The organism is Streptomyces sp. PA03-3a, assembly GCF_033792735.1.
Lineage (GTDB): Bacteria > Actinomycetota > Actinomycetes > Streptomycetales > Streptomycetaceae > Actinacidiphila.
In genome coordinates this window covers 1-56,786 of the sequence record NZ_JARAVM010000023.1, presented here as the reverse complement: position 1 = coordinate 56,786, position 56,786 = coordinate 1, and the positions used below count along the sequence as shown (strand labels likewise).

At 71.9% G+C, this 56,786-nt stretch carries 54 protein-coding genes, 1 pseudogene and 1 riboswitch (1 of these 56 running past the window's edge); of the genes and pseudogenes, 39 read left to right on the top strand and 16 right to left on the bottom strand.

Annotated elements, in window-relative coordinates:
* The 15 genes from PV342_RS25985 to PV342_RS25915 form a co-directional block, all read left to right on the top strand.
* On the top strand, positions 1–99 hold the end of the coding sequence (locus PV342_RS25985; protein WP_018562958.1) for an RNA-binding protein. The gene continues 141 nt to the left of window position 1, outside the view; only the last 99 of its 240 coding nucleotides appear in the window; the start codon falls outside the window, past its left edge; its stop codon occupies positions 97–99.
* Positions 100–190: 91 nt separating this feature from the next.
* Positions 191–715, top strand: coding sequence for a ribosome maturation factor RimM (gene rimM / locus PV342_RS25980; protein WP_018562957.1), 525 nt, complete (start codon positions 191–193; stop codon positions 713–715).
* 4 nt (positions 716–719) lie between these two features.
* A complete protein-coding gene (trmD, locus tag PV342_RS25975; RefSeq protein ID WP_018562956.1) occupies positions 720–1,529 on the top strand; it encodes a tRNA (guanosine(37)-N1)-methyltransferase TrmD in 810 nt (269 codons plus the stop codon).
* Between the two features lie 131 nt (positions 1,530–1,660).
* Positions 1,661–2,011 (top strand): 50S ribosomal protein L19, encoded by a 351-nt coding sequence (gene rplS / locus PV342_RS25970; RefSeq protein WP_018562955.1) that lies wholly within the window; start codon positions 1,661–1,663, stop codon positions 2,009–2,011.
* A gap of 41 nt (positions 2,012–2,052) precedes the next feature.
* Positions 2,053–2,691, top strand: coding sequence for a signal peptidase I (lepB, locus tag PV342_RS25965; protein WP_400802395.1), 639 nt, complete (start codon positions 2,053–2,055; stop codon positions 2,689–2,691).
* Entirely contained in the window at positions 2,684–3,772 is a 1,089-nt protein-coding gene (gene lepB, locus PV342_RS25960; protein ID WP_400802397.1) for a signal peptidase I, read from the top strand. The genes lepB (PV342_RS25965) and lepB (PV342_RS25960) overlap by 8 nt, the downstream gene beginning before the upstream one ends.
* Positions 3,669–4,583, top strand: coding sequence for a signal peptidase I (gene lepB, locus PV342_RS25955; RefSeq protein ID WP_400802510.1), 915 nt, complete (start codon positions 3,669–3,671; stop codon positions 4,581–4,583). Before lepB (PV342_RS25960) ends, lepB (PV342_RS25955) begins: the two co-directional genes overlap by 104 nt.
* Positions 4,584–4,626: 43 nt before the next feature.
* Positions 4,627–5,388, top strand: coding sequence for a signal peptidase I (gene lepB, locus PV342_RS25950; protein ID WP_400802399.1), 762 nt, complete (start codon positions 4,627–4,629; stop codon positions 5,386–5,388).
* Between the two features lie 2 nt (positions 5,389–5,390).
* Positions 5,391–5,870, top strand: a complete 480-nt coding sequence (locus PV342_RS25945) for an NUDIX hydrolase (RefSeq protein ID WP_500318790.1) — start codon at positions 5,391–5,393, stop codon at positions 5,868–5,870.
* Positions 5,871–5,909: 39 nt separating this feature from the next.
* Positions 5,910–6,236, top strand: coding sequence for a DUF2469 domain-containing protein (locus PV342_RS25940; protein ID WP_018562949.1), 327 nt, complete (start codon positions 5,910–5,912; stop codon positions 6,234–6,236).
* Between the two features lie 92 nt (positions 6,237–6,328).
* The gene (locus PV342_RS25935; RefSeq protein WP_018562948.1) at positions 6,329–6,700 is read left to right on the top strand and encodes a YraN family protein; all 372 of its coding nucleotides are present in this window, start codon (positions 6,329–6,331) and stop codon (positions 6,698–6,700) included.
* A complete protein-coding gene (locus tag PV342_RS25930) occupies positions 6,700–8,310 on the top strand; it encodes a YifB family Mg chelatase-like AAA ATPase (RefSeq protein ID WP_500318789.1) in 1,611 nt (536 codons plus the stop codon). The genes PV342_RS25935 and PV342_RS25930 overlap by 1 nt, the downstream gene beginning before the upstream one ends.
* Positions 8,307–9,533 (top strand): DNA-processing protein DprA, encoded by a 1,227-nt coding sequence (dprA, locus tag PV342_RS25925; protein ID WP_500318788.1) that lies wholly within the window; start codon positions 8,307–8,309, stop codon positions 9,531–9,533. Before PV342_RS25930 ends, dprA begins: the two co-directional genes overlap by 4 nt.
* 166 nt (positions 9,534–9,699) lie before the next feature.
* Positions 9,700–10,536, top strand: a complete 837-nt coding sequence (gene whiG, locus PV342_RS25920; protein WP_018561721.1) for an RNA polymerase sigma factor WhiG — start codon at positions 9,700–9,702, stop codon at positions 10,534–10,536.
* An 80-nt stretch (positions 10,537–10,616) separates the two neighbouring features.
* A complete protein-coding gene (locus PV342_RS25915) occupies positions 10,617–11,174 on the top strand; it encodes a TetR/AcrR family transcriptional regulator (RefSeq protein ID WP_392613263.1) in 558 nt (185 codons plus the stop codon).
* Here the strand turns inward: PV342_RS25915 and PV342_RS25910 are convergent.
* Entirely contained in the window at positions 11,143–11,784 is a 642-nt protein-coding gene (locus PV342_RS25910; RefSeq protein ID WP_400802427.1) for a murein hydrolase activator EnvC family protein, read from the bottom strand. The genes PV342_RS25915 and PV342_RS25910 overlap by 32 nt on opposite strands.
* Before the next feature lie 285 nt (positions 11,785–12,069).
* Here PV342_RS25910 and rpsB point away from each other — a divergent pair, with 285 nt between their 5' ends.
* From rpsB to PV342_RS25885, 5 genes are all read left to right on the top strand, one after another.
* Positions 12,070–12,972 (top strand): 30S ribosomal protein S2, encoded by a 903-nt coding sequence (rpsB, locus tag PV342_RS25905; RefSeq protein WP_361005071.1) that lies wholly within the window; start codon positions 12,070–12,072, stop codon positions 12,970–12,972.
* A gap of 115 nt (positions 12,973–13,087) precedes the next feature.
* Positions 13,088–13,924, top strand: coding sequence for a translation elongation factor Ts (tsf, locus tag PV342_RS25900; RefSeq protein ID WP_018561725.1), 837 nt, complete (start codon positions 13,088–13,090; stop codon positions 13,922–13,924).
* A gap of 161 nt (positions 13,925–14,085) precedes the next feature.
* Positions 14,086–14,847, top strand: a complete 762-nt coding sequence (gene pyrH / locus PV342_RS25895) for a UMP kinase (RefSeq protein WP_361005075.1) — start codon at positions 14,086–14,088, stop codon at positions 14,845–14,847.
* Positions 14,848–14,981: 134 nt separating this feature from the next.
* Positions 14,982–15,539 (top strand): ribosome recycling factor, encoded by a 558-nt coding sequence (gene frr, locus PV342_RS25890; RefSeq protein ID WP_026251481.1) that lies wholly within the window; start codon positions 14,982–14,984, stop codon positions 15,537–15,539.
* A gap of 115 nt (positions 15,540–15,654) precedes the next feature.
* Entirely contained in the window at positions 15,655–16,656 is a 1,002-nt protein-coding gene (locus tag PV342_RS25885) for a phosphatidate cytidylyltransferase (protein WP_400802434.1), read from the top strand.
* A gap of 21 nt (positions 16,657–16,677) precedes the next feature.
* On the opposite strand, the gene PV342_RS25880 is transcribed toward PV342_RS25885, so the two are convergent.
* Positions 16,678–17,517: a sulfurtransferase gene (locus tag PV342_RS25880; RefSeq protein WP_400802437.1), complete on the bottom strand. Its 840-nt coding sequence runs from the start codon at positions 17,515–17,517 to the stop codon at positions 16,678–16,680.
* A 189-nt stretch (positions 17,518–17,706) separates the two neighbouring features.
* On the opposite strand from PV342_RS25880, the gene PV342_RS25875 reads away from it, so the two are divergent.
* Positions 17,707–18,084, top strand: a complete 378-nt coding sequence (locus PV342_RS25875) for a DUF6233 domain-containing protein (RefSeq protein WP_400802439.1) — start codon at positions 17,707–17,709, stop codon at positions 18,082–18,084.
* Positions 18,085–18,161: 77 nt separating this feature from the next.
* On the opposite strand, the gene PV342_RS25870 is transcribed toward PV342_RS25875, so the two are convergent.
* Together PV342_RS25870 and PV342_RS25865 are read right to left on the bottom strand one after the other, a co-directional pair.
* Positions 18,162–19,553 carry a vanadium-dependent haloperoxidase gene (locus PV342_RS25870; protein ID WP_400802441.1) on the bottom strand — a complete coding sequence of 464 codons (1,392 nt, stop codon included), beginning with the start codon at positions 19,551–19,553 and terminating at the stop codon, positions 18,162–18,164.
* 252 nt (positions 19,554–19,805) lie between these two features.
* Positions 19,806–20,636: a hypothetical protein gene (locus tag PV342_RS25865; protein ID WP_500318787.1), complete on the bottom strand. Its 831-nt coding sequence runs from the start codon at positions 20,634–20,636 to the stop codon at positions 19,806–19,808.
* A 341-nt stretch (positions 20,637–20,977) separates the two neighbouring features.
* Between PV342_RS25865 and PV342_RS25860 the strand changes: the two genes are divergently transcribed.
* A complete protein-coding gene (locus PV342_RS25860; protein ID WP_500318786.1) occupies positions 20,978–22,444 on the top strand; it encodes an APC family permease in 1,467 nt (488 codons plus the stop codon).
* 146 nt (positions 22,445–22,590) lie between these two features.
* Here PV342_RS25860 and PV342_RS25855 read toward each other — a convergent pair.
* Positions 22,591–23,037: pseudogene (locus PV342_RS25855) on the bottom strand (SRPBCC family protein).
* 667 nt (positions 23,038–23,704) lie between these two features.
* Between PV342_RS25855 and PV342_RS25850 the strand changes: the two are divergent.
* Entirely contained in the window at positions 23,705–24,499 is a 795-nt protein-coding gene (locus tag PV342_RS25850) for an alpha/beta hydrolase (RefSeq protein ID WP_400802449.1), read from the top strand.
* Between the two features lie 513 nt (positions 24,500–25,012).
* Here the strand turns inward: PV342_RS25850 and PV342_RS25845 are convergent.
* Positions 25,013–25,636: a hypothetical protein gene (locus PV342_RS25845; RefSeq protein WP_500318785.1), complete on the bottom strand. Its 624-nt coding sequence runs from the start codon at positions 25,634–25,636 to the stop codon at positions 25,013–25,015.
* 293 nt (positions 25,637–25,929) lie between these two features.
* On the opposite strand from PV342_RS25845, the gene rlmN reads away from it, so the two are divergent.
* The 4 genes from rlmN (at position 25,930) to PV342_RS25825 (ending at position 30,992) form a co-directional block, all read left to right on the top strand.
* The gene (rlmN, locus tag PV342_RS25840; protein ID WP_018561735.1) at positions 25,930–27,036 is read left to right on the top strand and encodes a dual-specificity RNA methyltransferase RlmN; all 1,107 of its coding nucleotides are present in this window, start codon (positions 25,930–25,932) and stop codon (positions 27,034–27,036) included.
* Between the two features lie 67 nt (positions 27,037–27,103).
* A riboswitch (TPP riboswitch) is annotated at positions 27,104–27,208 on the top strand.
* Entirely contained in the window at positions 27,200–28,285 is a 1,086-nt protein-coding gene (locus PV342_RS25835; RefSeq protein WP_500318784.1) for a thiamine ABC transporter substrate-binding protein, read from the top strand. (Overlaps the previous riboswitch by 9 nt.)
* A gap of 68 nt (positions 28,286–28,353) precedes the next feature.
* A complete protein-coding gene (locus PV342_RS25830; protein ID WP_500318843.1) occupies positions 28,354–29,967 on the top strand; it encodes an ABC transporter permease in 1,614 nt (537 codons plus the stop codon).
* Positions 29,967–30,992 carry an ABC transporter ATP-binding protein gene (locus tag PV342_RS25825; RefSeq protein ID WP_386994658.1) on the top strand — a complete coding sequence of 342 codons (1,026 nt, stop codon included), beginning with the start codon at positions 29,967–29,969 and terminating at the stop codon, positions 30,990–30,992. The genes PV342_RS25830 and PV342_RS25825 overlap by 1 nt, the downstream gene beginning before the upstream one ends.
* 126 nt (positions 30,993–31,118) lie before the next feature.
* On the opposite strand, the gene PV342_RS25820 is transcribed toward PV342_RS25825, so the two are convergent.
* The 5 genes from PV342_RS25820 to PV342_RS25800 form a co-directional block, all read right to left on the bottom strand.
* On the bottom strand, positions 31,119–32,240 hold the full coding sequence (locus PV342_RS25820) for an LOG family protein (RefSeq protein ID WP_500318841.1): 1,122 nt from the start codon (positions 32,238–32,240) through the stop codon (positions 31,119–31,121).
* A gap of 46 nt (positions 32,241–32,286) precedes the next feature.
* A complete protein-coding gene (locus PV342_RS25815) occupies positions 32,287–33,441 on the bottom strand; it encodes a hypothetical protein (RefSeq protein WP_391579017.1) in 1,155 nt (384 codons plus the stop codon).
* Positions 33,423–34,148, bottom strand: coding sequence for an ABC transporter ATP-binding protein (locus PV342_RS25810; protein ID WP_400802456.1), 726 nt, complete (start codon positions 34,146–34,148; stop codon positions 33,423–33,425). Before PV342_RS25810 ends, PV342_RS25815 begins: the two co-directional genes overlap by 19 nt.
* Before the next feature lie 209 nt (positions 34,149–34,357).
* The gene (locus PV342_RS25805; protein ID WP_018561742.1) at positions 34,358–35,719 is read right to left on the bottom strand and encodes an aspartate aminotransferase family protein; all 1,362 of its coding nucleotides are present in this window, start codon (positions 35,717–35,719) and stop codon (positions 34,358–34,360) included.
* Positions 35,720–35,721: 2 nt separating this feature from the next.
* Positions 35,722–36,165 carry an Lrp/AsnC family transcriptional regulator gene (locus PV342_RS25800; protein WP_018561743.1) on the bottom strand — a complete coding sequence of 148 codons (444 nt, stop codon included), beginning with the start codon at positions 36,163–36,165 and terminating at the stop codon, positions 35,722–35,724.
* Positions 36,166–36,390: 225 nt separating this feature from the next.
* On the opposite strand from PV342_RS25800, the gene PV342_RS25795 reads away from it, so the two are divergent.
* Together PV342_RS25795 and PV342_RS25790 are read left to right on the top strand one after the other, a co-directional pair.
* Positions 36,391–37,827, top strand: a complete 1,437-nt coding sequence (locus PV342_RS25795; RefSeq protein ID WP_018561744.1) for a gamma-aminobutyraldehyde dehydrogenase — start codon at positions 36,391–36,393, stop codon at positions 37,825–37,827.
* A gap of 83 nt (positions 37,828–37,910) precedes the next feature.
* The gene (locus PV342_RS25790) at positions 37,911–38,411 is read left to right on the top strand and encodes a hypothetical protein (RefSeq protein WP_026251485.1); all 501 of its coding nucleotides are present in this window, start codon (positions 37,911–37,913) and stop codon (positions 38,409–38,411) included.
* Between the two features lie 69 nt (positions 38,412–38,480).
* Here the strand turns inward: PV342_RS25790 and PV342_RS25785 are convergent, their stop codons facing one another.
* Both PV342_RS25785 and PV342_RS25780 read right to left on the bottom strand, forming a co-directional pair.
* Positions 38,481–39,143: a glycerophosphodiester phosphodiesterase gene (locus PV342_RS25785; RefSeq protein WP_400802461.1), complete on the bottom strand. Its 663-nt coding sequence runs from the start codon at positions 39,141–39,143 to the stop codon at positions 38,481–38,483.
* A complete protein-coding gene (locus PV342_RS25780) occupies positions 39,131–40,165 on the bottom strand; it encodes an adenosine deaminase (protein ID WP_361005113.1) in 1,035 nt (344 codons plus the stop codon). The genes PV342_RS25785 and PV342_RS25780 overlap by 13 nt, the downstream gene beginning before the upstream one ends.
* 114 nt (positions 40,166–40,279) lie before the next feature.
* Here PV342_RS25780 and PV342_RS25775 point away from each other — a divergent pair, with 114 nt between their 5' ends.
* Positions 40,280–41,758 carry a DUF4190 domain-containing protein gene (locus tag PV342_RS25775; protein WP_500318783.1) on the top strand — a complete coding sequence of 493 codons (1,479 nt, stop codon included), beginning with the start codon at positions 40,280–40,282 and terminating at the stop codon, positions 41,756–41,758.
* Positions 41,759–41,779: 21 nt separating this feature from the next.
* Here PV342_RS25775 and PV342_RS25770 read toward each other — a convergent pair whose 3' ends face one another.
* Complete coding sequence (locus PV342_RS25770) at positions 41,780–43,477, bottom strand: PucR family transcriptional regulator (protein WP_400802466.1); 1,698 nt, start codon at positions 43,475–43,477, stop codon at positions 41,780–41,782.
* A 280-nt stretch (positions 43,478–43,757) separates the two neighbouring features.
* Between PV342_RS25770 and PV342_RS25765 the strand changes: the two genes are divergently transcribed.
* From PV342_RS25765 to PV342_RS25725, 9 genes are all read left to right on the top strand, one after another.
* Complete coding sequence (locus PV342_RS25765) at positions 43,758–45,275, top strand: gamma-aminobutyraldehyde dehydrogenase (protein WP_400802468.1); 1,518 nt, start codon at positions 43,758–43,760, stop codon at positions 45,273–45,275.
* 88 nt (positions 45,276–45,363) lie between these two features.
* On the top strand, positions 45,364–46,593 hold the full coding sequence (locus PV342_RS25760; RefSeq protein WP_500318782.1) for a polyamine ABC transporter substrate-binding protein: 1,230 nt from the start codon (positions 45,364–45,366) through the stop codon (positions 46,591–46,593).
* Between the two features lie 29 nt (positions 46,594–46,622).
* Positions 46,623–47,807, top strand: a complete 1,185-nt coding sequence (locus tag PV342_RS25755) for an ABC transporter ATP-binding protein (RefSeq protein ID WP_391579024.1) — start codon at positions 46,623–46,625, stop codon at positions 47,805–47,807.
* A complete protein-coding gene (locus PV342_RS25750; RefSeq protein WP_500318781.1) occupies positions 47,807–48,742 on the top strand; it encodes an ABC transporter permease in 936 nt (311 codons plus the stop codon). Before PV342_RS25755 ends, PV342_RS25750 begins: the two co-directional genes overlap by 1 nt.
* Positions 48,742–49,542 carry an ABC transporter permease gene (locus PV342_RS25745; RefSeq protein ID WP_018561754.1) on the top strand — a complete coding sequence of 267 codons (801 nt, stop codon included), beginning with the start codon at positions 48,742–48,744 and terminating at the stop codon, positions 49,540–49,542. Before PV342_RS25750 ends, PV342_RS25745 begins: the two co-directional genes overlap by 1 nt.
* Before the next feature lie 34 nt (positions 49,543–49,576).
* A complete protein-coding gene (locus PV342_RS25740; RefSeq protein ID WP_500318780.1) occupies positions 49,577–50,971 on the top strand; it encodes an NAD(P)/FAD-dependent oxidoreductase in 1,395 nt (464 codons plus the stop codon).
* A 139-nt stretch (positions 50,972–51,110) separates the two neighbouring features.
* Positions 51,111–51,581, top strand: a complete 471-nt coding sequence (locus PV342_RS25735) for a hypothetical protein (RefSeq protein ID WP_018561756.1) — start codon at positions 51,111–51,113, stop codon at positions 51,579–51,581.
* Between the two features lie 153 nt (positions 51,582–51,734).
* Complete coding sequence (locus PV342_RS25730) at positions 51,735–52,427, top strand: nucleotidyl transferase AbiEii/AbiGii toxin family protein (RefSeq protein ID WP_500318779.1); 693 nt, start codon at positions 51,735–51,737, stop codon at positions 52,425–52,427.
* A 90-nt stretch (positions 52,428–52,517) separates the two neighbouring features.
* Positions 52,518–54,023, top strand: a complete 1,506-nt coding sequence (locus tag PV342_RS25725; protein ID WP_361005138.1) for a CoA-acylating methylmalonate-semialdehyde dehydrogenase — start codon at positions 52,518–52,520, stop codon at positions 54,021–54,023.
* Here the strand turns inward: PV342_RS25725 and PV342_RS25720 are convergent.
* Entirely contained in the window at positions 53,995–54,618 is a 624-nt protein-coding gene (locus PV342_RS25720) for a phosphatase PAP2 family protein (protein WP_329185457.1), read from the bottom strand. The genes PV342_RS25725 and PV342_RS25720 overlap by 29 nt on opposite strands.
* Positions 54,619–54,970: 352 nt before the next feature.
* Positions 54,971–56,302 carry a 4-aminobutyrate--2-oxoglutarate transaminase gene (gene gabT, locus PV342_RS25715; RefSeq protein ID WP_400802481.1) on the bottom strand — a complete coding sequence of 444 codons (1,332 nt, stop codon included), beginning with the start codon at positions 56,300–56,302 and terminating at the stop codon, positions 54,971–54,973.
* Positions 56,303–56,786 lie beyond the last annotated feature (484 nt).

The window sequence follows — 56,786 nt, the reverse complement described above, 5'->3', positions numbered from 1 at the left end:
CGCAACGGCCGCACCGCCCGCGCCCTGCGCACCGTCGTGGGCGCGATCGGCGGACGGGGTGTGCGCGTCGACCTCGTCGACGTGGACAACGTCCGCTGAGGTACGCAGCACCGGCACGGGCCGGGGGTGGCACTTGGGCCGCCCCCGGCCCGTGGCCTTATCCGACACGTGAGCACAGGAGCGCGAACAAGTGCAGCTGGTAGTGGGACGCATCGGCCGCGCCCATGGCATCAAGGGCGAGGTCTCGGTGGAGGTGCGCACCGACGAGCCCGAACTGCGGCTCGCCCCGGGCGCCGTGCTCGTCACGGACCCGGCCTCGGCCGGCCCGCTCACCGTCGAGACCGGCCGGGTGCACAGCGGCCGGCTGATGCTGCGCTTCGCGGGCGTCAAGGACCGCACCGGCGCCGAGGCGCTGCGCAACGTCCTGCTCATCGCCGACGTCGACCCGGACGAGACGCCGGAGGACCCCGAGGAGTTCTACGACCACCAGCTGGTCGACCTCGACGTGGTCACCGTCGACGGGACCGAGGTCGGCCGGATCAAGGAGATCTCCCACCTGCCGTTCCACGACCTGCTGGTCGTCGAACGGCCGGACGGCAGCGAGGTCATGGTGCCCTTCGTCGCCGAGATCGTCCCCGAGATCGACCTGGAGGAGCAGCGGGCAGTCATCGACCCCCCGCCCGGTCTGCTGGACGAGGCCGAGGCGGAGCAGTAGGACCATGCGCATCGACGTCGTCACGATCTTCCCCGAGTACCTGGAGCCGCTGAACGTCTCCCTGGTCGGCAAGGCCCGGGAGCGAGGCCTGCTGGACGTACGCGTCCACGACCTGCGCGAGTGGACCCACGACCGGCACAACACCGTCGACGACACCCCGTACGGCGGCGGGCCCGGCATGGTCATGAAGCCCGAGCCGTGGGGCGAGGCCCTGGACGCGGTCCTGGAGTCGGGCGAGGGCTCGCCCGTGCTGGTGGTGCCCACCCCGAGCGGCCGCCCCTTCACCCAGGAGCTCGCGGTCGAGCTGTCCGGGAAGCCCTGGCTGGTCTTCACCCCGGCGCGCTACGAGGGCATCGACCGGCGGGTCATCGAGGAGTACGGCGACCGGCTCGACGTCCGCGAGGTCTCCATCGGCGACTACGTGCTGGCCGGCGGCGAGGCCCCGGTCCTGGTGATGGTCGAGGCGGTCGCCCGCCTGCTGCCCGGCGTGCTGGGCAACGCCGAGTCCCACCGCGACGACTCCTTCGCCCCCGGCGCGATGGCCGACCTGCTGGAGGGCCCGGTCTTCACCAAGCCCCCGGTCTGGCGCGACCGCGGCGTCCCGGAGGTGCTGCTCAGCGGCCACCACGGCAAGGTCGCCCGCTGGCGCCGCGACGAGGCCTTCCGCCGTACCGCGCAGAACCGTCCCGACCTGATCGAGCGCTGCGACCCGGCGGCCCTCGACAAGAAGGACCGCTCGATGCTCGCCGCACTCGGCTGGGTACTCGGCGAGGACGGGCGATTTGGGCGAGCCGCGGAGTCCGTGGAAGAATAGGCGGCTGCCGTAGTGCGTCCGGCGTGCGCCCCTGCCACAGGGGGACATGACGACCGTCCGACGGGCCGGCATTCGTATCACCACCACAATCCGCCGATGACCTGTGGCATGGGCGAAGAAAGCAGACGAACATGTCTCACCTGCTCGACACCGTCGACGCCGCGTCGCTGCGCAGCGACGTCCCGGCCTTCCGCCCGGGTGACACCGTCAACGTCCACGTCCGCGTGATCGAGGGCAACCGCTCCCGTATCCAGCAGTTCAAGGGCGTTGTCATCCGTCGCCAGGGTTCCGGCGTCCGTGAGACCTTCACGGTGCGCAAGGTCTCCTTCAGCGTCGGCGTCGAGCGCACCTTCCCGGTGCACAGCCCGATCTTCGAGAAGATCGAGCTCGTGACCCGTGGTGACGTGCGTCGGGCCAAGCTGTACTACCTCCGTGAGCTGCGCGGCAAGGCCGCGAAGATCAAGGAGAAGCGCGAGCGCTGAGCCCGCCGGGCGCAAGCGGAGCCCTATAGGCTCTGCGCTCGATGGACACAGAGGTACACCTTCCGGAGCGCGACCGCGCCGATGCCGCCGAACGGCGGGATGAGCGGTCGCGCTTCGGCGTACGTACACAGCGGTATGCGCTCCTCGTCGTGGCGGCCGCCGCCGTGGTCGCGCTGGTCAACGTGTTCGTCGCGCAGCCCTTCGAGATTCCCAGCGGTTCGATGGAGAACACCCTGCGGGCCGGGGACCGCGTGCTCGTCAACAAACTGGCGTACCGTTTCGGCGGGATGCCCGCCAGGGGCGAGGTCGTCGTCTTCGACGGCGGGGGATCCTTCGTGCAGGGCTCCGGCGGGACCGACTTCGTCAAGCGCGTGGTCGGTGTCGGTGGGGACCGGGTGACCTGCTGCGACAACCGGGGCAGGATCACCGTCAACGGGCGCCCGCTGGACGAGACCTATCTTTACCCCGGGGACACACCGTCCCGGGTAGCGTTCGACATCGAGGTTCCGAAGGGGAGGCTGTGGGTGATGGGCGACCACCGTGCCGACAGTCGTGATTCCCGTGATCATCTCGGTGACCCCGGAGGGGGCACGGTTCCCGTCGACAAGGTGATCGGCCGGGCGGAGGCGACCATATGGCCGCTGGGCCGCCGCCGGTCGCTGGACGGCGCCCATGGGTAGCCGCGGCCGGGAGCACGCCGGCCAGCCGAGCCGCGCCGCGTACCTGGGCGAGGAGCCGGCCGGCCCGCGCAGGGGCGGCGGCCGGGCCGATCGACGCAAGCTGGCGCGGAAGGTCAAGCGCAGGCGGCGCCGTTCCGCGGCCAAGGAGATACCCCTGCTCATCGGGGTCGCGCTGCTGATCGCGCTGGTCCTCAAGACCTTCCTGCTGCAGGCTTTCGTCATTCCGTCGGGTTCGATGGAGCAGACGATCAGGATCGGCGACCGCGTGGTCGTCGACAAGCTCACGCCGTGGTTCGGCTCCCGTCCCCAGCGCGGCGACGTGGTGGTGTTCAAGGACCCCGGCAACTGGCTGGACGGCGAGCAGGCCCAGGCCGGCGAGGACCCCGTGGTCGTCAAGCAGGTCAAGGAGTTCTTCACCTTCATCGGGCTGCTGCCGTCCGCTGACGAGCAGGACCTGATCAAGCGGGTGGTCGCGGTCGGCGGCGACACGGTGAAGTGCTGTGACGCCCAGGGCAGGATCACCGTCAACGGGACCCCGCTGAACGAGCCCTACATCCATCCGGGGAATCCGCCGTCGGAGATCAAGTTCACGGTCACGGTCCCGCCGAACCGGCTCTTCGTGATGGGCGACCACCGCTCCAACTCCGCGGACTCCCGCTTCCACCTCAAGGACGCCGGCGACGGCACCGTGCCCGAGAGCCTCGTGGTGGGCAGGGCCTTCGCCGTGGCCTGGCCGATGGGGCACTGGGCCGGACTGAAGGAACCGGCGACGTACTCCGGCGTCGCCGCGCCCGGGGGTTCGGGCGCGTCTGCCGCGAGGGCGGGCCCCGGGGTGGCAACATCCAACAATCGGCAAGGAATGACCCCGCTCCCGACTCCTGCGGAACTCCCGCTCGTTATGGGGGTGGTGAGCTTGCGCCGCATATGGCGCGGGCGGCAGCGCGTGGCAAGCGGAGTAGGGAGTGGATGTGGGGGACCTGGTGGTCGGCGCAAGGTCCGGACGCGAAGAGCCGGAGGATCGGGGCCCCACGTCGAGCGGTTCGTCGGGCGGTTCGTCAGGCGGCGGCGAGGCGCCGATTGACACGAACGACCGTGACGGCGGCGGGGGCAAGAAGCAGCAGCGTTCGTTCTGGAAGGAACTGCCCCTGCTGATCGTCATCGCTCTCGCGCTGGCCTGGTTGATCAAGACCTTCCTGCTGCAGGCGTTCTCCATTCCCTCGGCGTCGATGGAGAACACCCTCAGGATCGGCGACCGGGTACTGGTCGACAAGCTCACGCCCTGGTTCGGCTCCGAGCCCGAGCGCGGCGAGGTCGTGGTCTTCCACGACCCGGGCGGCTGGCTCGGCGAGACCGTCCCGGTGGACACCAACCCGGTGACGGGCGCGATCCAAAAGGGCCTGAGCTTCGTCGGCCTCATGCCGTCCGCGGAGGAGAAGGACCTGATCAAGCGGGTCATCGCGGTCGGTGGCGACACGGTGGAGTGCAAGGGCACCGGCCCGGTGAAGGTGAACGGCAAGGCGCTGGAGGAGCCGTACATCTACCCCGGGAACACCCCCTGCGGTGACCGCCCCTTCGGTCCGATCAAGGTCCCGCAGGGCCGCATCTGGGTCATGGGCGACCATCGGCAGGACTCCCTGGACTCCCGCTACCACCAGAACCTGCCGGGCAACGGCACGGTCTCCGTGGACGAGGTCGTCGGCCGGGCGGTCGTCGTGGCCTGGCCGATCGGCAACTGGTCCACCCTGCCCGTGCCCAGCACCTTCGACCAGCCGGGCATCAACGCCGCGGCCGCGGGTCTGCCCGCCACGGCTCTGCCGGCCGCGGGCGGACTGGCCGGCGCGGTCCCGCTGGTGATGTGGCGGCGGCGCCATCTGATCAACCGGGCCGGGTGACGGGGCTGCCCCCGGTCCGTACCCCCGGGTAGGGTGCGGACGCATGAGCACGAGCACACGCACGGGCACGCGGACGGCGACGAGGCGAGCGAGCGGGCAGGGCGGCGGACGGATCGGGCGGATAGCCTCCGGTCTGGCCGTCGCCCTCGGCTGCGTCCTCTTCCTGGGCGGTTTCGTCTGGGCGGCGCTGGTCTACCGGCCGTACACCGTCCCCACCGGATCCATGACCCCGACCGTGGACGCGGGCGACAAGATCCTCGCCCAGCGGATCGACGGCTCCGACGTGCGGCGCGGGGACATCGTGGTCTTCACCGACCCGCTCTGGGGCGACGTCCCCATGGTGAAGCGGGTGGTGGCGGTCGGCGGTGACAAGGTGGCCTGCTGCGACAAGCAGGGGCGGCTCACCGTCGACGGCAAGCCGGTCGACGAGCCGTACCGCCTGGACACCGAGGGCCCGGCCTCGCCCATGCCCTTCTCGGCCACCGTGCCGCAGGGCAACCTGTTCATGATGGGCGACAACCGGGCGACGTCCGAGGACTCCCGCCTCCGCCTCGGCGACGCCGACAACGGCTCCGTGCCGCGCGGCACGGTGTCCGCACGGGTCGACGGTGTGGCGTGGCCGTTCGGCCGCGCGGGCATGGTCGACCGGACCGGAGCCTTCGCCGCCCTGCCGGGCGAGGGTCCCTCCGCCCCCGGTCCGCTGCGCACGATGGGCGTGGCCATCGCGGCCGGCGTGGTCCTGATCTTCGCGGGTGCGGCCTACGGCCCGGTCGCGGCCCGGGCCCGGCGCAGGGCGGCGCGATAGCCATGCGACGGCGCGCGGCCCGGGTCATCCTGCTCGACCCCTCCGACCGGATCCTGCTGCTGCACGGGTACGAGCCGGACGACCCGTCCGTCACATGGTGGTTCACCCCGGGCGGAGGCGTCGAGGAGGGCGAGGGCCTGGAGGTCGCCGCACGCCGGGAGCTGGCGGAGGAGACCGGGATCACCACGGCCCAGCTGGGGCCCGTGCTGTGGGAGCGCTCGTGCGCCTTCGATTTCGACGGCCGGCGATGGGAGCAGGACGAGTGGTACTACCTGGCCCGCACCGACGACGTCCGGGTGCACACGGGCGGCCTCACGGAGCTGGAGCAGCGCAGCGTGGACGGCCTGCGATGGTGGACGTGCGAGGAACTGCTCGCCTCGCATGAGACGGTGTACCCGACCAGGCTCGCCGAGCTGCTGCGCATGCTGCTCGACGAAGGTCCCCCATTGTCCCCGATTCACCTGGGGACGGAGCGTGACTGACGCACAATGGGGGGACGTACGGCTGAAGGGGAACATGCCATGAGCGCCGAGGACCTCGAGAAGTACGAGACCGAGATGGAGCTGAAGCTCTACAGGGAGTACCGGGATGTCGTCGGCCTGTTCAAGTACGTGATCGAGACGGAGCGTCGTTTCTACCTCACCAACGACTACGAGATGCAGGTGCACTCGGTCCAGGGCGAGGTGTTCTTCGAGGTCTCCATGGCTGACGCGTGGGTGTGGGACATGTACCGGCCGGCGCGCTTCGTGAAGCAGGTGCGCGTGCTGACGTTCAAGGACGTGAACATCGAGGAGCTGAACAAGGCCGACCTCGACCTGCCCTCGGACGACTCCGGCTTCAACGGCTGAGGCGGCCGGGGCCGACGGGTTGTCCACAGGCCCCCATCAAGATCATCTCTCGGGCGCCACCTCCCTCACAGTGAGTGACGGAGGTGGTACGGATGAACGCCCGAGGGGCTTTCGGACGCTACGGCGAGGAACTGGCGGCACGGTCGCTGACCGACGCCGGGATGATCGTGCTGGAGCGGAACTGGCGGTGCCGGCACCGCGAACGCCACGGCGAGATCGACATCGTGGCGGCGGACGGGGACGCGCTCGTCGTGTGCGAGGTGAAGTCGCGCGCCGAGAAATGCGGTGAGCACCCCATGGCCGCGGTCACCCCGCGCAAGGCCGAGCGGCTGCGTCAGCTGGCCGAATGCTGGCTCGCCGACCACGGCGGGCCGCCGCCGGGCGGCGTGCGGATCGACGTGGTGGGCGTGGTGCTGCCGCCCCGGGGCGCCGCCCGCGTCGAGCACGTGCGAGGGGTGGAGTGATGGGCTTCGCCCGTACGTGTTCTGTGGCGCTGCTGGGCGTGGAGGGCGTCGTCGTCGAGGTCCAGGCGGACCTGGAGGCGGGGGTGGCGGCGTTCACGCTGGTGGGGCTGCCCGACAAGAGCCTCAGCGAGAGCCGTGACCGGGTCCGTGCCGCCATCGTGAACAGCGGTGAGACCTGGCCGCAGAAGAAGCTCACGGTCGGCCTCAGCCCGGCCTCCGTCCCCAAGGGCGGCAGCGGCTTCGACCTGGCCGTGGCGTGCGCCGTGCTCGCCGCGAACGACCGCGTCGACCCGCGCGACATCGCCGACCTGATGATGATCGGCGAGCTCGGGCTCGACGGCCGGGTCCGCCCGGTCCGCGGTGTGCTGCCCGCGGTCCTGGCGGCCGCGGACGCCGGGTACCGCCACGTCGTGGTGCCCGAGCGGACGGTCGCCGAGGCCTCGCTCGTTCCGGGGGTCTCCGTGCTCGGGGTCCGCAGCCTGCGGCAGCTGATCGCGCTGCTCAACGACGAGCTCGCCCCGGAGGAGGACGAGGAGCCCGCCGACGGGCGGCCCGAACCGATGCTGGCCGGCCTCACCCTGCCGGGTGTCGGCCACGGCACGGGGCTCGCCGACACCGGCACCCCGGACCTGGCCGAGGTCGCGGGGCAGGGCGCCGCCAGGACCGCCCTGGAGGTCGCGGCCGCGGGCGGCCACCACATCTACCTCAAGGGGCCGCCTGGCGCGGGCAAGACGATGCTCGCCGAGCGGCTTCCCGGGCTGCTGCCGCCGCTCACCCGCCAGGAGGCGGTGGAGGTCACCGCCGTGCACTCGGTCGCCGGGATCCTGCCGCCGGGCCGGCACATGGTGGAGCAGCCGCCGTACTGCGCGCCGCACCATTCGGCGACCATGCAGTCCCTCGTCGGCGGCGGGAACGCGATGCCGCGGCCGGGCGCCGTCTCACTCTCCCACAAAGGAGTACTTTTTCTGGACGAAGCACCCGAATTCAGCGGTCAGGCCCTCGACGCACTGCGTCAGCCCCTGGAGTCCGGGCACGTGGTGATCGCCAGGGCCGCCGGAGTCGTCCGCCTTCCCGCACGGTTCCTGCTCGTCCTCGCCGCCAACCCCTGTCCCTGCGGGCGGTACGGCTCACCCGGCGGTATGTGCGACTGCACGCCGAGCATGATCCGCCGCTACCAGGGGCGGCTGTCCGGGCCGCTCCTGGACCGGGTCGACCTGCGGGTGGACGTGGAGGCAGTCAGCCGCTCCGAGCTGATCGGCGGCGTCGGCTGCGCCGAGACCACCGCGGTGGTCGCCTCGCGGGTGCGGGAGGCCCGCGAGCGCGCCGCCGCCCGGTACACGGACACGCCGTGGCGGCTCAACAGCCAGGTCCCCGGCCACGAACTGCGCACCCGCTGGGCGGTGGCGCCCGGGGCCCTGCGCTCCGCCGAACGGGACATGGAGCGCGGACTGCTCACCGCGCGCGGGCTCGACAGGGTCCTGCGGGTGGCCTGGACGGTCGCCGACCTCGCCGGCCGCGACCGGCCGGCCGGCGTCGACATGGAGCGCGCCCTGGAGCTGCGCACGGGTGTGCGTCGCGGCATGGCGGTGGCGACGGGAGATCAGCGATGACGCAGACGCCGCCCGGCATGGACGACGACGCCGGGCCCGACCCGGGGGAGGAGCCGCCCCCGACGCCCGGGGAGCGACTGGCCCGGGCCGCCGTGACGCGGATCGCCGACCCCGGCGACGGGCTGGTCGGCACCTGGCTGCGCGAGTTCGGCCCCGTCGAGACCGTACGGGCGCTCACCGCCGGAGAAGAGCTGCCCGGCGCGGGGCAGCAGCGGACGGCCGGGTACGCCCTGCGGGCCCGCAGGGCGCAGCCGGAACGGGACCTGGCGGCGGCCCGGGCCACGGGCACCCGCTTCGTGTGCCCCGGGGACCCGGACTGGCCGCGGCAGCTCGACGACCTGGGCACCGAGCGCCCCTACGGGCTCTGGGTGCGCGGCGGCGCCTCGCTGAGGATGTGGGCGCTGCGGTCGGTCGCCGTCGTGGGCGCCCGGGCGTGCACCGACTACGGCTCCCACATGGCGGCGTCCCTGGGCGCCGACCTGGCGGAGGCCGGCTGGGTCACCGTCTCCGGGGCCGCCTACGGCATCGACGGCGCCGCACACCGCGGCGCGCTGTCCGTGACGGGCGCGACCGTGGGGGTCGTCGCCTCCGGGGTCGACGTGGCATATCCGCCGGGTCATGCCGAGTTGATCGGACGCATCGCCGAACAGGGCCTGCTCATCGGTGAATTGCCGCCCGGATCGCACCCCACCCGCAGCCGCTTCGTGCTCCGCAACCGCGTGATCGCGGCACTGACCCGGGGCACCGTCGTGATCGAGGCCCAGTACCGCAGCGGCTCCCTGATCACCGCCCGCCGGGCCCGCAAGCTGGGGCGTTTCGTCATGGGTGTGCCCGGCCCCTGCACCTCGTCGCTGTCCCGCGGGGTCCACGAGCTGCTGCGCGCCGACGGGGTCCTGGTCACCGGCGCGGCAGACGTCATCGAGCTCGTCGGACGCATCGGCGAGGACCTCGCGCCCGAGCGCCGCGGTCCCGTCCTGCCACGGGACCTGCTGCCGCCGGCGACCGCCCGGGTTCTGGAGGCCCTGCCCGCCCGAGGCGGGGTCCGCCACGAGGAGCTCGCGGTCGCCGCGGGCGGCACCCCCGACGACACCGTCACCAGGCTTCATGAGCTGCACGCCCTCGGCTTCGTCGAACGCGACGGACCGCGCTGGAAGTTGGCGCACGGCGGTGCGACGGCTCCCACGTCGGGGGGAGGCGGCCAAGCCGACACGCTCTCCCGGTGAACACACCATCAGGTGACAGGACGGTTCTTGACCTGGGACCCCCTGGATGGCGAGGTTATGGGGACGCCCGAACGTCGCCCTGAGCGACGGCCCTGTCACGCTACGCTCAAGGAGGTTCGAGTCCCGCCCGTCCCTCAGGTCAACGCAGAACGGCTCAGATCGACGCATGCACCGGCACACTCCCGGGCACGAAGGCAGCACGGCGGCGACCGCCGTCACCGGAAACCCCCGCCCGCCCGCCCCCACCTCGCTCGACGCGCTGTGGCGGACCTACAAGGCCACGGGGGACGCGCGTCTGCGCGAGCAGCTGATCCTGCACTACTCGCCCCTGGTGAAGTACGTGGCGGGACGCGTGAGCGTCGGCCTGCCCGCAAACGTGGAACAGGCGGACTTCGTCTCCTCCGGGGTCTTCGGGCTCATCGACGCCATCGAGAAGTTCGACCCGGAACGCGCGATCAAGTTCGAGACGTACGCGATCACCCGGATCCGCGGGGCGATGATCGACGAGCTGCGCGCCCTGGACTGGATCCCGCGCTCGGTGCGCCAGAAGGCCCGTGCCGTCGAGCGCGCCTACGCCACCCTCGAGGCCTCCCTGCGGCGTACCCCGAGCGAGTCGGAGGTCGCCGCCGAGATGGGCATCGCCCTGGAGGAGCTGCACGGAGTCTTCAGTCAGCTCTCCCTCGCCAACGTCGTCGCCCTGGAGGAGCTGCTCCACGCGGGCACCGACGGTGGCGACCGGCTCACCCTGGTCGACACCCTGGAGGACACCGGCGCCGACAACCCCGTCGAGGTCGCCGAGGACCGCGAGCTGCGCCGGCTGCTCGCCAGGGCCGTCAACACGCTGCCCGAGCGCGAGAAGACCGTGGTCACCCTCTACTACTACGAGGGGCTCACCCTCGCCGAGATCGGCCAGGTGCTCGGCGTCACCGAGAGCAGGGTCAGCCAGATCCACACCAAATCCGTTCTGCAACTGCGCGCGAAACTGGCCGACGTCGGCCGTTGACGCCGCTTTGCCGACGGGTGCGCCCGGCCGGCACGCCACTTCCGTACAGTGGTGAGGTGCCCAAGATTCGAGCGGCCTCGGTGGCCGAGCACCGGTCGATGCAGCGCGACGCCCTGCTGGACGCCGCCCGCAGTCTGCTCTCCGAGGGCGGGACGGAGGCCCTGACCTTCCCCGCGCTGGCGGAGCGTACCGGGCTGGCCCGGTCCTCCGTCTACGAGTACTTCCGCTCCCGGGCCGCCGTCGTCGAGGAGCTGTGCGCCGTCGACTTCCCCGTCTGGGCGGCCGAGGTCGAGGCGGCCATGGAGGCCGCCCCGTCCGCCGAGGCCAAGATCGAGGCCTACGTCCGCAGCCAGCTCGCGCTCGTCGGTGACCGCAGGCACCGGGCCGTGGTCGCGATCTCCGCGGGTGAACTCGACACGAGCGCCCGCGAGAAGATCCGCGCCGCCCACGGCGGACTGATCGCCATGGTCGTCGAGGCGCTCGCCGCGCTCGGCCACCACGAGCCGAGGCTGACCGCGATGCTGCTCCAGGGCGTCGTCGACTCCGCCGTCCGCCGGATCGAGCTCGGCGCCGCCGAGGAGCCGGACACCATCGCCGACGCGGCCGTCACCATGGCCCTGCGCGGGGTGCTCGGCTGACCCGGGGGGAGGCCACCACCCCGTCCGCCCCCTCCGGCAGGGGCACCCCGAAGACCGGCAGCAGCCGCGAAGGCCCCCCGCGCAGCAGGGCGAGCGGCAGCAGCGACAGCGGGTCGAGGTAGACATCCCCGCGCAGCAGCCCCCAGTGCAGGCAGCCGTCCGGGCAGTGCCACGGGCCTGCGTCGAGCGCCCCGACCACCTGCCCCGCGCCGACCTCGTCGCCCACCGCGACGGACGCCCGAACCGGCTGGTAGGTGATGCGCAGGCCGCCGTCGAGTTCGATCGCGACCACTCCGCGCCCCGCCACGCGCCCGGCGTACGACACCCTCCCCGGCGCCGCCGCGCGCACCGGTGCGCCGGGTCCCGCGCGCAGGTCCACCCCTCGGTGCCCCCTCGCCCACGGAACCGCCGGCGGATCGAACCCCCGCTCCACGACCGGCCGCCGCTCCCCGTCGCCCGGCGCCACGGGCCACGCCCGGTCCGGGCCCCCACCGGCCGTGACGACCGGGACGACCGGGACGACCGGCATCCGGACGGAGGCTTCCACCGGGCGCGCGAGCCCCCCGAGCCACGTCAGTACCGTCAACACCACCGCCACATATGTCCTCATGCTCCAACGGTGATGCCTCCCGCCACTTCCGGACGATCATGGAGCCGGCCTGTGGACAACCCCGGACGGCCCCCGCCCCCAGGCGCGATGTCGCCCGCCGCTCCGGCGGTCCCGTACACTTTCCATGGCGATCCGGGTCACCGGGTCGACTTCGCACGCCCCGCCACCGCCCTACAGCGAGCGGTGGACGCGCTCCTCGGTCCCTTGTGGCACGGCGCGTTCGGGGCGTCAGGCGCGGCCGCCGTCCGGCGACCGCGAAAACCGAGTACCCCTAGGAGTACGGCCATGGCCGTCGTCACGATGCGGGAGCTGCTGGAAAGCGGCGTCCACTTCGGGCACCAGACCCGCCGCTGGAACCCGAAGATGAAGCGCTTCATCTTCACCGAGCGCAACGGCATCTACATCATCGACCTGCTCCAGTCGCTGTCGTACATCGACCGCGCCTACGAGTTCGTCAAGGAGACCGTCGCGCACGGCGGCACCATCCTCTTCGTCGGTACGAAGAAGCAGGCCCAGGAGGCCATCGCCGAGCAGGCGACCCGCGTCGGCATGCCCTACGTGAACCAGCGCTGGCTGGGCGGCATGCTCACCAACTTCTCGACCGTCTACAAGCGCCTGCAGCGCCTGAAGGAGCTCGAGGAGATCGACTTCGAGGACGTGGCCGCCTCCGGCCTCACCAAGAAGGAGCTCCTGGTCCTCTCCCGTGAGAAGGAGAAGCTGGAGAAGACCCTGGGCGGCATCCGCGAGATGCAGAAGGTGCCGAGCGCCGTCTGGATCGTGGACACCAAGAAGGAGCACATCGCCGTCGGTGAGGCGCGCAAGCTGCGCATCCCGGTCGTCGCGATCCTCGACACCAACTGCGACCCCGACGAGGTCGACTACAAGATCCCGGGCAACGACGACGCGATCCGCTCCGTCACCCTGCTGACCCGTGTGATCGCCGACGCCGTCGCAGAGGGCCTCATCTCCCGCTCCGGTGCCGCCTCCGCCGGTGACAAGGCCGAGGGCGAGCCGCTGGCCGCCTGGGAGCGCGAGCTGCTCGAGGGCGACAAGGCGAAGGCCGAGGAGACCGCTGCCGAGGCCGCTCCGGCCGAGGCCGCCGCTGAGACCGCTCCGGCGGAGGCCGCTGCCGAGGCCGAGGCTCCGGCCGAGGCCGAGGCGCCCGCCGCCGACGCCGAGCAGGCCTGAGCCTCAGCCCGCCTTCCGATGCGTGTGAGGACGGCGGGGGCTCCGGCCCCCGCCGTTCGTCCGTAGAACCACCGCTCACCGGATTCACCGACTTCCGAAGAGAGACTGACAGACCATGGCGAACTTCACCGCCGCCGACGTCAAGAAGCTCCGCGAGCTCACCGCCGCGGGCATGATGGACTGCAAGAAGGCGCTCGAGGAGGCCGAGGGCGACCTGGACAAGGCCGTCGAGATCCTCCGCGTCAAGGGCCAGAAGGGCGTCACCAAGCGCGAGGGCCGCTCCGCGTCCAACGGCGCCGTCGTGTCCCTGATCGCCGGTGACAACAGCGAGGGTGTCCTCGTCGAGCTCAAGTGCGAGACCGACTTCGTCGCGAAGGGCGACAAGTTCATCGCCGCCGCCGACGCGATCGCCGCCCACGTCGCCGCCAGCAAGCCGGCCGACCTGGAGGCGCTGCTCGCCTCCGAGATCAAGGACGGCCAGACCGTCCAGGCCTACGTCGACGAGGCCAACGCCACCCTCGGCGAGAAGATCGTCCTGGACCGCTTCGCGCAGTTCACCGACGGCTACGTCGCCTCCTACCTGCACCGCACCAGCCCGGACCTGCCCCCGCAGGTCGGTGTCCTGGTCGAGCTGGACAAGGAGAACGCCCAGGTCGCCAAGGACGTCGCGCAGCACATCGCCGCCTTCGCCCCCACCTTCCTGTCCCGCGAGGAGGTGCCGGCCGAGACCGTCGAGAACGAGCGTCGCGTCGCCGAGGCCACCGCCCGCGAGGAGGGCAAGCCCGAGGCCGCCCTGACGAAGATCGTCGAGGGTCGCGTCAACGGCTTCTTCAAGGAGAACGTCGTCCTCGAGCAGGCCTTCGCCAAGGACAACAAGAAGTCCGTCCAGAAGGTGCTCGACGAGGCCGGCGTCTCGCTGAAGCGCTTCGCCCGCTTCCGCGTCGGCGTCTGAGCGACCAGTCGCGCAAGCGTTTGACCGACGGCCCCGCTAGGGTCGTACGCAGCCGGCCGCTCACCGGCAGGCCGCAGTTGTGACGAGGAGGCCATTGCCCGCAGGGAACCATCACGGACCCTCGGCAATGGCCTTCTTCGTACGTGCACGAGGAGATCTCCATGGAACAGGACGCCGACAAGGCACCCACCGCCGCCGGCACGCACAAGGGCCGGTACCTGCTCAAGCTCTCCGGCGAGGCCTTCGCCGGCGGAGGGGGGCTCGGAGTCGACCCCGACGTCGTGCACACGATGGCCCGCGAGATCGCCGCTGTCGTCCGCGACGGTTACGAGATCGCCGTCGTCATCGGCGGCGGCAACTTCTTCCGCGGCGCCCAGCTCCAGCAGCGGGGCATGGACCGGGCCCGGTCCGACTACATGGGCATGCTCGGCACGGTCATGAACTGCCTCGCCCTCCAGGACTTCCTGGAGAAGGAGGGCATCCAGTCGCGGGTGCAGACGGCGATCACCATGGGCCAGGTCGCCGAGCCCTACATCCCGCTGCGCGCCGTGCGCCACCTGGAGAAGGGCCGTGTGGTGATCTTCGGCGCCGGTATGGGCATGCCGTACTTCTCCACCGACACCACCGCCGCGCAGCGCGCCCTGGAGATCCACGCCGAGGCGCTGCTGATGGGCAAGAACGGGGTCGACGGCGTCTACGACTCCGACCCCCGCTCGAACCCCGACGCGGTGATGTTCGACGCCCTGGAGTACTCCGACGTCATCGCCCGCGACCTGCGCGTCGCGGACCTGACGGCGATCACGCTGTGCCAGGACAACAAGCTCCCGATCCTCGTCTTCGAGCTGCTCGCGGAGGGCAACATCGCGCGGGCCGTGAAGGGTGAGAAGATCGGCACGCTCGTCAACGACACGGGCGCCCGCTGACGGACGCCGCCGGCCGCCACCCGGCCGGCGATCCGCCCGGAACGGGGATGGACAAGACGCTGCCGGTCGGACACCGTGCAGGAAAGACGCGCGCAAGGGCCGAGGCTCTGCCTTCTGAATACCAGGAGCACATGGTGATTGAAGAGACCCTCCTCGAAGCCGAGGAGAAGATGGAGAAGGCCGTCGTGGTCGCCAAGGAGGACTTCGCCGCGATCCGCACCGGTCGTGCCCACCCGGCGATGTTCAACAAGATCGTGGCGGACTACTACGGCGCCGCGACCCCGATCAACCAGCTCGCCTCCTTCGCGGTGCCCGAGGCGCGGATGGCCGTCATCACCCCGTTCGACAACTCGGCGCTGCGCAACATCGAACAGGCGATCCGGGACTCGGACCTGGGTGTCAACCCGACCAACGACGGCCGTATCATCCGGGTGGTCTTCCCGCAGCTCACCGAGGAGCGGCGCAAGGAGTACATCAAGGTCGCCCGCGGCAAGGCGGAGGACGCGCGGATCTCGATCCGCAGCGTGCGCCGCAAGGCCAAGGAGACCCTCGACAAGCTCGTCAAGGACGGCGAGACGGGCGAGGACGAGGTGCGCCGCGCGGAGAAGGAACTCGACGACACGACCCACAAGTACGTGGCGCAGGTCGACGAGCTGCTCAAGCACAAGGAAGCCGAGCTGCTGGAGGTCTGATCCGGCGCACCGCCGGATCCGCTCCTCGGCCCGGCACGCCCGCGGCTGAGCCACCCATCCACCCGACCATCCATCCGACCGACCCGGACCGGACGAAAACGCGAGGCGAAACTCCGTGAACGACTCTTCTTGGGGGCCCTCGCCACATGCCGGTTCCTGGGGAGGTGAGGATGAGGTGGGCACCCGGATGGGCGGCCCCTTGTTCCGCGACGACGCCCCCGAACCGGAACGGCACTCCGCCCGGCCCGACCGTTCCACGCCCCAGCCCTCGGCGGCGGGTGGGAACGGCGGCCGGGCGAAGAAGAGCGCGGGGCGCAATCTGCGCGCCGCGATAGGGGTCGGCGTCGGGCTCGGCGTCGTCATCATCGCCTCGCTCTTCATCGTCAAGGCCGTCTTCGTGGGCGTCGTCGCCGCGGCGGTCGTGGTGGGCCTGTGGGAGCTCACCTCGCGCCTTGCCGAGCGCAAGGAGATCAGGGCTCCGCTGGTGCCGCTCGCCGTCGGCGGCGCCGCCATGGTCGTCGCGGGCTATGTGCGCGGCGCCGAGGGCGCGTGGGTGGCGATGGCGCTCACCACACTCGCCGTCCTGGTGTGGCGGATGACGGAGCCACCGGAGAACTACCTCCGCGACGTGACGGCGGGGGTCTTCGCCGCGTTCTATGTGCCGTTCCTGGCCACGTTCGTCGTGATGATGCTCGCGGCGGGCGACGGCCCCTGGCGGGTGTTCGTCTTCCTGCTCCTCACGGTGATCAGCGACACCGGTGCCTACGCCGTCGGCTGGCGCTTCGGCACGCACAAGCTCGCTCCCCGCATCAGCCCCGGCAAGACCCGCGAGGGCCTGGCCGGCGCGATCAGCTTCGCCATGGTCGCGGGCGCTCTGTCCATGGAGTTCCTGATCGACGACGGCCGGTGGTGGCAGGGGCTGCTGCTGGGCCTCGCCGTGGCCGTCAGCGCCACCCTGGGCGACCTGGGCGAGTCCATGATCAAGCGGGACCTCGGCATCAAGGACATGGGCAAGCTGCTGCCCGGCCACGGCGGCATCATGGACCGCCTCGACTCGTTGCTGCCGACCGCTCCGGTGGTGTGGCTGCTGCTCGTCGTCTTCGTCGGCTCGGGCTGATTCTTCCGGGCCGCCCGGCGTTCAGCCCGGTAGCGGTCCCGTCGCCACGGACCGGGCGGGATCGGCGCTCCACTCGCTCCACGAGCCGACGTACAGGGCGGCGTCGATCCCGGCGACGGCGAGAGCCAGCACCTGCTGTGCCGCCGAGACCCCCGACCCGCAGTAGACACCGACCCTGCCGCCGCCCTCGGTGACCCCCAGGGCGGCGAACCGGCGGGCCAGTTCGCGGGTGGGACGGAAGGTGCCGTCGGCGGTGACGTTCCCCGCGGTGGGAGCCGACACGGCCCCGGGGATGTGGCCGCCCACCGGATCCAGCGGCTCGACCTCCCCCCGGTAGCGCTCGGCCGCCCGCGCGTCGAGCAGCACGCCCGTACGGGCCAGCGCCGCCGCGTCGTCGGCGCTCAGCACCGGCAGCGAGTCCGGCACAGCCTCGAAGTCGCCGGGCTCCGGTGCCGCGCCCCGGGTGGTCAGCTCGCCTCCGGCGGCCGTCCAGGCGGGGAGTCCGCCGTCCAGCACCCGTACCTCCGCGTGCCCGGCCCAGCGCAGGATCCACCAGGCCCGTGCCGCGGCCCAGCCCTGGCCGCCGTCGTGGACGACCACCCGGCTGTCCCGGCGCACCCCGGCCCGCCGCATCGCGTCTTCGAACACCCCGGTGTCCGGCAGCGGATGCCTGCCGGCAGGGCCCGGCGGTCCCGCGAGGTCCGCCTCCAGGTCGACGTAGACGGCGCCCGCGATGTGGCCCGCCTCGTAGGCCTCACGTCCCGACGGCCCGCCGCGCTCGTACCGGACGTCGAGGATCACGGGCGCGGCGCCCTGGTGCAGGTCGGCGGCGAGCTCCTGTGCGCTGATGATCGTGTCCACCGGTCCATCCTGGCGCAGCCCCGCCGGGCCGGGAAGCCCGGGGCTGAGGCCACCGTCCCGGCCACTGGGCGGGAGCACGCTGGGCCGCCTCCCTGACCTGCGCCGTCGCGGCCCGGCGTGACGGCCGTCGCAGGGTGCGGCGGGCCGCGACGCTGGAAGGCGATCCGTCTGCCGCTTACACTCGAACATGTGTACGAGCTTCCTCCGGATCCGCAGCGCCTGCGGGTGATACGCCTCTATCTGCAGATGCAGATCGCCGCAGTCGACGCCAAGATCCAGGAGGCGGAGTCCGGTTCCGCCCCCGCCGCGGCGGGGGCTGCGGAGGCCGGAGGCGGCGCTCCGCAGCGGGCCAAGGGGGTTGGCGGCGCCCGCACTCCCGCCCGCGCCTGGCGGCTGCAGAGCGTGCCCGATCCGGGCGGCGGCTCGGGCCGGGGTGTCCTCCATCGCGACGACTGCCGGGTTCCCGGGGGCGGACGGCTGAACCGGCAGGAGTTCGAGGTGGCCCTCGGCATGCCGGACGTCACGTCGTGCGGGGTCTGCCGTCCGGAAGCGGAGCCGGCCTCCTGAGGTCCGGCGGCACGTCCTGTGGACCCGCGTGCGATGGTCCGTCAGGTCGCCGACTGTGCTGCTGGGGGAGTGTCAACTCACCTCGTTTTCGGGCACGTTCGCGGAAGCGGCGGGGAGGAGCGGGGGTGCGCCGGGTGGAGGGGACCGAAGTGGTGGGCGAGGGCCCAGCGGGCGACTCGGGCCCCCGCGAGGCAGCCCTCGGTGTCCGCCGTGCGGGTGTGGATGCCGGCCCAGACGCGCGCGTCGATCATGTCCTGGTTGAACCGAACGGCGTCGTCGTAGTGGCGTGTGGTGCCTGTGGCGTCGGAGGCGAAGGTGAGATCGAGACGGGTCGTGCCGAGGAGTCCCGCCAGGGTCTGGGCCACCGCGCCGGCGACCGCGGCGTGCCCGCTGATGTGGTCGGGGTGCGGTGGTGTCACGAGCAGCGGCTGCCACTGCGGATCCGGCTCGGTCGCCGGGTTGCCGTCGGCGCCGGCGAGCCGGACGGCGGTGATCGGCCGCCAGGAACCGTAGTGGAGCTTGGCGTCCCACGCCGTAATGACGGCGTCGGTCGCCGTGGCGTTCGCCGCGGCGAACAGCCGTGCCGTGTCGGCGATGTCCAGACGGTGGCGGGCGCTGTGGTCGCGGTACGCGGCCTGGAGCTGGACGGCCAGGTTGCCCCCGAAGAACAGGGCGGTCTCGGTCTGCCGCGCGGTGCGGAGCGAACCCGTCAACGCGCCCATGGTCCGCACCTCGTTCACGTCCCGGGCGTAGCGGGCGGAGGTGAGGGCGGGCGGCGGGCCGGGACGGAATCGGGAGGGGGAGGCGAGCAGCAGCGGGCGCAGCCGGGCGAGCCAGGTGTCGATGAAGGGCAGGTTCCCCGGCGGGGTGGGCCGCCAGACGCCGGGAGCCGGCGGAAGGGTGAAGTCCACGGTCGCGAACCGGCCGTCCCCTTCCCGCAGCCGGATGACGTGCTCGGCGGCGCGCGCCCCGAAGGCCACGCCCTGCCGTTCGGCGTCGCCGTCGGGGATCCTCGCCAGGGAGCCCGCGTACGCCGCGTCGAGCAGCGCCCGGGAGGCGGGGAAGTCGGAGAGCAGGACGTCGTGCGCGGCGGTCACGGCCGCCGCTTCCGGCGACGCGCCGGCGGGTCCGCGGGCGTGCCACTTGTAGGGCGCGTAGCGCCCCTCGATGCCGACCACGGCGTTGTAGACGGCGACCGAGACGAACCCGTGCCAGACGACCGCCTGTCCGGAGGGACGGGTCGCGCCGAGGTTGGTGCCGATGACGTCCGTGGCGATGGCGTTCCACTCACGGACGGCGGCCGGATCCGCCGCCGGCCGATGATCCCTGCCGGCGGCCTGCGCCGGGACGAGGGCGGCGGCCGAGAGCGCGGTGACGGCGAGGGCCACGGGCACGACCGTGCCGGTGAGCCGTCCGTACCACCGCGACAGCCGCCAGGAGGACGGAGCGGTCCTGTCCGCAGGACTCATGGGGAGACTCCTCGTCGACGTCGGGCCCGAGCCGGACCGGAGGGAATTCCCGCCCGGTTCGGGCCACATCGACGTTGTTCCTACCCATGGTCGGGCTGGGCCGCCTCCCGGTTGCCCGGGTGAGCGGCCGGTTCCCGCCGTCCGCCGCACAGGCGGTACCCGTTCCGGGACGACGGTCCCTCGTACGACCGGCCAGGCCGGTGCCCGCCATCCGGCGGGCGGCCGCTGCGACGGGCCGTCGGCTCGGGCCGGTCAGGGGATGGCGACCGGGGGCGGCGGCTGGAGGGGCCCCTGCAGCGGGTTCCAGACACCGCAGACCGGCAGGGCGCCGGCGGTGTTGCAGCGGTTCTCCGCCATGTCGCCGCGGAAGGTGACGACCTTCACCGACAGCTCCGCCGTCGAGGAGGCGCTCACGCTCGCGCCGCACACCCCGGTGACGGGGTATCCGGGGAGCCCGCTGAGGTCCTGCCAGGTGTACGTGCCGCCGCCCACCGGGGTGGTGTCGCGCTGCCCCACGAACGTCCGGCCGCGGACCACGGCGACGGAGTAGTCGCGGTTGCTCGCATTGGCCACGCCCGCCGAGTCGATGTCGCACCCCGAGAGCCTGCCGGGGCCGGGGAAGGGGGCCACGAAGGGCCCGCGGCCGGGGCCGAGGAGCGGAGCGGCGGGGTCGAGGACGGGACCGGCACCGGTTTCGACGATCGGGCTGGTACCGGGGCCCAGGAGAGGTCCGCGACCGGGGTCGAGGAGCGGGCCGGAACCGAGGAGGGGGCCCGAACCGAGGAGAGGCCCGGAACCGAGCAGCGGGCCGAGGCCGAGCCCGGGACCGCCACCGAGTCCGGGGTCGGTGCCGAGGTATCCGTCGGGGTACGGGTAGTCGTCGTACGGATCGGGCCACGGGAAGTCCGACGTCGATGCCGAGGGCGTGTCCGTGCCGTCCGCGCCCACGGCCTGAGCCGTCGTCAGGGAGCCCGCGGATATCGCGGTGGCGATCAGGGCCGCCGGCACCACCGTGCGCGCGAGTCGTCCGAACCGTCGAAGGGACCGCCCGCAGGGCGGCGGGGTCCTGTCTGCAGGACGCATGGAGACACTCCTCGTCGATCTCTGGCCGGCACCGAACCGGAGGGCTTCCGGCACGGCTGTGGCCCCTGTGGACGGGATCCGTACCCGCGCCCACCGGCGTCCGGCGCCAAGGTCATCCCAGTGGCGCAGCCCGTTCCCTCCCACCGGGCCGCACTCACCCGATCGACGCCCCGCGCCTCGACAGACCCTGACCCCCGTGAGCCGTACACCGCTGGCCAACGTTCGCGGGAGCGAGTGCTGCGCGGGCCTCAAGGTGCAGGCAAGACACCACTCATGACATACAGGTAGAAAACGGAAGAGGCCCGGACCGCCGGGCCCCGAACGGCGAAGAGGTGGCTGAGGTGGCGGAAGCCTCCACGGACGAGTCGGCCGGCGAGAAGTCCGTCGAAGAGGGGGGATACCGGCAGGAGCTGAAACGCACCCTGGGCTCCTTCCAGGTCTTCGCGATCTCGTTCGCGTTCATCTCCGTGGCCGTCGGCATCTTCTCCACCTACGACGACGTGCTGCAGAACGCCGGCCCCGTCGGCATCTGGCTGTGGATCCTCGTCGCGGTCGGGCAGTCCCTGGTGGCCCTGGTGGTCGCGCAGCTCGCGGGGCGCATCGCCCTCAGCGGCTCCTCGTACCAGTGGGCCTCACGGCTCGCCGACCCGAAGGTCGGCTGGGGGTTCGGCTGGCTGACGTTCTGCTACCTGGCGATCGCCGTGGTCGCCATCGACAACGCCCTCGCGAGCCAGGCCTTCATGCCGCTCGCCGGCATGCGGCCGGACGAGGACACGGCGCGCGTCATCACGCTCGTGGTGCTCTTGGTCCAGGCCGTGCTCGCCGTGGCCTCGACCCGTCTCGTCAGCCTCATCAACACCGCGGCGGTCGGCCTGGAGCTCGCGCTCGTCGTGATCATGGCGGTGGCCCTCGTCATCGCCGCGGCGGTCACGGGCAACGGCTCGGTCGGCAACCTCACCTCACGCGGCATCACCGAGGACGCCCCGCACTACTTCGCCGTCGGCGGCGGGCTCATGATCGCGATGATCATGGGCCTGGCCACCCTCGTCGGCTTCGACTCCGCCGCGAACCTCGCCGAGGAGGCCAAGAACCCCTACCGCAGCGTCCCCCGGGCGATCGTCGGCTCGGTCGTGGCCGCGGGACTGCTGGGCCTGCTCTTCCTGATCACGCTCACCGTCGCCATCGAGGACGTCCCCCGCATCAGCCGCGACGGCTCCCCGGTCGCCACGATCATGCGGGACCAGCTCGGGCAGGTGACGGAACGCATCCTGCTGATCGCGATCACCTTCGCCTTCTTCGGGGCGGGGATGGTGGTGATGGTCGCGTGCTCGCGGATCATCTTCGCGATGTCGCGCGACGGGCGCTTCCCCGCGCACCGGCTGATGCGCCGGGTCAACCCGCACACGCGGACCCCGATCCCGGCCACCGTGCTGATCTTCGCCATGGGCGTGATCCTGATGGTGGCGCTGCCGGGTGCCGCACTGCTGGAGCTCATCACGGCGTCGACGATCCTCCCGGCGCTCATCTACGGCTCGACGATCGTCCTCTACCTGGCGGTCCGCCGGCGCCTGGGCCGCCGCACGGGCGCCTTCGACCTGGGACGCCTCGAACTGCCGGTCGCCGTCGCCGCCCTGGTGTGGACGATCGTCGCACTCGTCGCCCTGGTGACGCCGGAGGAGGCGCTGGTGCCCCTGGTGATCGTGGTGGGACTGCTCGTCGTCGGCGGGCTGTTCTTCCTCGGCATGCTGATCTTCGACCGTCGGTGCCTGGAGGCCGAGCCCGGGGACGTGGACGTCTTCAAGCACTGAGCCGCCGCGGACGCGGCGCTCCGACGGGGACACCGGCCGAGCCGGCGGTCAGGCGACCCATCGGGTCGTGTCCGGCATCTGCTCTTGCCGGCGGAGTCGACCGGCGTAGTCGACCGGCGGGCGCCTCGGGTGCTCTGGGAGGCGGCTCAAACGCCCCCGCCGTGCTCGCGCACCGCGATCCGGGCCAGCTTCGTCAGCATCATGCCGTTGCGGATCGCGACGATGTAATCCACGGGGAGGCCGTGCATCCGGGTACCGGGGCCCCGGAGGGGGTGCCAGTCGAGGATGAAGAGGGTGTGCTCGCCCCACGGGACCAGGTTCACGGCGATGCGGGCCGCACCGAAGGGATCCGCCTTCGCCTCCAGTTCCAGGCGGCGTCCCGGTTCGCAGATGCGCACGACGCAGGTGTCGTCGAGGGTCAGAGGACCCGTGCCGACGCGGACCTTCAGCCGGGAGCCCACCTCCGGCCACTACGGGTCCGCGGCGAGGACCTGCTGGGTTCCTGTCACCCACTCCCCGTAGCGGCGGCCATCGCACAGCAGGCGCCAGACTTCGGTCGGCGAGCTCAGGATCAGACGGCGGTTCCGGGCCATGATCACGCTCCTGGAGGATGGCCGCCACGGCAGGGGCTCGGCAGCTGTGAGGCCCGGTGCGAGAACCCGGCTTCCAGGGTCAGGCCGACCGCGGGACGTGCACAGTCCGGCAGACCCAGACGGGTGAGCGGCCCTGTCCGGACCCGGCGTCCGTGGCCCCGCGAGGTGAGGCCGGGGGCCGCCGCCAGGGCACCGGCGGTCGGCCACTACGTCATCGTCAGGTCTCCGCACAGACCCGCGATGAGGGCGGGAGGTCAGAACCGCGGTTGGCTGGGGCGGGCGCCGACACGATCTTTGGTTACCTCCCCGGACCGGACCGGGACGCGACGCGATCGCGCCAACGCTCCACGGCGCCTGCTTACCCCCGTCAGGGGACGATGCCGGATTGGCGGCCGGCCGGGGCAGTGGCTGCTCCGTACGCTCGCTCAGCACCAACGACGCGATATCACCACTTACGGACGTTGCCTCGCCTGGACGCCTGCTTGGCGTAGCCCTCACCGGACACATCCGCTCGATACAGCAGCGGGGTTGAACAACAAGCCGAGGCGGAACGGCATCAGCATCCTCTGTGCCGCAGAGGCAATTTTCTTGCCCCACTGTCACATTGCCGGGCCCTATCGGTCTTAGGTTCGACCAGTCATCGGTCGACCCGCCAAGGAGCACACTGATGCAACCCGACACCATCGTCCTCGTCCACGGCTTTTGGGTGACGCCGCGGGCCTGGGAGAGCTGGATCGCCCACTACGAGAACAAGGGCTTCCGGGTCATCGCGCCGCCGTACCCCGGATTCGAGGTGGAGGTCGAGGCCCTCAACGCCGACCCGAGCCCGATCGAGACCGTGACCGTTCCGGCGATCATCTCCAGCCTGAAGAAGCTGATCGTGGGGCTGGACCGGCCGCCCATAGTGATGGGTCACTCTGCTGGCGGCCTTTTCACCCAGATCCTCTTGGACCGCGGCCTCGGTGCCGCCGGAGTGGTGATCAACTCCGCGCCTGCCGAGGGCGTACCGGTCGTACCGCTCTCCCAGATCCGGTCCCTCTTCCCCGTCCTGAAGAACCCGGCCAACCGGCACCGCGCCGTCGGACTGGACCTCGGCCAATGGCACTACGCCTTCGCGAACACGTTTCCCGACGACTACGCCCGCGCCACATATGAGCGCTACCACATCCCCGCACCAGGCAACATCGTATGGAGCGGCTCGCTGGCCAACCTTCACCCCGGCCACACCGAGACGTACGTGAACTTCCACAACGCCGACCGGGCGCCCCTACTGTTCCTCTCCGGCGAGTCCGACCATGTCATGCCACCGAAGGTCCAGATGTCCAACGCCAGGCACTACAAGGCGGAGGGCACCACCACCGAGGTCAAGGTGTTTCCTGGCCGCTCCCACCTGATGGCCGTCCAGGACGGCTGGCAGGAGATCGCCGACTACGCCCTCGAATGGGCACTCGCCCACTCCTGACACGGCAGCCACGGTCGCGGCTTCTGGCGCCTGGCACTTCGACCGCCTGCCCCACCTGGATCCCAACCGGGGCAGGCCATCGGCCAAGCTCGCGCCGACGCCCGCGGTGCTGGTCCGATCAAGGAAATGATCACTCGGCGGATCGGAGAAGAGGTCGCGTCATGTCTGCGGTCATCTAGCGGTGCCGGCTGGACCGCCGCGAGCAGCGGGAGCTCAATCGACGTTCGGGTGCCGGCCGCAGTCTTTGCAGTCTTCTGGACAGCTCTGCTGATCAGCGACCTGATCAAGCGCCGCAGGAAGCGCGCCTCGCACACACCTGACATCAACTTCTGACATCAACGGCTCCGGACGGCAACACATCAGCCCGACTGCAGCAGGGCCGGTTCCCTCACCCGGCACAGGTTCCTGCAGGTCGCTCCGACTCCGGCTCGAACTTGTACAGCGGTGCTCAGTCTCGTCGCAGTGAGCCCAACTTCGTGACGCGGCCAGCCATCAGGCTCAAGCCGGGTCGGGTCAGCCGTCGAACCAGACGACCAGGCGGACGCCCTCGTCGCCGTGCAGGTTCGCCGGCGTGCGCATCACCGACCAGACGGCGGCCCAGTCCCTGTCCGGCACGGCGTCCCTGCGGCGGAGGCGTCCGATGCGGAAGAGGCGGTCGCCGTCCGGCCACTCGGTGCCCTCGGCGTAGGTCCTGCCCGCGTGGTGGAGAGTCTGGTGGTCGGTGTGACCGGAGAGCTCGGCGAAGCGGGTGAGGCCGGAGTTCCGCCCGTGCGTCTCCCAGGTCCCGCCGGGGCTCCGGCGGTACTCGTGAACGCAGTCGTCGACCTCATGCACGATCTCGTCCCAGTCCGCGGCCTCCAGCTCCGCCCAGGTGATCCAGGACGCACCGGAGGCGTCCGAGCCCCAGCACTCGAAGTCGGCGAGAGTCTCCCGCGAAACGTCAGGAGGAAGGCCACGGTGATCGGCGAGTGGGTGGAAGGAGGTGGTGTCGCGGACACCGAACAGGGACCCGAAGGCAACGTAGGAACGCCCGTTGTAGAGGTGCGCGAGGTCGATGGCCCCGTGCCGGCTGCGGTCGTCCTCGTCCAGCCGGCGATCCCAGCGGCACTCGATGAACCCGTGTATGTCCGTCCCCATGACCGGCAATCGTTCTTGGTCGGGGCGAGGAGTGCGACGAGATTTCCGGTGTGTCGGCCAGCCCCGAGCGTTCCTGGCAGGCGCCCGGACGAATGCAGCTCGATGGCGTGGACGCCAAGATCCAGCTGTTTCCGCTGCTCGCCGTCGACCCCCTCGCAGCGCGGACCGCGACGTCTGGGCCGCCTGTGGGCCGTGCAAGGTCGGCCAGGGTTGACGGAAGGCACCTGAGAGTGACGGGAGCCTCACCCATCTGACCTGGGCGGGCTTATTTGATCTGCGACACTGGGTGAACCATGCCTGCACCCGGAGAACTCACATTCGTCGCGCCGCGCGGAGCCAAGAGGCCGCCGCGGCACCTTGCCGATCTTTCGCCCGAGGAGCGCCGGGAGGCGGTCGCGGAGCTGGGGGAGAAGCCGTTCCGCGCCAAGCAGCTGTCGCAGCACTACTTCGCACGGTACGCCGATGACCCCGCCGCCTGGACGGACATCCCGGCGGCGGCGCGGGGGAAGCTCGCCGAGGGGCTGCTGCCGGACCTGATGTCCGTGGTGAGGCACAGCAGCACCGACAACGACACCACCCGCAAGACGCTGTGGCGGCTGTTCGACGGGACGCTCGTCGAGTCGGTGCTGATGCGCTACCCGGACCGTGTGACGATGTGCATCAGCTCGCAGGCGGGCTGCGGCATGAACTGCCCGTTCTGCGCCACCGGCCAGGCCGGTCTGGACCGGAACCTGTCGACCGGGGAGATCGTGCACCAGATCGTGGCGGGCATGCGCTCGCTGCGGGACGGGGAGATCCCGGGCGGACCGGCGCGGCTGTCGAACATCGTGTTCATGGGCATGGGCGAGCCGCTCGCGAACTACAAGCGCGTCATCGGCGCCATCCGCCGGCTCACCGACCCGGAGCCGGACGGGCTGGGGCTGTCCCAGCGCGGCATCACGGTGTCGACGGTGGGCCTGGTCCCGGCGATGCTGCGCTTCGCCGACGAGGGCTTCAAGTGCCGGCTCGCGGTGTCGCTGCACGCGCCCGACGACGAACTGCGCGACACCCTGGTGCCGGTGAACACCCGCTGGAAAGTGCGCGAGGTGCTGGACGCCGCGTGGCACTACGCGGACGTGTCGGGGCGCCGGGTCTCGATCGAGTACGCGCTGATCCGGGACATCAACGACCAGGGATGGCGGGCCGACCTGCTGGGCCGGCTGCTCAAGGGCCGCCGCGTGCACGTCAACCTGATCCCGCTCAACCCGACCCCCGGCTCGAAGTGGACGGCCTCGCGGCCCGAGGACGAGCGGGCGTTCGTGGCGGCGCTGGAGGCGCACGGCGTCCCGGTGACCGTCCGGGACACCCGGGGGCAGGAGATCGACGGCGCCTGCGGTCAGCTGGCGGCTTCCGAGCGCTGACCAGCGCTTGCTAAGGTGACGGTCGTTTGCGGCCGTTCGCCGCGACGTCACGCACATCACACAAAAGAACATCCGACAGGGGAGCGCGGAAAGCGCTGAGAGTGCGGCACGGCCGCAGACCCTCGGACCTGATCCGGGTCATACCGGCGTAGGGAGTCACCACATGAGCACCACTCGTCGGCGTGCGGCCGGCACCGTACTGGCCGTCGCGATCGGCGCGACCGCGCTCGCCGCCTGCGGCAGCGACGGCGGGGACGCCGCCGAGGGCGGCACCCCCTCCAAGACCGTCACCCTGGTCAGCCACGACTCCTTCGCCGCGTCGAAGGACGTGCTGAAGGCGTTCACGAAGCAGACCGGCTACACCGTCAAGGTGCTGCGCGGCGGCGACGCCGGCGCCGCCCTCAACCAGGCCGTGCTGTCCAAGGGCAACCCGCAGGGCGACGTCTTCTTCGGCGTCGACAACACCCTGCTGTCCCGGGCCCTCGACAACGACCTGTTCGAGCCGTACGAGGCCAAGGACCTCGACAAGGTGCCCGCCGCGCTGCAGCCGGACGCCGCGAAGCACCGCGTCACCCCGATCGACTTCGGCGACGTCTGCGTCAACTACGACCGGAAGTACTTCACCGAGCACAACCTCCCGGTGCCGGAGAGCCTCGAAGACCTCGTCAAGCCCGCGTACAAGGACCTGCTGGTCACCGAGAACGCCGCCACCTCCTCCCCGGGGCTCGCCTTCCTCCTCGCCACCACCGCGAAGTACGGCGACGCGGGCTGGGAGGAGTACTGGAAGAAGCTCAAGGCGAACGGCGTCCAGGTCGTCGACGGCTGGGAGCAGGCGTACTACGACAACTTCTCCGGCGCCGGTGGCGGCAAGGGCGACAGGCCGCTGGTCGTCTCGTACGCCTCCAGCCCGCCCGCCGAGGTGCTCGGGCTGAAGACGCAGCCCGAGCAGGGGCCGACCGGTGTCGCGACCGGCACCTGCTTCCGGCAGGTGGAGTTCGCCGGCCTGCTGAAGGGCGCGAAGAACCCCGAGGGCGGCAAGGCGCTCGTCGACTTCCTGCTGAGCCGCGCCTTCCAGGAGGACATGCCGCTCAACATGTTCGTCAACCCCGTCCGTGACGACGCGAAGCTGCCCGAGGTCTTCACCAAGTACGCGCCGGTCGTCGCCGACCCGGCCACCGTCGCCCCGGAGAAGATCGCCGAGAACCGGGAGCAGTGGGTCAAGTCGTGGTCCTCGCTCGTGCTGAAGTAACGAAGACCGCCGGGGGCGGGCGCGCCCGGGCGGCGGGCGTCCGGCCGCTCGCCGTACGGCTCGGCCTGATGGCCGTGCCGGTCGCCTTCTTCGGGCTGTTCTTCGGGTACCCGGTCGCCGCCATCGTCGCCCGCGGGCTCCGCGAGGGCGGGCGGTGGCGGCTCGGCCGGTTCGCGGACGTCCTGGGCGAGCCCGACGTCCTGCACGTGCTGTGGTTCACCTGTTGGCAGGCGGCCGCCTCCACCGCGCTCACCCTGGCGATCGCGCTGCCCGGCGCGTACGTCTTCGCGCGCTTCGACTTCCCCGGCAAGCAGGTGCTGCGCGCGGTGGTGACCGTGCCCTTCGTGCTCCCGACGGTGGTCGTCGGCTCGGCCTTCCTCGCGCTGCTGGGGCGTGGCGGGCTCCTCGACGAACTGTGGGGGGTGCGCCTGGACACCACGGTCTGGGCGATCCTCCTGGCGCACGTCTTCTTCAACTACGCCGTGGTCGTACGCACCGTGGGCGGGCTGTGGGCGCAGCTCGACCCCCGCCAGGAGGAGGCCGCGCGGGTCCTGGGCGCGGGACGGCTCGCGGCCTGGCGCAGGGTGACGCTGCCCGCCCTCGCGCCCGCGGTCGCCGCGGCCGCGCTGATGGTCTTCCTCTTCACCTTCACGTCCTTCGGCGTGATCCAGATCCTCGGCGGCCCCACCTTCTCCACCCTGGAGGTGGAGATCTACCGCGAGACCGCGCAGTTGCTGGACCTGCCGACGGCGGCCGTGCTGACGACCGTCCAGTTCGCCGCCGTCGCGGCGATCCTCGCCGTGCACGCCTGGACGGTACGGCGCAGGGAGAGCGCGCTGCGGCTGGTGGACCCGGCCCGCACCGCGCGGCGGCCGCGCGGCGCCGGCGAGTGGGGGCTGCTGGCGGGCGTGCTCGGCGTCGCAGCGCTGCTGATCCTGCTGCCGCTGGGCGTGCTGGCCGAGCGCTCGCTGCACGGACCCGACGGCTACGGCATCGGCTACTACCGGGCGCTGGGCTCGGTGGCCGGCAGCGGCGGGACCTTCCTGGTGGCGCCGGTCGCCGCGGTCTGGAACTCGCTCCAGTACGCGGCCGCCGCCACCGCGATCGCGCTGGTCGTCGGCGGGCTGGCCGCGGCCGCCCTCACCCGGCGCGCCGGGCGCCTCGTGCGGGGCTTCGACGCCCTGCTGATGCTGCCGCTCGGCACCTCGGCGGTGACCATCGGCTTCGGCTTCCTCATCACCCTCGACGAGCCGCCGCTGGACCTGCGCTCCTCGTGGATCCTGGTGCCGCTCGCCCAGGCACTGGTCGGGGTGCCCTTCGTGGTGCGCACCATGCTGCCCGTGCTCCGCGCCGTGGACGACCGGCTGCGCGAGGCGGCGGCGGTGCTCGGCGCCTCCCCTCTGCGGGTGTGGCGCGAGGTCGACCTCCCGCTGGTGCGGCGGGCGCTGCTCGTGGCGGCGGGCTTCGCCTTCGCCGTGTCCCTGGGAGAGTTCGGCGCCACCGTCTTCATCGCCCGCCCCGACAACCCCACCCTCCCGGTCGCGGTCGCCCGCTTCCTCGGGCGGGCCGGGGATCTCAACCACGGCCAGGCGATGGCGCTCAGCACCGTGCTGATGCTGGTGTGCGCGGGTGCGCTGCTGGCGCTGGAACGTATCCGCATCGACAGGTCGGGGGAGTTCTGATGACCCTGCTGCGACTGGACGGCGCCACGGTGCGCTTCGGCGGCCACACCGCCCTGGACGGCGTGGGCATGGAGGTCTCCGAGCACGAGACGGTCTGCGTGCTCGGGCCCAGCGGCAGCGGGAAGTCCACGCTGCTGCGGGTCGTCGCCGGGCTGCAGCGGCTGGACTCCGGGCGCGTGCTGCTGGCCGGCCGCGACCAGACGGGAGTTCCCGCGCACCGGCGCGGTGTGGGCCTGATGTTCCAGGACCACCAGCTCTTCCCGCAGCGCGACGTCGCCGGGAACGTCGACTTCGGTCTGCGCATGCGCGGCGCCGCCCGTGCCGAACGCGAGCGCACCGTCGCGGAGTTGCTGGACCTCGTCGGGCTGCCCGGCGCGCAGCGGCGCGCGGTCGCGTCCCTGTCCGGCGGTGAGCAGCAGCGGGTCGCCCTGGCCCGGGCCCTGGCGCCGGGGCCGCGGCTGCTCATGCTCGACGAGCCGCTGGGTCAGCTCGACCGGGGCCTGCGCGAGCGCCTGGTGGTCGAGCTGCGCGGGCTCTTCCGGCGGCTGGGCACGACGGTGCTGGCCGTCACGCACGACCAGAGCGAGGCCTTCGCGCTGGCCGACCGGGTCGTCGTCATGCGCGAGGGCCGTGTCGAGCAGGCCGGTACCCCGCTGGAGGTGTGGCAGCGGCCCGCCTCCGAGTTCGTCGCGCGCTTCCTCGGCTTCGACAACGTGGTGGCCGCCACCGTCACCGGCGAGGCCGCCGACACCGCCTGGGGCAAGGTCCCCGTCCCCGCGGGCTCGCCGCAGGGCCCCGGGCGGTTGCTCGTCCGGCCCGCCGGCGTACGGCTCGTCCGCGCCTCCGACGGGTTGCGCTGCGACGTGCTCGCGCGCACCTTCCGCGGCGACCGGGTCACCCTGCTGCTCCGCCCCGAAGAAGGCCCGCGGCTGGAGGCGGGCTGCGCCCTGCGCGACGCCCCCGCGGAGGGCGACACGGTCGGCGTTTCGTTCAGCGCGGAAGAGGTCGTGGTCCTGGGCGGGTAGGCCCCGTTGAGTACCAGGGCCTCAGGGAGGGCGGCGGTGCCGATGGGTGGGCGCGGGCGGGCTGTTCGGCTGTCCCGCCGCTTTGCGCCCGAAGGGCGCGAGACGGCGCGACAGCCAAAGCGCGGCCTAACCCCGCGTCAGGCGCGCCAGTGCCTCGGGGGCGTCCTCGACGGAGTCGACGAGCGCGATGCGCGATTCCATGGAGCGGCCTTCGGCCAGCGCCTGGAGAAGGGGCCAGGCCGGGAGGTGTCGGGTCCAGTGGTCGCGGTCGACCAGCACCATGGGGCGCGGGGTGCCGTGGGACTCGTAGTAGTTCGGCGTGGTGTTGTCGAAGACCTCCTGCACGGTGCCCGCGGCGCCCGGCAGGAAGACGACCCCGGCGGTGCACCGGGCCAGCAGCCCGTCCTCGCGGGTGGCATTGGCGAAGTACTTGGCGATGTGCGCGGCGAAGGCGTTCGGCGGCTCGTGCCCGTAGAACCACGTCGGCACACCGATGGAGGCGCCGCCGCCGGGCCGGCGGTCGCGGACGTCGAAGGCGGCGCGCGCCCAGTCCGTGATGGAAGGGCGGAAGGAAGGGACCTTGGCCACCGTCTCCAAGGCCTCGGCGAGCATCGCGTCGTCGAAGGGCGCCGCGTAGGCGCCGAGGTTGGCCGCCTCCATGGCGCCCGGTCCGCCGCCCGTGGCAACGGTCAGGCCCGCGCGCGTCAGCGCCCGGCCGAGGCGGGCGGCGCCCGCGTACGCGTCGGTGCCGCGCTCCATGGCGTGACCGCCCATGACGCCCACGACGCGGGCGTCCGCGACGAGTTCGTCGAAGGCGTCGGAGACCGCGTCGTCGTGGATGCTGCGGAGCATCGACGCGTAGATGTCGCCGCTGCCCCGGGTGCGCAGGAACCACTGGTAGGCGCGGGCGTCCGGCGTCGCCTCGTAGCCGTCGTCGACGAGGCCCTCGTACAGCGCGTCGGGGCCGTAGAGCGAGCCCCGGTACGGGTCGAAGGGCAGGTCGGGCACCGGAGGGAAGACCATGGCGCCGCCGGCGCGGACGTGGGCGGCCGCCTCCGGCTGCATGGGGCAGCCCAGGAAGACGGCCTCGGCGATGTCGGCGGACATCAGGGCGGGCGTACGGGTCGTCAGGTCGACCGACTGGACGCGGTGACCGCGCAGCGAGCCCGACGCGGCGACGCGGTCGAACTCTTCGAGGGTCTCTATCTCGTGATCGTTCGGATCGTTCGGCGACAGCACGCCCGTCACCCTAGCGCCCGCGGCGGGGGCCGCCGCCGCGGGGCTCCGCACGGCGCTACGGCAGCGGCAGGGTGCCCAGGTGGGCGACGAGCAGGGTCAGTGGCAGCACCACGGCGAGGACCGCGAGGGCCCGCACGGCGGCCGCGTTGCGCAGCAGGGCGGCGGGTGCGCCGAGCCGGGTGAGGGCGGCGGTGGCGGGACGGCGGGCGCGCTTGGCGTCCACCGTCGCGGTCAGGGCGGTCGCGACCGCCGACAGGACGACCAGGAAGGCACCCAGCGCGGTGAGCGGCCCGACGGGGTGCGCCGCGGCGCCGAGCCGGCCGGTGCCGGCGAGGGCGGTGGCGGCCACCGCGCACAAGGCGCCCAGCGGGCGGCCCACGAGCGCCGCCTCCTCCTGGAGGGCCCGCCCCGCCAGGAGCCGCAGGGCACCGGGCCGGTACGCAGCCAGCAGCCGTCCGCACAGGTGGACCAGGCCCGGCATGGCCAGCACCATGCCGATGGCCGTCAGCAGCCAGCCGCCGACGACGGCCGGGGCGACGTGACCGAGGCCGCCGGGCAGCGGGAGCGTGCCCCCGGACGCCGGGGCGCCGGCGTCCCCGGCCGAGGAGATCTGTACGGCCAGGCCGATCGCCACGAGAGCCACGCCCCACGGCAGGCCCGAAGGAGTGCGGCCCTCGCGGCCGGTGGGCTCCTCCTGGCGGGACCGCCGCGGCCGCAATACGACCGCGGCCGCGACCGCCGCTACCAGCGGCAGTGTGGCCGACAGCGTCAGCGCGCCCGCGAACGGGAGCTCCCGGTCCGCGCCCAGTGCCTCGGCGGCACCGGTGAGGTGCGGGCCGGGCAGGTCACCGCGGAGGAAGAGGAAGCCCAGGAGCGCGATCAGGACGCCCAGGCCGCAGTTGAGGGCGGAGCTCGCCGCGGCCAGCAGGGGCAGCCCGTGCCGTCCGAGCCCGGCGGCGGCCAGGCCCGCGTGCAGCCGTCCGCTCGGCTCCGTACGGGCCACGAGCACCGACAGGTGGACGGTGGCGGCGAACGGCGCCGCGCACCACAGCAGCGGGACCAGGCCGTCCGGTGCGGGCGCGGGGTGCGCGAGGGCGTGACCGAGAACGGCGAGCAGCAGGAACCCGGTGCCCGCGGCCGCCGCGACGACCAGCAGCCGGCGCAGCAGCACCTCCGGCCGGGAGCCGAGGGCTACACGGAGGCTGAGCACGAGTCGGCGTCCTCCCGCTCCTGTTGGGGCATGCCGGCCGTGAAGCGGCCGTCGACGAGGGTGACCACCCGGTCGGCGAGGGAGACGACCTCGGGCTCGTTGGACGCCAGCACCACGGTGATGCCGTGCGAGCGGGCGGCGCTGGTCAGTATCCGCAGCACCTGGGCGCGGTCCGCGCGGTGCAGCGGGGCGGTCGGTTCGTCGGCGAAGACCACCGACGGCCGGTTGACCAGGGCGCGGGCGATCGCCACCCGCTGCCGCTCGGCCTGCAGCAGCCTGCCGGGCCGTTTGCGGGCGGCCCCGCCGATGTCCAGCCGGTCCAGCCACTCCTGCGCGTCCGCGCGGGCCGTGCGGTATGGGACACCGCACAACAGGAGCGGCAGCGCGGCGTTCTCCCGGACGGTCAGTTCGGGGAGCAGCTGCGGGCTGCTGTCGATCCAGCCGAAGCACTCACGGCGCAGCCGCTCGCGGGCGGTCGCGCCGAGGGTGTGCACAGGGGAGCTGTTGAACCACACCTCGCCCTGCTCGGGGAGCAGTTCGCCGGACAGACAGCGCAGCAGGGTGGTCTTCCCCGCGCCGTGCGGGCCGAGGACGCCGAGGATCTCGCCCTCACGCACGCCGAGGGACACGCCGAGCAGAGCGGGTGAGCGGTCGTGCGCGTGGCGCAGGCCGCGGGCCCACAGCACGTCGTTGTCGGGTGGGTTCACGTTGGCCTCTAACGAACGCGGGGAGTCCGGGTCACTGCGGCACCGTACGCGCCGCACGGCCCCCACCCGGGGTCACCGGGGCGTGTCCCGCGCCCGCGCCCACCCGTGCGGCGTACGCCGCGGCCCCTGACGGCGTCCCGCCCGCGCGGACGCCGACGGGCCGGGGCACGCGTGACGCGTGACCCGGCCCGGGGTGGCGAGGGGGACCGTCAGAGCTTGGTCCAGGCCTCCGTGAGGACGGTGCGCAGGACGCCCTCGATCTCGTCGAACGTCGACTGGTCGGCGATCAGCGGCGGCGCGAGCTGGACGACCGGGTCGCCGCGGTCGTCGGCGCGGCAGTAGAGGCCGTTCTCGAAGAGCGCCTTGCTGAGGAAGCCGTACAGGACGCGCTCGGTCTCCTCGTCGGTGAAGGTCTCCTTGGTGACCTTGTCCTTCACCAGCTCGATGCCGTAGAAGAAGCCGTTCCCGCGGATGTCGCCGACGATCGGCAGGTCGAGCAGCTTCTCCAGGGTGGCGCGGAAGGCGTCCTCGTTGTCGAGCACGTGCTGGTTGAGCTGCTCGCGCTCGAAGATGTCGAAGTTGGCGAGGGCGACGGCCGACGACACCGGGTGGCCGCCGAAGGTGTAGCCGTGCAGGAAGGTGTTGTCGCCCTTGTAGAAGGGCTCGGCGATGCGGTCGGAGATGATGCACGCGCCGATGGGGGAGTAGCCCGAGGTCATGCCCTTGGCGCAGGTGATCATGTCCGGCACGTAGCCGAACTTGTCGCAGCCGAACATCGTGCCGAGCCGGCCGAAGGCGCAGATGACCTCGTCGGAGACGAGCAGCACGTCGTACTGGTCGCAGATCTCGCGGACCCGCTGGAAGTACCCGGGCGGGGGCGGGAAGCAGCCGCCGGCGTTCTGCACCGGCTCCAGGAAGACGGCCGCGACGGTGTCGGGGCCCTCGAAGAGGATCTCCTGCTCGATCTGGTCGGCGGCCCAGCGGCCGAAGGCCTCGGGGTCGTCACCGAAGAGCGGGGCGCGGTAGATGTTGGTGTTCGGCACCTTGTGGGCGCCGGGCACCAGCGGCTCGAAGGGGGCCTTCAGGCCCGGCAGGCCGGTGATGGACAGGGCGCCCTGCGGGGTGCCGTGGTAGGCGACGGCACGCGAGATGACCTTGTACTTGGTCGGCTTGCCCTTGAGCTTGAAGTACTGCTTGGCGAGCTTCCAGGCGGTCTCTACGGCCTCGCCGCCGCCGGTGGTGAAGAAGACCTTGTTGAGGTCGCCGGGGGCGTAGTCGGCCAGGCGCTCGGCGAGTTCGACGGCCTTGGGGTGGGCGTAGCTCCACACCGGGAAGAAGGCGAGCTCCTGGGCCTGCTTGTAGGCGGTCTCGGCGAGCTCCACGCGGCCGTGGCCGGCGTTGACCACGAACAGCCCCGCGAGGCCGTCGATGTACCGCTTGCCCTTGTCGTCGTAGATGTACGTGCCCTCGCCGCGCACGATGGTCGGCACAGGGGCGTTCTCGTACGACGACATGCGGGTGAAGTGCATCCACAGGTGGTCGTACGCGGTCTTGGAAAGGTCCGCGCTCATGGCTATCTGGTTCCCCAGGTGTAGGTCTGCTTCCGGAGCTTGAGGTAGACGAAGCTCTCGGTGGACCGCACGCCGGGCAGCGTGCGGATCCGCTTGTTGATCGTCTCCAGGAGATGGTCGTCGTCCTCGCAGACGATCTCGATCAGCAGGTCGAAGGAGCCCGCGGTCACGACGACGTACTCGACCTCCGTCATCTCCGCCAGCGCGTCGGCGACGGGTTCGATGTCGCCCTCGACGTTGATGCCGACCATCGCCTGCCGCCGGAACCCCACGGTGAGCGGGTCGGTGACGGCGACGATCTGCATGACGCCCTGGTCGAGCAGCTTCTGGACGCGCTGCCGCACGGCCGCCTCGGACAGGCCCACGGCCTTGCCGATGGCGGCGTACGGACGCCTGCCGTCCTCCTGGAGCTGTTCGATGATCGCCTTGGAGACGGAATCGATCACGAAGGCACCGTTGGCGCCCCTGTGATCCGGAGTACGAGTGGCCACGCACCCCACTCTGCACGAGAGGTCAGCCGTCACGCAACCCCCGATCGATGAAATCCGTGGTTTGGGGGCTCGAATCTCACGGAATCCATTGTTTCGGAGTTTCGGCTATGTCGAATACCGCAGTGCTGCAGGTAGGCTGGTGGCCGTCTCACACATCGGACAGGAACAGGGAGAGGTGCAGTGAGCGAGCTCCGTACCTTGCGCAACCACATCAACGGAGAATTCCGCGACGCCGCCGACGGGCGCACCACCGACGTGGTGAACCCCGCCACCGGCGAGGTCTACGCGACCGCGCCGCTCTCCGCCGCCGCCGATGTCGACGCGGCCATGGCCGCGGCCGCGGCCGCCTTCCCGGCCTGGCGCGACACGACGCCCTCCGAGCGCCAGAAGGCGCTGCTGAGGATCGCGGACGCCTTCGAGGCGCGCGCGGACGAGCTGGTGGCCGTCGAGAGCGAGAACACCGGCAAGCCGATCGGGCTGACGGCCAGCGAGGAGATCCCTCCGATGGTCGACCAGATCCGCTTCTTCGCGGGTGCCGCCCGCCTGCTCGAGGGCCGCTCGGCCGGCGAGTACATGGAGGGCATGACCTCGATCGTCCGCCGCGAGCCGGTCGGCGTCTGCGCCCAGGTCGCCCCGTGGAACTACCCCATGATGATGGCCGTGTGGAAGTTCGCCCCGGCGATCGCCGCGGGCAACACGGTCGTGCTGAAGCCCTCGGACACCACCCCGGCCTCCACCGTGCTGATCGCCGAGATCATCGGCGGGATCCTGCCCAAGGGCGTCTTCAACGTCGTCTGCGGCGACCGCGAGACGGGCCGTCTGATGGTCGAGCACCCGACCCCGGCGATGGCCTCCATCACCGGTTCGGTCCGCGCCGGCATCCAGGTGGCCGGCAGCGCCGCCAAGGACGTCAAGCGGGTCCACCTCGAACTCGGCGGCAAGGCCCCGGTCGTGGTCTTCCAGGACACCGACATCGCCAAGGCGGTCGAGGACATCGCCGTCGCCGGCTACTTCAACGCCGGCCAGGACTGCACCGCCGCCACCCGCGTCCTGGTGCACGAGTCGATCCACGACGAGTTCGTGGCCCAGCTCGCCAAGACCGCCGCCGACACCAAGACCGGCGCCGCGGACGACGAGGACGTGCTGTACGGCCCGCTGAACAACGCCAACCAGCTCGCCCAGGTCACCGGCTTCATCGAGCGCCTCCCCGCGCACGCCAAGGTCGAGGCCGGCGGCCACCGCGTCGGCGAGAAGGGCTACTTCTACGCCCCGACCGTCGTCTCCGGCCTCAGGCAGGATGACGAGATCATCCAGAACGAGGTGTTCGGCCCGGTCATCACCGTCCAGTCCTTCTCGGACGAGGACCAGGCCGTCGAGTGGGCAAACGGCGTCGAGTACGCCCTGGCCTCCTCGGTGTGGACCAAGGACCACGCCCGTGCGATGCGCATGTCCAAGCGCCTCGACTTCGGCTGCGTGTGGATCAACACCCACATCCCGCTGGTCGCCGAGATGCCGCACGGCGGCTTCAAGAAGTCCGGCTACGGCAAGGACCTCTCCGCCTACGGCTTCGAGGACTACACCCGCATCAAGCACGTCATGACGTCCCTGGACGGCTGACGCCGCGGGGCGCGAGCCCACGCCACGGCCCCGGAGCGACCCCCGCGTCCGGGGCCGCGGCATGTGCGCGTACGCTCCGGACCATGGAGGATCGAAGATCTCTTGAACAGCGCATACGCGCCTGGCTCGTTGTCTTCGTGGTGTGCCTGGTGCTGAGCGGCGCGACCGCGTTCCCGCTGGTGCACGAGGTGCGGTGGGTGGACGGCTGGGGTCTGCCCGGAGCCGTCGGCGACTGGATCTCCCACGTGCGGGAGGGGCTGGACGCCACCGACGCGAAGTACCCGTTCATGCTCTACGGCACGGACTGGCTCGCCTTCGCCCACCTGGTGATCGCCGTCGCCTTCTACGGTGTCTGGCGCGACCCGGTGCGCAACGTCTGGGTCGTGGAGTGGGCGATGATCGCCTGCGTCGGGATCATCCCGCTCGCCGCGATCTGCGTCCCGCTGCGCGGTCTGCCGCTGTGGTGGATGCCGATCGACATGGCCTTCGGGGTCTTCGGCATCGTGCCGCTGCTGGTCCTGCGGCGGATGATCAAGAGGCTGGAGCACTCCGGTACGAAGCCGCCCGTGCCGGCCGGCGTGTGACGGACCGTCGGCCGTCCGGCGGCGCCGCCGCTGACGCAGACCCGGTGCCCGTTGCCGAGCCGGGCAGGCTCACCGGCCGCCGAGCTCCGCACGCAGCACGTCGATGCGGTTGCTCGTGACGGCGTCGACGCCCAGCCGCTCCAGCCGCCGCATCGTCCGGCGCAGGTCCACCGTCCACGCGCCGACCAGCAGGCCCTCGCCGCGCGCCCACTCCACCAGGGGCGCGCGCACCAGCCCGAAGCGCAGATTGATCCAGCGCGGCCGCAGCTCCGCGAGCAGCAGTGGCGGCACCGGCGCGGAGGTCTTCCAGGTCAGCGCGATCTCGGCGGCCGGATCGCGGTCCCGGACCGCGAGGACGGCGGCCGCCTCGCCGCAGTAGTACGTACGGTCCCCGGCGCCCGCGTCCCGGACCGCGCAGAGCACCGGGCCCGCGGACTCCGGCAGGGTGAGGTCGATCAGGGCCCGGCAGCCGCCGACCGCGGCCAGCGCCTCGTGCAGCGTCGGGACGCCCGGCGGCAGCCGGTCCGCGGCGAGGCCCGCGACGGCGGACTCCACGCCCCACAGCCGCTTGAGCGTGGGGTCGTGGAGCAGCACCGGCACCCCGTCGCGGGTCAGGCGCACGTCCATCTCCACCGCGTCCGCCCCCGCGCGAACCGCGCTGCGCAGCGAGGGCAGGGTGTTCTCGCGGTGGCGGTATGGGTCGCCGCGGTGGGCGATCGCTAGCGCTGCCATCCCGCCAGGTAGGAGTCGATCTCGGCGGTGAGCTTCGCCTTGCCGGGGGCGTCGAGGAAGGAGGCCTCGACGGCGTTCCGGGCGAGCTGGGCCAGGCCGCCCTCGTCGAGCTGCAGCAGCCGCGCGGCCACCGCGTACTCGGTGTTGAGGTCGGTGCCGAACATCGGCGGGTCGTCGCTGTTGACGGTGACGAGGACGCCCGCGGCCACCATCTCCTTGACCGGGTGCTCGTCGAGCGTGGCCACGGCGCGGGTGGCGATGTTGGAGGTCGGGCAGACCTCCAGCGGGATGCGGTGCTCGGCCAGGTGGTCCAGCAGGCGCGGGTCCTGGGTGGCGCTGGTGCCGTGGCCGATGCGCTCGGCGCCCAGCTCACGCAGTGCGTCCCAGATCGTCTGCGGGCCGGTGGTCTCGCCCGCGTGCGGCACGCTGTGCAGGCCGGCGGCACGGGCGCGGTCGAAGTACGGCTTGAACTGCGGGCGCGGCACGCCGATCTCGGGCCCGCCCAGCCCGAAGCTGACCAGGCCGTCCGGCTGCAGCTCGGTGGCGATGCGGGCGGTCTCCTCGGCGGAGGCCAGCCCGGCCTCGCCCGGGATGTCGAAGCACCAGCGCAGCACGATGCCGAGCTCCGCCTCGGCCGCCTTGCGGGCGTCCTCGATCGCCTCCACGAACGCCCGGTCCGGGATGCCGCGACGGACGGAGCTGTACGGGGTCACGGTCAGCTCGGCGTAGCGGATGTTCTGCCGCACCATGTCGCGGGCGACCTCGTACGTCAGCAGGCGGACGTCCTCCGCGTCGCGGATCAGGTCGACGACGGACAGGTAGACCTCGATGAAGTGGGCGAAGTCCCGGAAGCTGAAGTACTCGGCGAGGGCGGCGGGATCGGTGGGCACCTTGGAATCCGGGTGCCGCGCGGCCAGCTCCGCCACGATGCGGGGCGAGGCCGAGCCGACGTGGTGCACGTGGAGCTCGGCCTTCGGGAGCCCCGCGATGAAGGCGTCGAGGGGTGACGCGGTGTCGGACATGGGGTGATCCTCCTGCGGGGTGGTCGGCAACGGCCATCGTAAACACGAAATTGCCTCCGTCCGGTGTCTTCGCAGGCCATAGCATTGCCCGACGTAGTCACCAGGAAGGCAGCGATGTCCCACGACCCCGAGAACCCGACGCCGCGCGACGCCGCGAGCGAGAACCCCGCAGCGGCGGCCCCGTCGACCTCGGAGGCCCCGGCGGACGCCACCCCCGGCCCCGACTTCGAGCTGTCCGCCCCCGCGCCCGCGGCGCCGCACGACGCCCCGGACCCGGCCCCTGCGGACGCGGTGCCTGCGGACGCCGACGTCCCGGCCGCGCCGGCAGGGGACGAGGGTGCGAAGAAGCCGGGAACAGTGGCTGCCGCGGATGCCGCGGATGCCGTGGAGCCCGCCGACGCGTCCGGCGAGGCTCCGGCGGTGAGCGATGCTCCCCCCGTCCCGACCGCCCACCCCGCGCCCGCCCCCGCGCCCGCCGGGGTGCCCGGGCCACCGGATCCGTGGGCGCCGCCGGTGCCCGTCGCCCCCGGGTACGGGCAGCCCGGCGCGCACGCCGGGTACCACCCCTGGGCGCCGCCGATCCCGCAGCCGCCGCAGGAGCAGGTGACGCTGACCAAGCGCCCGGTGCCCGAGGACGCGCAGGCGCCCGCCCCGGCTCAGCAGCCGCGCGATCCTTGGGCGCCGCCCGTCCCGGACGCGGCGGCGACGGTTCCCCCGCAGCCGCCGCACGCCACGTTCCCCGGCTACGCCGGCCACCCCGGGCCGCCCGGGTACCCCACGTATCCGGCCCAACCCGGCTACCCCGGCCACCCGGGGTACCCCGGCTACCCCGGCCAACCCGGCTACCCTGGCTACGGGATGGGCCCGTACGGCGGATGGGCGCCGCCTGTCGCCCGCAACGGCGTCGGTCTGACGGCGATGATCCTGGGCATCGTGGGCGCTGTCCTGGCCATCTCCTGCTTCGGGGCCTTCCTGGGACTCCCCCTGGGCATCGCTGCCATCGCCTGCGGCATCGTCGGTCTGCGGATCGCCCGGCGCGGCGAGGCGACCAACCGCCCGCAGGCGCTGACCGGCCTGATCCTCGGGATCGTCTCCGTCGTCCTGGCGGGGGGCATGATCGCCCTGGTGGTCGGCGGGATCGACAAGGGCTGGTTCGACGAGCCGGGCGGTGACGACCTGGTCACCTCCCGGAACGCCGACTGGGAGACACCGCTGGACGACGGCGGCACCGCGCTCTACGACGACGGGGTGCACGTCACGCTGTCGGACGTCCAGCGGACGACCGCCCTCCCGAACAGCATGCTGGACGGCGGCACCGCGGTCACGTTCTCCATCGAGTTGGAGAACACCGGCGACGACACCGCCGACCTGAGCGAGAGCGAGATCACGGCCTACGGGGACGACTTCGAGGACGAGAGCCTGCGCGACCTGACCAGCGGCGTGGGCCTGCCCGACGAACTGGCCCCGGGCGAGCGCGCGACAAGGGAGGTCACCGTGGTCGTGCCGGAGGGCGACGAGGACGGCGCCTTCCAGGTCGAGGTCGCGCCCGGCTACGAGTACGACTACACCTACTGGAGCCTGGACGTGCCGTAGCCCCGGCACGGCCGCGCGGCCTCAGCGCCGCACCGCGTCCAGCGCCAGCAGCGCCACGTGCAGGGAGAGGCAGGACTCGACCTGGTCCAGGTCGATGCCGAGGACGCGCTCGACGCGGTGCAGCCGGTCGTAGAAGGACGGCCGTGACAGGTGCGCCGCGTCGGCCGCGGCCGACTTGTTGCGGCCGGCGTCCAGGTAGACGGTGAGGATCCGGACGAGGTCCGTGCCGTGCTCGGCGTCGTAGGTCAGCAGCGGGCCGAGTTCGCGCTCGACGTACGTCTGCAGCCGCGCGTCGTCGCGCAGGAGGTGGAGCAGGCCGCGCAGCCGGACGTCCGGCAGCCGGTAGTAGGCCCGCCCGCCGCCCGCCGGCACCCTTTTCTCGGAGGGCTGCGACCTGCCTCCCTCATTGCGGCCGCCGTGCATCGCGGCGTCCGCGACCTGCGCCGCCTCCAGCAGGGTGCGGCGGGCGTCGCGCAGGGAGCCGACCGAGGAGCCGGCCGCCATGACGAAGGCGGTGCCGCCGTCGGGGGCGGGCTCGGTCAGCCGGGTGAGTGCGGCGGCGAACTCCTCCAGCGCGGTGTGCTCGTGGTCGGACGGGCCCAGGGAGACGAGCACGCCGACGCCGCCGTCGTCGAGTGTGCCGGTGAGCGCGGTCAGCCCCCGCTCGCGTACGGCCTGGGCGGCCGTCTCGGTGAAGTCCCGCAGCCGGGCCTGCGCTTCCAGGGCGGCCGAGGCCGGCCCGCCGCGCAGCCGCAGCATGACGCCGACCAGCCGCCGGCCCTCCAGCGGTACGCCCAGGGCCCGGGCGCGCAGCGCGACGTCGGAGACGGTCAGGGCGTGGGTGAGGATGCCGGACAGCAGGGTGCGGTGGGTCTGCCGTTCCAGGGACTCCCGGTCGCGTTCCAGCAGCCGGTTGAGCGCGAGGGTGGCGGCGCCCCGCTCCAGCAGCACGCTGTGGCGGTGCGGGCGTTCGCCCGGTTCCGGCCCGGCGCCGGTGGCGGGCTCGCCGACGACCACCAGCCTGCCCCAGTCCCGGCCGCGCGCTCCGACCGCGGTGACCAGCCAGCCGGTGCGCGGGTCGTGGCCGGTGCGGCCGGCCGGGTGGACGCCGCGGCTGCGCCGCTCCCAGCCGTCGAGCAGGGCCTCGGGGTCGTGCCCCGCCGGGTCGAAGGCGAGCACCTGGTGGGAGAGGTTCTCCAGTACGACGGGCGCGCCCGCCATCCGGGCCACCTCGCGGACGACCTCGCCGGGTTCCGCGCCCTCCACGGACAGTTCGTTGAAGGTCTGGTGCACCGCCTCCGAGGCCCGCAGCTCGGTCAGCTGCGCGTCGACGACGTGGGCGTGCACGGCCTCGGTCACCGCGACGAAGCGCACCTCGGTGCGGAGGGCCACCAGCGGCAGTCCGCGCCGTTCCGCGGCCCGGACCAGGGGGCGGGGGAGGACGTCCGTGTAGCGCCGGCCCAGCTCGACGACGAGGCCCGCGGCGCCGACGTCGGCGAGACCGTCGATGTAGCGGGCCAGGGACTCCTTGTCGTCGGGGAGCATCACGCCGGTGGTGAGGACCAGCTCGCCCCCGTGGAGCATGCCCGCGATGTCGGCCAGCTCGCTGATGTGCACCCAGCGGACCGGGCGCTGCAGCCCGCCGGAGCCCGCGACGACCTGCGGCGAACCCCGCCTGAGCACGTCCAGTTCCAGGACCTCGGCGACGGTGGGGAACACGGCTGACCTCCGGGGCGGAACGGGGCGGTACGTCGTGCCACCGTAAGCCCAGGGTGTAAAGGCCCCGGTGGCACGGCTTGCGATGTGTCGGTTGCCCGGTGCGCGGAGCCGGGCATCGTCCACCGTGACGATCTGCTGCCGGTCGCCGGGCGAACACAGAATTCGTCGCGTAACCAAAAGGCAACAACGGAATCACTTGTTGGGGCGAGCCTACTCTGTCAGGATCGTCCACCAATCCAAGCTTTGGCCACGCCGCCGAGCGGAGTGCTAGGAGAAGACGATGGACCTCAGCGCGAACGGCGGGTTCGATGTGCGGGAGCGTTTCGCCGAGGGGGCCCAGTACGTCGGCGGAACCCTGCGAGGCGGCACCTCCGGCCGGCCGCACTCCGTGGTCGACCCGGCCACCGGGGAGAGCGTGTACTCCTACGAACTGGCAGGCACCGCCGACGTGGACGACGCCGTCGCCGCCGCCGCGCGGGCACTGCCCGGCTGGGCCGGTGCCACGCCCGGTGAGCGCTCCGACGCCATGCACCGCTTCGCCGCCGTCCTCTCCGGGCGGGCGGCCGAGTTCGCGTACGCCGAGTCGCTGCAGTGCGGCAAGCCGCTGCGGCTGACCACGGAGTTCGACGTCCCGGGCACGGTCGACAACACCGCCTTCTTCGCGGGCGCCGCACGCCATCTGGAGGGCAGGGCGGCGGGGGAGTACTCGGGTGACCACACCTCCTATGTGCGGCGCGAGCCGGTCGGCGTCGTGGGCTCCATCGCGCCGTGGAACTACCCGCTGCAGATGGCGGCCTGGAAGGTCCTGCCGGCGATCGCCGCGGGCAACACCATCGTGCTCAAGCCGGCCGAGCTGACCCCGCTGACCTCGCTGATGTTCGCCCAGGCGGCGACCGAGGCGGGCCTCCCCGCGGGCGTGGTCAACGTCGTCACCGGCGCGGGGAAGGAGGCGGGGGAGCACCTGGTGGGGCACCCGGACGTCGCGATGACCTCCTTCACCGGCTCCACCGCGGTCGGCAGGCGTGTCGCGGAGATCGCCACCGCCACCGTCAAGCGGCTCCACCTGGAACTCGGCGGCAAGGCGCCCTTCGTCGTCTTCGACGACGCCGACCTGGAGGCGGCCGTCCACGGTGCGGTCGCCGGCGCCCTGATCAACACCGGCCAGGACTGCACCGCCGCCACCCGCGCCTATGTGCAGCGCCCCCTCTACGACGCCTTCGTCGCCGGTGTGGCCGACCTCTTCTCGGGCATCCGGGTGGGCGACCCCTTCGACGCGAAGACCGACCTCGGGCCTCTCATCTCGCACACCCAGCGCGACCGCGTCGCCGGCTTCGTGGAGCGCGCCCGCTCCTACGCCACGGTCGTCACCGGCGGCGAGGCCCCCGCCTCGCCCGGGGCGTTCTACCGGCCCACGCTGGTGACCGGCGCCGCGCAGGACAGCGAGATCGTCCAGTCGGAGATCTTCGGGCCGGTACTGGTCGTGCTGCCGTTCGACAGCGATGATGAGGGCCTGGCCCTGGCCAACGACACGCCGTACGGCCTGGCCGCGTCCGCATGGACCCGTGACGTCTTCCGCGCGGGCCGTGCCACCCGTGAGATCAAGGCGGGGTGCGTCTGGGTCAACGACCACATCCCGATCATCAGCGAGATGCCGCACGGGGGGTACAAGGCCTCCGGGTACGGCAAGGACATGTCGGCGTACTCCCTGGAGGAGTACACGCAGGTCAAGCACGTGATGTACGACAACACCGCGGTCGCCAGGAAGAGCTGGCACCGCACGATCTTCGGCGACCGCTGACCCCGGCCGCCCGCCCCTCCGGGACCGCCCCCACCGGCCCGACAGTCCGTCCGTCCCACGCACGACCGCCCCTGGAGGCTGCACCGCAATGGAGATGTTCGAGGGCCTGTCCGAGCCCGTACGCAAAGCGTGGGAACGCAGCCTGACCAGCGGGAGGGCCTCCCTGAGCCGGCGCCGGGTGCTCGGCGCCGGTCTCGGCGTCGCGGGCGCCGGGGCACTGTCCGCCTGTGGCATCCCCGCCGCCACCAACAACCAGGGCGGCGTCAGGAGCGACGACCTGTCCGACAAGGACAAGTCGCTGGTCTTCTCGAACTGGCAGCTCTACATCGACATGAGCGACGACGAGAAGCACATGCCGACCCTGGAGGCCTTCGAGAAGAAGACCGGGATCAAGGTCAAGTACAGCGACGACATCACCGACAACGTCGAGTTCTTCGCCAAGATCAAACCGCAGCTCGCCGCCGGCCAGTCGACCGGCCGCGACCTGGTCGTCCTCACCGACTGGATGGCCGCCCGGATGATCCGGCTGGGCTGGGCCCAGCCGCTGGACCCCACCTACCTGCCGCACGCCTTCACCAACCTGGAGCAACGTTTCCGCAACCCCGACTGGGACCCCGGACGCGCCCACTCCTACCCCTGGCAGGGCATCGCCACCGTCATCGCCTACAACGAGAAGGCCACCAAGGGGAAGAAGGTCGGCAGCGTCTCCCAGCTGCTGGACGACCCCGACCTCAAGGGCCGCGTCGCCATGCTCAGCGAGATGCGCGACACCATAGGCATGACCCTGCTCGACATGGGAAAGCAGCCGGAGTCCTTCACCGCGGACGACTTCGACGCGGCCGTGGCCCGGGTCCAGAAGGCCGTGGACGGCAAGCAGATCCGCCAGTTCACCGGCAACGAGTACACCGACGGCCTCGCCTCGGGGAACATCGCCGCCTGCGTCGCCTGGGCCGGCGACCTGGTCCAGCTCCAGGCCGACAACCCCGAGATCAAGTTCGTGATCCCGTCCGCCGGCTACATCTACTCCACGGACAACATGCTCGTCCCCGCGGGCTCCAAGCACCGCAAGAACGCCGAGCGCCTCATGGACTGGTACTACCAGCCCGCGATCGCCGCCGAGCTCGCGGCATGGGTCAACTACATCACGCCCTGCACGGGCGTCTACGAGGAACTCCTCAAGATCGACGAGGGCGTGGCCAACAACCCGCTGATCATTCCCAATGCGGAGATGAAGGCGAAGGCCCATCCCTTCCGGTCGCTCTCCTCCAAGGAGGAGACCGCCTTCGAGGACAAGTTCGCCAAGCTCATCGGCGCCTGACCGGCCACCGCAGTTAGGGATCTGACGACATGACCCAGCAGACCGCACCGCTCGCCGACGAGCCGGCCGGAGCCAGGAACCCCGCCTCCGCGGGAGGCGCCGTGACCCTCACCGGCCTCGGCAAGCAATACGGCGACTTCACCGCCGTCCACCCACTCGACCTGACCATCCCCGAGGGCTCCTTCTTCGCGCTCCTGGGCGCCTCCGGCTGCGGCAAGACCACCACGCTGCGCATGATCGCGGGCCTGGAGGACCCCAGCGGCGGCACCGTCCGCATCGGCGACCAGGACGTCACCGGCCTGCCGCCGTACAAGCGCCCGGTCAACACCGTCTTCCAGAACTACGCGCTCTTCCCGCACCTCGACATCTACGAGAACGTCGCCTTCGGCCTGCGCCGCCGCGGCGTCAAGTCCGTCAAGGGCCAGGTCGAGGAGATGCTCGACCTCGTGGAGCTGGGCCACCTCGCCCGCCGCAAGCCGCACCAGCTCTCCGGCGGCCAGCAGCAGCGCGTCGCCGTCGCCCGCGCCCTGATCAACCACCCCAAGGTGCTCCTCCTCGACGAACCGCTGGGCGCCCTGGACCTGAAGCTGCGGCGCCAGATGCAGCTGGAGCTCAAGCGCATCCAGACCGAGGTCGGCATCACCTTCGTGCACGTCACGCACGACCAGGAGGAGGCCATGACCATGGCCGACACCATCGCCGTGATGAACGCGGGCCGCATCGAGCAACTCGGCGCGCCCACCGACCTGTACGAGAACCCGCGGACGACCTTCGTCGCCAACTTCCTCGGCCAGTCCAACCTCATCGAGGCCGAGGTCGCCGGCACCAGCGGCGACGACCTGCTGCTCAGCGTCGGTGACGGCCGCCTGGCGATGCCCACCGCGCGGTGCGTCCCCTCGGTGCAGGCGGGCGACAAGCTCCTCGCCGGCGTGCGCCCGGAGAAGATATCCATCGTCCACGCCGACGACGCGGCCGAGGTCCCCGAGGGCCGCAACAAGATCACCGGGCGGATCGTCGACGCCAGCTTCATCGGCGTCTCCACCCAGTACGTCGTCAACAGCCCCTGGTGCCCGGAGCTCGCCGTCTTCGCGCAGAACGTGGAGCGCGACGGCCGCCTCGTCCCCGGCGCCGAGGTGGTGCTGCACTGGAGCCCCGCGCACACCTTCGGTCTCGACGCCGCGCAGGACATCGAGGCCGGGGAGGTCGACGCGTAATGGCCGCCCTCTCCACCGCCCCCGCCGGGGCACCGGCCGAGGTCCCGCCGGTACCGCCCGGCGCCGCCGCCCGGCGGCGCAGACTCGTCCCGTACTGGCTGCTGCTGCCCGGAATCCTGTGGCTGCTGGTCTTCTTCGCGGCCCCCATGGTCTACCAGGCCTCGACCTCGGTGCAGACCGGCTCCCTGGAGACCGGCTACCAGGTCACCTGGCACTTCGCGACCTACTGGGACGCGTTCAGGGAGTACGACGTCTTCTACCTGCGGTCGCTGATCTACGCCGGCATCGCCACCGTGCTCTGCCTGGCGATCGGCTACCCGCTGGCGTACACCATCGCCTTCAAGGCGGGCCGCTGGCGCAACGTGTTGCTGGTCATGGTCATCGCGCCGTTCTTCACCAGCTTCCTGATCCGCACCCTGGCCTGGAAGACGATCCTCGCCGACGACGGCTACGTCGTGGCCGTGCTGGACAAGCTGCACATCCTCAACGTCACCGCGTCCCTCGGCATCACCGCCGACGACCGCGTGCTCGCCACCCCGCTGGCGGTGGTGTGCGGTCTGACGTACAACTTCCTGCCCTTCATGATCCTGCCGCTCTACAGCTCGCTGGAGCGCATCGACCCGCGGCTGCACGAGGCGGCGGGCGACCTGTACGCCCGGCCCTTCACCACCTTCCGCAAGGTGACCTTCCCGATCTCGCTGCCCGGCGTCGTGGCCGGCACGCTGCTCACCTTCATCCCCGCCTCCGGCGACTACATCAACGCCGAGCTGCTGGGCAGCCCCAGCGAGCAGATGATCGGCAACGTCATCCAGTCCAAGTTCCTGACGGTGCTCGACTACCCGACCGCCGCCGCACTGTCCTTCATGCTCATGGCCGCGATCCTGGTGATCGTGTCCGTCTACATCCGCAAAGCCGGGACGGAGGAACTGGTCTGATGCCCGTGCTGAACTGGGTGCGACGGCACCTCGTCGTCTTCGCCGGCGTGGCCGCCCTCGCCTACATGACGATCCCCAACGTGATCGTCCTGATCTTCTCCTTCAACCAGCCCAAGGGCCGCTTCAACTACTCCTGGAACCACTTCTCGCTCGACGCGTGGGCCAACCCCTGCGGTGTCGGCGACATGTGCGACTCGGTGTCGCTGTCCCTGGAGATCGCCGTGCTCGCCACCCTCGGCGCCACGATCCTCGGCACCATGGTCGCCTTCGCGCTCGGCCGCTACCGCTTCCGCGGCCGCGGCCCGGTGACCGGGCTGATCTGGCTGCCGATGGCGATGCCCGAGATCGTCATGGGCGCCTCCCTCGGCACGCTGTTCCTCAACATGCGCATCCAGTTCGGCTTCTGGACCATCCTCATCGCGCACATCATGTTCTGCCTCAGCTTCGTGGTGACGGCGGTCAAGGCGCGCGTGATGAGCATGGACCCGCGACTGGAGCAGGCCGCCCAGGACCTCTACGCCACCCCGTGGTCGACGTTCTGGCGGATCACCTTCCCGATCGCCGCGCCCGGCATCGCGGCGGGCGCGCTGCTGAGCTTCGCGATCTCCATCGACGACTTCATCATCACGCAGTTCAACGCCGGCCCGGCGACCGTGACCTTCCCGATGTTCGTCTGGGGCGCCGCCCAGAAGGGCCTGCCCGTCCAGGTGAACGTCATCGGCACGCTGATGTTCGTCGCGGCGGTGCTGTGCGTCGTCGTCGGGCAGCTGCTCAGCCGCCGCAGGAAAGCCCATAGTTGATCCGCCGACCGCATCCGCAAAGGTGTGAGACCCCATGGACCCAGCCCGTTCGCTCGCCGACGCGCAGCCGACACCGTTCTGGCTGGAGGACCCCGGCAGGCCGCGGGCCGGTTCCGCCCTCGTCGGCGACGAGCACTGCGACCTGCTGGTGGTCGGCGGCGGCTACACCGGGCTGTGGACCGCGCTGCGGGCCAAGGAGCGCGACCCGCGCCGCGACGTCGTCCTGATCGAGGGCAGGGAGGTGGGCTGGGCGGCGTCCGGCCGCAACGGCGGCTTCTGCGCCGCCAGCCTCACCCACGGGCTCGCCAACGGGCTCGCCCGCTGGCCCGAGGAGTTCGGGCGGCTGGAGGAGCTGGGCAACCGCAACCTCGAGGGGATCGAGGAGACGGTGGCCCGCCACTCCATCGACTGCGACTTCGAACGCTCCGGCGAGATCGACGTCGCCACCGAGCCCTACCAGCTCGACGATCTGCGGGCGTCCGCCGAGGAGGCCGCCCGGCACGGCGTCGAACTGGAACTGCTCGACCGCGACCAGGTCCGCGCCGAGGTCGACTCGCCGACCTTCGTCGGCGGCCTGTGGGACCGCAGGGGCGTCGCCATGCTGCACCCGGCGAAGCTCGCCTGGGGCCTGCGGCGGGCCTGCGAGGAGCTGGGCGTACGCGTCTACGAGCACACCCGGGCCACCGAACTCGCCCGGAACGGCTCCGGCATGGCCGTGCGCACCCCGTACGGGCGGGTCTTCGCCCGGCACGTCGCACTCGGCACCAACGTCTTCCCCTCGCTGGTGCGCCGGGTGCGCCCCTACATCGTCCCCGTCTACGACTACGCGCTGGTGACCGAACCGCTGACGCCGCAGCAGCTCGGCGCGATCGGCTGGAAGAAGCGCCAGGGGCTCGGCGACAGCGCCAACCAGTTCCACTACTTCCGGCTCACCGCCGACAACCGCGTCCTGTGGGGCGGCTACGACGCCGTCTACCCGTACGGCGGCCGCCTGGACGCCTCCCGCGACGAGCGACCGGAGACCTATCTGAAGCTCGCCGGGCACTTCTTCCGCTGCTTCCCGCAGTTGGAGGGCGTGCGCTTCACCCACTCCTGGGGCGGCGCGATCGACACCTGCTCGCGCTTCTCCGCCTTCTACGGCACGGCCCACGACGGGAAGGTCGCGTACGCCGCCGGTTACACCGGCCTCGGTGTCGGCGCCACCCGCTTCGGCGCCGACGTCATGCTCGACCTGCTCTCCGGCGAGCGCACCGAGCGCACCGCGCTGCGGATGGTGCGCACCAAGCCGCTGCCCTTCCCGCCCGAGCCCCTGGCGTGGGCGGGGATCGGCCTCACCAAGTGGTCCCTGGACCGCGCCGACCGCAACGCCGGGCGGCGCAACCTGTGGCTCAAGGCGATGGACCGGCTCGGCCTCGGCTTCGACAGCTGACCGGGACCCCGGCCCCCGCGGCCGACCTGTGGTCCGGATCACCCCATCGGGCGTGGTGAAACCCGCGTAATGATCCGTCACCGGCCTCCTCTCTCCACGTGACAGCACGGCAGCGCACACACGGAACGGAGGAACCGGCATGGTGGGCACAGACGCGCGGGGCGCGGTCGAATGGCTGGTTTCCGTGTCACCCGACCCCGACGCCACCCGGTGGGAATGGGAGCGACACCCCCTCGGGGTGACGCTCCTGCCCGCCGGGCGGCTGTGGGACGTCCTCATCCTCACCGGCGAACTGGGCTACCCGACGCTCGACGTCCTCACCCGTCTCGTCGACCGCCCGGGCCCGGTCCTGACCGACTTCGGCGACTCCCGCATGGGCTACTTCGTGCCCCCCGGCACCGCCGCCCGCTGGATCGGCACCGGCGTCCGCACGGCGGGGCCCGGCACCTGGATCGTGGTCCCCTACCCCGGCCGCGCCACGGGCGGCGTCCGCTGGCTCGTACCGCCGGACGGCACCGGCAACCTCACCGACCCCGGCGTCCTGGAACTGGCCATGCACGAGGCGGCGGCCCATCTGGCCGGACGGCGCGGACGTGATCCGGGCGAGTGACCCCGCGACCGGGGGCCCGCCGGCCGTACGCCCCCGTGCGCGACACTGGTGCCATGATCCCGACGGAGCACGGCCGGCACCGGAGCGGCCGCGGATACCCGGGCGCGCCACGGCGCGCCACCGTTCCCGCGCCCCCCGCCGCGGGGGGCTGACATGGCCCTCGCACCCGGCCTCGCGCACCTCGTCGAGACCGCCCTGCCCGTCTGCGGGCGCCACGGCCTCGCCGTGGCGGGCGGCCTCGCGCTGATCGCGCACGGCTTCGAACGCCGCCCGTCCCGCCACCTCGACCTGGTCACCTTCAGCTCCACCCCGGTCGGCGACATCGGCGCCGCACTCGCCGCCGCGTACACCGGGGCCGGTTACGAGGTCGCCCCGCTGCCCGGCACGCCGCTCGCCGCCCACCTCGGGGTCACCGCGCCGGGCGAGGCCGGCCGCACCGTCCACGTCGCCAAGCAGCCGCTCACCCGCCCCCCGGTCCCCGTCGGACTCGGCCTGTCCGCGCCCGTGCCGGTGGTGGCCCTGGAGGACTGCGCCGCGCTGAAGGTGGCCGCCGTCGCCGACCGCGCCGCGGTGCGCGACCTGGTCGACGTGCACGCCCTGACCGCCTGGTTCACCCCGGGGGAGCTGCTCACGATGGCCGTCCACCTCGACGAGGACCTCCAGCCGCGCCTGCTCGCCGACCGCCTCGACAAGCTCGTCGAGGCCGACGACGCGGCGTACGCGGCGCTGGGACTCGACGGCACGGCCGTCGCCGCCGTCAAACGCTGGGCCTTCGGCTGGGCGCAGGACATCCGCCTGGACCTCATGGAGGGCATGGAGCACCCCGACGAGCTGTACGACCTGTAAAGCTCCCGGCCCCGGCGCCGACACCTTGGTGCTTGAGGCCGCCCCGCCCGCCGACGACACTGGCAGGAGACGAGGAGAGGAAGGTCCGCCGTGACCGACAAGCACATCACGCACTGGATCGCCGGGCAGTCGTGGACCGGCACCACGGAGCGGCACGGGGACGTGTACGACCCCGCCACCGGGTCCGTGACCGGGCGGGTGGACTTCGCGTCGATCGCCGAGGTCGACCAGGCCGTCGGCGCGGCCGCCGCCGCGTTCAAGGAGTGGCGCCACGCCTCGGTCGCCAAGCGCACCACAGTGCTCTTCGCCTTCCGCGAGCTGCTCAACGCCAAGCGCGAGGAGCTGGCCGCGATCATCGTCTCCGAGCACGGCAAGGTGCACTCGGACGCGCTCGGCGAGATCGCCCGCGGCCTGGAGGTCGTCGAGTACGCCTGCGGCATCCCGCAGCTGATCAAGGGCGGCTTCACCGAGCAGGCCTCGACCGGCATCGACGTCTACTCGATCCGCCAGCCGCTCGGCCCGGTCGCGATCATCTCGCCCTTCAACTTCCCGGCGATGGTGCCGATGTGGTTCTTCCCCATCGCCATCGCCGCGGGCAACACCGTCGTCGTCAAGCCCTCGGAGAAGGACCCGTCCGCCGCCAACTTCCTCGCGGAGCTGTGGAAGCAGGCCGGGCTTCCGGACGGCGTCTTCAACGTCGTGCACGGCGACAAGGTCGCCGTCGACCGCCTCCTGGAGCACCCGGACGTCAAGTCCGTCTCCTTCGTCGGCTCCACCCCGATCGCGCGCTACGTCTACGAGACCGGCACCCGCTACGGCAAGCGCGTACAGGCACTGGGCGGCGCCAAGAACCACATGCTGGTGCTGCCGGACGCGGACCTGGACCTCGCCGCGGACGCCGCCGTCAACGCCGGGTTCGGCGCGGCGGGCGAGCGCTGCATGGCCGTGTCCGTCCTCGTCGTGGTCGACCCGATCGGCGACACCCTGGTCGAGAAGATCAAGGAGCGGATGGCCGGTCTCACGGTCGGCCCCGGCTGCAGCGCCGCCTCCGAGATGGGCCCGCTGGTCACCGGCGCCCACCGCGACAAGGTGACCTCCTACCTCGACGCGGGTCTCGCCGACGGCGCGACCCTCGCCGTGGACGGCCGCACCCACGCCGTCACCGGCGAGGACACCGAGGAGGGCTTCTGGCTCGGCCCGACCCTCTTCGACGACGTCAAGCCCGGCATGTCCGTCTACAACGACGAGATCTTCGGCCCGGTCCTGTCCGTGGTCCGCGTGGGCTCGTACGACGAGGGCCTGGAGCTGATCAACTCCAACCCGTACGGCAACGGCACCGCCATCTTCACCAACGACGGCGGCGCCGCCCGCCGCTTCCAGCACGACGTCGAGGTCGGCATGGTCGGCATCAACGTACCGATCCCGGTGCCGGTCGCCTACTACTCCTTCGGCGGCTGGAAGGCCTCGCTGTTCGGCGACACGCACGCCTACGGTCCGGACGGCGTCCACTTCTTCACCCGCGGCAAGGCCGTCACCCAGCGGTGGCTCGACCCGAGCCACGGCGGTATCAACCTCGGTTTCCCGACCAACAACTGACCGCCAGGGCGGCGCCCGCGAGCAGGGCGCCGCACAGCAGCCAGCTCCCCACGACGTCGAGCGGCCAGTGATAGCCGCACAGGACGAGGGCGACTCCCACCGCGCCATTGAGCAGCACGGCGGCCGCGACCAGCAGCCGCCGTGCCGCCGCGCGTACCAGCCACGGCAGCAGCAGGAGCACGGCGCCGCCGTACGCGGCGGCCGCCGTGGCAGCGTGGCCGGAGGGGTAGAGCCCGGGATAGCCGGGGGAGAGCGTCAGCGAACCCGGGCCGGCCCGGCCGATCAGCGGCTTCACCAGGGCGACCAGCAGCGGCGCGGCGACCATCACGAGGGCGTACGCCGACGCCGGCAGCCAGGGGCGGGGCAGCCCGTACCGGCGGGCACGCCAGGTGGTGCAGACCATCGCAAGCAGCAGCACGGGCACGGCGACCTGCCAGTTGCCCAGATCGGCGAGGAACCGGGCCGCGGCGGAGCGGTCTGCGGGGTGGGGGGACGATCCCGCAAGGGCGGCGCGCACCGGCCCGTCCAGAGCCAACAGGCGCCCTCGTATTGCCTCCTGCCAGGTCAGCAGTCCGAAGAGCGCCGTGCACACCACGGCCACCAGAGAAGTTGGCCGCCCCGGAACAGGGGGGAGAGTTCCGGGGCGGCCAGAACGATCGCCGTACCGCCCGCCCCGGGGGGTTTGGGGCAAGCGGCCGACCGATCGGCGAGGATTGCCGGAGCCTTCGGCTTCGGCGCTGTGCGCGAGGGCACTGCTGTACCGGTGATGGGGATTCACCGGCAAAGTGTCGCCCGCGGACTTCCGCAGACGGGGTGTTTCTTCCAACTGCGGAAACCGTACGTCACCGGGAGCCCGCAGGGCAGGGGTTGCACCCTCCCGCCATCAGGCCCGCACACCTTCTTCACGCTGCGTGTCGCACACACTCGGTCACGGGTGAAGCGCCTGGTCACAGCCGCGCGAGCGCGCCCTCGATGATGTCCAGGCCCTCGTTCAGCAGATCCTCGCCGATGACCAGCGGCGGCAGGAAGCGCAGCACGTTGCCGTACGTGCCACAGGTCAGGACCACCAGGCCCTCCGCGTGGCAGGCCTTGGCCACGGCGGCCGTGGCGGCCGCGTTCGGGGTCTTGCTCCCCGGCTCCACCAGCTCGATCGCGATCATGGCGCCGCGACCGCGGACCTCACCGATGATCTCGAACTTCTCCTGCATGCCGCGCAGCCGGCCGAGCATGATCTCGCCGATGCGGCGCGCCTTGGCGTTGAGGTCCTGCTCCTTCATCGTCTCGATGGCACCGAGCGCACCGGCGCACGCCACCGGGTTGCCGCCGTAGGTGCCGCCGAGGCCGCCCGCGTGCGCGGCGTCCATGATCTCGGCGCGGCCGGTCACCGCGGCCAGCGGCAGACCGCCGGCGATGCCCTTGGCGGTGGTGATCAGGTCCGGGACGATGCCCTCGTCCTCGCAGGCGAACCACTGGCCGGTGCGGCAGAAGCCGGTCTGGATCTCGTCCGCGACGAAGACGATGCCGTTCTCCCGCGCGAACTCCGCCAGCTTCGGCAGGAAGCCCTTGGCCGGCTCGATGAAGCCGCCCTCGCCCTGGATCGGCTCGATCACGATCGCGGCCACGTTCTCGGCCCCGACCTGCTTGGTGATCATGTCGATCGCCTGGGCCGCCGCCTCCTGCGCGCAGTTCTCCGGACCGGTCAGCCAGCGGTAGGGGTAGGCCAGCGGCATGCGGTAGACCTCGGGCGCGAACGGGCCGAACGAGTGCTTGTACGGCATGTTCTTCGCCGTCAGCGCCATCGTGAGGTTGGTGCGGCCGTGGTAGCCGTGGTCGAAGACGACCACGGCCTGGCGCTTGGTGTACGCGCGGGCGATCTTCACCGCGTTCTCGACGGCCTCGGCACCGGAGTTGAACAGCGCGGTGCGCTTCTCGTGGTCGCCCGGGGTCAGCTCGTTGAGGGCCTCGGCGACCTCCACGTACCCCTCGTACGGCGTCACCATGAAACAGGTGTGGGTGAAGTCGGCCAGCTGCGCCGACGCGCGGCGCACCACGGCCTCGGCGCTGTTGCCGACCGAGGTCACCGCGATGCCCGAACCGAAGTCGATCAGGGAGTTGCCGTCCACGTCCTGCAGCACGCCGCCACCGGCGCGGGTGACGAAGACGGGCAGGGTCACGCCGACACCGCTCGGGACCGCCGCCGTCTTGCGCGCCAGCAGCTCCTGCGACTTGGGGCCGGGGATCGGGGTGACGAGTCGACGCTCCTGGGCCAGATCGGTCATGGCGGACGTACTCCTTCGAACCGTGGTCTTTTCTCGCAGGCTAAGCCCGTACGGCGGAGCCTCGCACACTCCGATAGGGCGCACTGCGGAACGCCTCTTCGACGTGGCGGACATGAGCGTGCCAAGATCCTTCAGACTGCGGTGGCCGCTCGACTACATTGAGTGCGGACCTGCGAGGGGTGGCACACGCGATGGAACGCGACGGTACGCACGAGAAGCCCGCGGCGCCTCCGCCCGGAGGCCCCGGCCCGCAACCGGGCACACCGCCGGTACCCGGTGCCCGGCCGATGCCGGGTGCCCCGCCCGCGCACCCGGGACCGCCCCCCGTGCCCGGTGCCCGGCCCGGCCCCGCCGATCCCGGCCGCGGGTCCGCCTTGGAGTGCTTGTTGGACGCGAGGTCGGTGCGGGCCACCACGTCCTTGTGGGCGGCGACCACGTCGACCTGCGCCTTGTCGCCGAGGGTCCAGGCGAGGAAGTTCCAGGC

Bases quoted from the DNA above. Each gene is read 5' to 3' on its own strand.
- PV342_RS25785 (WP_400802461.1), bottom strand. From the start codon at position 39,143: ATGGCAGCGCTAGCGATCGCCCACCGCGGCGACCCATACCGCCACCGC.
- PV342_RS25910 (WP_400802427.1), bottom strand. From the start codon at position 11,784: ATGAGGACATATGTGGCGGTGGTGTTGACGGTACTGACGTGGCTCGGG.
- trmD (WP_018562956.1), top strand. From the start codon at position 720: ATGCGCATCGACGTCGTCACGATCTTCCCCGAGTACCTGGAGCCGCTG.
- dprA (WP_500318788.1), top strand. From the start codon at position 8,307: ATGACGCAGACGCCGCCCGGCATGGACGACGACGCCGGGCCCGACCCG.
- PV342_RS25830 (WP_500318843.1), top strand. From the start codon at position 28,354: ATGGCCGTGCCGGTCGCCTTCTTCGGGCTGTTCTTCGGGTACCCGGTC.
- PV342_RS25850 (WP_400802449.1), top strand. From the start codon at position 23,705: ATGCAACCCGACACCATCGTCCTCGTCCACGGCTTTTGGGTGACGCCG.
- PV342_RS25835 (WP_500318784.1), top strand. From the start codon at position 27,200: ATGAGCACCACTCGTCGGCGTGCGGCCGGCACCGTACTGGCCGTCGCG.
- rpsB (WP_361005071.1), top strand. From the start codon at position 12,070: ATGGCCGTCGTCACGATGCGGGAGCTGCTGGAAAGCGGCGTCCACTTC.
- PV342_RS25940 (WP_018562949.1), top strand. From the start codon at position 5,910: ATGAGCGCCGAGGACCTCGAGAAGTACGAGACCGAGATGGAGCTGAAG.
- PV342_RS25930 (WP_500318789.1), top strand. From the start codon at position 6,700: ATGGGCTTCGCCCGTACGTGTTCTGTGGCGCTGCTGGGCGTGGAGGGC.
- tsf (WP_018561725.1), top strand. From the start codon at position 13,088: ATGGCGAACTTCACCGCCGCCGACGTCAAGAAGCTCCGCGAGCTCACC.
- PV342_RS25750 (WP_500318781.1), top strand. From the start codon at position 47,807: ATGGCCGCCCTCTCCACCGCCCCCGCCGGGGCACCGGCCGAGGTCCCG.
- lepB (WP_400802395.1), top strand. From the start codon at position 2,053: ATGGACACAGAGGTACACCTTCCGGAGCGCGACCGCGCCGATGCCGCC.
- PV342_RS25825 (WP_386994658.1), top strand. From the start codon at position 29,967: ATGACCCTGCTGCGACTGGACGGCGCCACGGTGCGCTTCGGCGGCCAC.
- lepB (WP_400802399.1), top strand. From the start codon at position 4,627: ATGAGCACGAGCACACGCACGGGCACGCGGACGGCGACGAGGCGAGCG.
- whiG (WP_018561721.1), top strand. From the start codon at position 9,700: ATGCACCGGCACACTCCCGGGCACGAAGGCAGCACGGCGGCGACCGCC.
- lepB (WP_400802397.1), top strand. From the start codon at position 2,684: ATGGGTAGCCGCGGCCGGGAGCACGCCGGCCAGCCGAGCCGCGCCGCG.
- PV342_RS25870 (WP_400802441.1), bottom strand. From the start codon at position 19,553: ATGAGTCCTGCGGACAGGACCGCTCCGTCCTCCTGGCGGCTGTCGCGG.
- PV342_RS25745 (WP_018561754.1), top strand. From the start codon at position 48,742: ATGCCCGTGCTGAACTGGGTGCGACGGCACCTCGTCGTCTTCGCCGGC.
- PV342_RS25780 (WP_361005113.1), bottom strand. From the start codon at position 40,165: ATGTCCGACACCGCGTCACCCCTCGACGCCTTCATCGCGGGGCTCCCG.
- PV342_RS25730 (WP_500318779.1), top strand. From the start codon at position 51,735: ATGGCCCTCGCACCCGGCCTCGCGCACCTCGTCGAGACCGCCCTGCCC.
- PV342_RS25735 (WP_018561756.1), top strand. From the start codon at position 51,111: ATGGTGGGCACAGACGCGCGGGGCGCGGTCGAATGGCTGGTTTCCGTG.
- rplS (WP_018562955.1), top strand. From the start codon at position 1,661: ATGTCTCACCTGCTCGACACCGTCGACGCCGCGTCGCTGCGCAGCGAC.
- PV342_RS25935 (WP_018562948.1), top strand. From the start codon at position 6,329: ATGAACGCCCGAGGGGCTTTCGGACGCTACGGCGAGGAACTGGCGGCA.
- gabT (WP_400802481.1), bottom strand. From the start codon at position 56,302: ATGACCGATCTGGCCCAGGAGCGTCGACTCGTCACCCCGATCCCCGGC.
- PV342_RS25945 (WP_500318790.1), top strand. From the start codon at position 5,391: ATGCGACGGCGCGCGGCCCGGGTCATCCTGCTCGACCCCTCCGACCGG.
- PV342_RS25740 (WP_500318780.1), top strand. From the start codon at position 49,577: ATGGACCCAGCCCGTTCGCTCGCCGACGCGCAGCCGACACCGTTCTGG.
- PV342_RS25805 (WP_018561742.1), bottom strand. From the start codon at position 35,719: ATGAGCGCGGACCTTTCCAAGACCGCGTACGACCACCTGTGGATGCAC.
- rlmN (WP_018561735.1), top strand. From the start codon at position 25,930: ATGCCTGCACCCGGAGAACTCACATTCGTCGCGCCGCGCGGAGCCAAG.
- PV342_RS25790 (WP_026251485.1), top strand. From the start codon at position 37,911: ATGGAGGATCGAAGATCTCTTGAACAGCGCATACGCGCCTGGCTCGTT.
- PV342_RS25755 (WP_391579024.1), top strand. From the start codon at position 46,623: ATGACCCAGCAGACCGCACCGCTCGCCGACGAGCCGGCCGGAGCCAGG.
- pyrH (WP_361005075.1), top strand. From the start codon at position 14,086: ATGGAACAGGACGCCGACAAGGCACCCACCGCCGCCGGCACGCACAAG.
- PV342_RS25865 (WP_500318787.1), bottom strand. From the start codon at position 20,636: ATGCGTCCTGCAGACAGGACCCCGCCGCCCTGCGGGCGGTCCCTTCGA.
- PV342_RS25845 (WP_500318785.1), bottom strand. From the start codon at position 25,636: ATGGGGACGGACATACACGGGTTCATCGAGTGCCGCTGGGATCGCCGG.
- PV342_RS25760 (WP_500318782.1), top strand. From the start codon at position 45,364: ATGGAGATGTTCGAGGGCCTGTCCGAGCCCGTACGCAAAGCGTGGGAA.
- PV342_RS25775 (WP_500318783.1), top strand. From the start codon at position 40,280: ATGTCCCACGACCCCGAGAACCCGACGCCGCGCGACGCCGCGAGCGAG.
- PV342_RS25765 (WP_400802468.1), top strand. From the start codon at position 43,758: ATGGACCTCAGCGCGAACGGCGGGTTCGATGTGCGGGAGCGTTTCGCC.